48 protein-coding genes (2 of these 48 running past the window's edge) are annotated in these 57671 nt (G+C 70.2%); 24 read left to right on the top strand and 24 right to left on the bottom strand.

All coding sequences use genetic code 11. The features are described 5' to 3' along the window. The 3 genes in view from EIZ45_RS09230 to EIZ45_RS09240 are tightly spaced (at most 11 nt apart) and all read right to left on the bottom strand, a layout consistent with a single transcriptional unit that may run on beyond the window. Positions 1-1311: the 5' portion of a beta-galactosidase gene (locus tag EIZ45_RS09230; protein WP_134662456.1), read on the bottom strand. It extends 519 nt beyond the left edge of the window; the window shows 1311 of its 1830 coding nt (coding positions 1-1311); it begins with the start codon at positions 1309-1311; the stop codon falls past the left edge of the window. Between the two features lie 11 nt (positions 1312-1322). Beyond that, positions 1323-3134, bottom strand: a complete 1812-nt coding sequence (locus EIZ45_RS09235; RefSeq protein WP_134662248.1) for a beta-N-acetylglucosaminidase domain-containing protein — start codon at positions 3132-3134, stop codon at positions 1323-1325. Positions 3135-3143: 9 nt separating this feature from the next. Continuing rightward, positions 3144-4991, bottom strand: a complete 1848-nt coding sequence (locus EIZ45_RS09240) for an alpha-L-fucosidase (protein WP_205671772.1) — start codon at positions 4989-4991, stop codon at positions 3144-3146. 330 nt (positions 4992-5321) lie between these two features. On the opposite strand from EIZ45_RS09240, the gene EIZ45_RS09245 reads away from it, so the two are divergent. Beyond that, positions 5322-6665 carry a PQQ-binding-like beta-propeller repeat protein gene (locus tag EIZ45_RS09245; protein ID WP_134662249.1) on the top strand — a complete coding sequence of 448 codons (1344 nt, stop codon included), beginning with the start codon at positions 5322-5324 and terminating at the stop codon, positions 6663-6665. A gap of 74 nt (positions 6666-6739) precedes the next feature. Here the strand turns inward: EIZ45_RS09245 and EIZ45_RS09250 are convergent, their stop codons facing one another. Continuing rightward, positions 6740-7738: an alpha/beta fold hydrolase gene (locus tag EIZ45_RS09250; RefSeq protein WP_134662250.1), complete on the bottom strand. Its 999-nt coding sequence runs from the start codon at positions 7736-7738 to the stop codon at positions 6740-6742. 190 nt (positions 7739-7928) lie between these two features. Between EIZ45_RS09250 and EIZ45_RS09255 the strand changes: the two genes are divergently transcribed. Continuing rightward, positions 7929-8156 (top strand): hypothetical protein, encoded by a 228-nt coding sequence (locus EIZ45_RS09255; RefSeq protein ID WP_134662251.1) that lies wholly within the window; start codon positions 7929-7931, stop codon positions 8154-8156. 84 nt (positions 8157-8240) lie between these two features. On the opposite strand, the gene EIZ45_RS09260 is transcribed toward EIZ45_RS09255, so the two are convergent. From EIZ45_RS09260 to EIZ45_RS09270, 3 genes are all read right to left on the bottom strand, one after another. Then, the gene (locus tag EIZ45_RS09260; protein WP_134662252.1) at positions 8241-8885 is read right to left on the bottom strand and encodes a GntR family transcriptional regulator; all 645 of its coding nucleotides are present in this window, start codon (positions 8883-8885) and stop codon (positions 8241-8243) included. 46 nt (positions 8886-8931) lie between these two features. Then, positions 8932-9840, bottom strand: coding sequence for an NAD(P)-dependent oxidoreductase (locus EIZ45_RS09265; RefSeq protein WP_134662253.1), 909 nt, complete (start codon positions 9838-9840; stop codon positions 8932-8934). An 88-nt stretch (positions 9841-9928) separates the two neighbouring features. Continuing rightward, positions 9929-10714 (bottom strand): SDR family NAD(P)-dependent oxidoreductase, encoded by a 786-nt coding sequence (locus EIZ45_RS09270; protein WP_134662254.1) that lies wholly within the window; start codon positions 10712-10714, stop codon positions 9929-9931. 101 nt (positions 10715-10815) lie between these two features. On the opposite strand from EIZ45_RS09270, the gene EIZ45_RS09275 reads away from it, so the two are divergent. Further along, on the top strand, positions 10816-11430 hold the full coding sequence (locus EIZ45_RS09275; protein ID WP_037813407.1) for a TetR/AcrR family transcriptional regulator: 615 nt from the start codon (positions 10816-10818) through the stop codon (positions 11428-11430). A 24-nt stretch (positions 11431-11454) separates the two neighbouring features. Here the strand turns inward: EIZ45_RS09275 and EIZ45_RS09280 are convergent, their stop codons facing one another. Continuing rightward, positions 11455-12579 carry a hypothetical protein gene (locus EIZ45_RS09280; RefSeq protein ID WP_205669840.1) on the bottom strand — a complete coding sequence of 375 codons (1125 nt, stop codon included), beginning with the start codon at positions 12577-12579 and terminating at the stop codon, positions 11455-11457. 140 nt (positions 12580-12719) lie between these two features. After that, positions 12720-13067 (bottom strand): hypothetical protein, encoded by a 348-nt coding sequence (locus EIZ45_RS09285; RefSeq protein WP_037812987.1) that lies wholly within the window; start codon positions 13065-13067, stop codon positions 12720-12722. A gap of 248 nt (positions 13068-13315) precedes the next feature. Here EIZ45_RS09285 and EIZ45_RS46035 point away from each other — a divergent pair, with 248 nt between their 5' ends. The 3 genes from EIZ45_RS46035 to EIZ45_RS09295 are packed head-to-tail and all read left to right on the top strand — an operon-like array spanning position 13316 to position 16139. Next, positions 13316-13531 carry a hypothetical protein gene (locus tag EIZ45_RS46035; RefSeq protein WP_037812989.1) on the top strand — a complete coding sequence of 72 codons (216 nt, stop codon included), beginning with the start codon at positions 13316-13318 and terminating at the stop codon, positions 13529-13531. Further along, entirely contained in the window at positions 13528-14982 is a 1455-nt protein-coding gene (locus tag EIZ45_RS09290; protein WP_167756390.1) for a sodium:solute symporter, read from the top strand. Before EIZ45_RS46035 ends, EIZ45_RS09290 begins: the two co-directional genes overlap by 4 nt. Beyond that, positions 14979-16139, top strand: a complete 1161-nt coding sequence (locus EIZ45_RS09295) for an amidohydrolase (RefSeq protein ID WP_134662257.1) — start codon at positions 14979-14981, stop codon at positions 16137-16139. Before EIZ45_RS09290 ends, EIZ45_RS09295 begins: the two co-directional genes overlap by 4 nt. Before the next feature lie 13 nt (positions 16140-16152). Here the strand turns inward: EIZ45_RS09295 and EIZ45_RS09300 are convergent, their stop codons facing one another. After that, positions 16153-17619, bottom strand: coding sequence for a chlorohydrolase family protein (locus EIZ45_RS09300; protein WP_134662258.1), 1467 nt, complete (start codon positions 17617-17619; stop codon positions 16153-16155). Between the two features lie 138 nt (positions 17620-17757). Between EIZ45_RS09300 and EIZ45_RS09305 the strand changes: the two genes are divergently transcribed. Next, a complete protein-coding gene (locus tag EIZ45_RS09305) occupies positions 17758-18402 on the top strand; it encodes a GntR family transcriptional regulator (protein ID WP_037812994.1) in 645 nt (214 codons plus the stop codon). Between the two features lie 271 nt (positions 18403-18673). On the opposite strand, the gene EIZ45_RS09310 is transcribed toward EIZ45_RS09305, so the two are convergent. From EIZ45_RS09310 to EIZ45_RS09325, 4 genes are all read right to left on the bottom strand, one after another. Beyond that, a complete protein-coding gene (locus tag EIZ45_RS09310; protein ID WP_134662259.1) occupies positions 18674-19882 on the bottom strand; it encodes an amidohydrolase family protein in 1209 nt (402 codons plus the stop codon). Between the two features lie 99 nt (positions 19883-19981). After that, complete coding sequence (locus tag EIZ45_RS09315) at positions 19982-20818, bottom strand: class II fructose-bisphosphate aldolase (RefSeq protein WP_134662260.1); 837 nt, start codon at positions 20816-20818, stop codon at positions 19982-19984. Next, a complete protein-coding gene (locus EIZ45_RS09320) occupies positions 20815-21702 on the bottom strand; it encodes a 1-phosphofructokinase family hexose kinase (RefSeq protein ID WP_134662261.1) in 888 nt (295 codons plus the stop codon). The genes EIZ45_RS09315 and EIZ45_RS09320 overlap by 4 nt, the downstream gene beginning before the upstream one ends. Then, on the bottom strand, positions 21702-22529 hold the full coding sequence (locus EIZ45_RS09325) for an SIS domain-containing protein (RefSeq protein ID WP_134662458.1): 828 nt from the start codon (positions 22527-22529) through the stop codon (positions 21702-21704). The genes EIZ45_RS09320 and EIZ45_RS09325 overlap by 1 nt, the downstream gene beginning before the upstream one ends. A 910-nt stretch (positions 22530-23439) precedes the next feature. Between EIZ45_RS09325 and EIZ45_RS09330 the strand changes: the two genes are divergently transcribed. From EIZ45_RS09330 to EIZ45_RS09365, 8 genes are all read left to right on the top strand, one after another. Then, positions 23440-24621: a Gfo/Idh/MocA family protein gene (locus tag EIZ45_RS09330; RefSeq protein ID WP_134662262.1), complete on the top strand. Its 1182-nt coding sequence runs from the start codon at positions 23440-23442 to the stop codon at positions 24619-24621. A 52-nt stretch (positions 24622-24673) separates the two neighbouring features. After that, on the top strand, positions 24674-25957 hold the full coding sequence (locus EIZ45_RS09335) for an ABC transporter substrate-binding protein (RefSeq protein ID WP_134662263.1): 1284 nt from the start codon (positions 24674-24676) through the stop codon (positions 25955-25957). Positions 25958-25967: 10 nt separating this feature from the next. Further along, a complete protein-coding gene (locus EIZ45_RS09340) occupies positions 25968-26882 on the top strand; it encodes a carbohydrate ABC transporter permease (RefSeq protein WP_043829941.1) in 915 nt (304 codons plus the stop codon). Continuing rightward, the gene (locus tag EIZ45_RS09345; protein ID WP_043829943.1) at positions 26879-27766 is read left to right on the top strand and encodes a carbohydrate ABC transporter permease; all 888 of its coding nucleotides are present in this window, start codon (positions 26879-26881) and stop codon (positions 27764-27766) included. Before EIZ45_RS09340 ends, EIZ45_RS09345 begins: the two co-directional genes overlap by 4 nt. A gap of 26 nt (positions 27767-27792) precedes the next feature. Further along, positions 27793-28740, top strand: a complete 948-nt coding sequence (locus EIZ45_RS09350) for a carbohydrate kinase family protein (RefSeq protein ID WP_043829945.1) — start codon at positions 27793-27795, stop codon at positions 28738-28740. Then, complete coding sequence (locus EIZ45_RS09355; protein ID WP_043829946.1) at positions 28737-30041, top strand: alpha-glucosidase/alpha-galactosidase; 1305 nt, start codon at positions 28737-28739, stop codon at positions 30039-30041. Before EIZ45_RS09350 ends, EIZ45_RS09355 begins: the two co-directional genes overlap by 4 nt. 177 nt (positions 30042-30218) lie before the next feature. Then, positions 30219-31049, top strand: a complete 831-nt coding sequence (locus EIZ45_RS09360) for an endo alpha-1,4 polygalactosaminidase (protein WP_051171902.1) — start codon at positions 30219-30221, stop codon at positions 31047-31049. Positions 31050-31101: 52 nt separating this feature from the next. Further along, positions 31102-31884, top strand: a complete 783-nt coding sequence (locus tag EIZ45_RS09365; protein WP_134662265.1) for a class I SAM-dependent methyltransferase — start codon at positions 31102-31104, stop codon at positions 31882-31884. Here the strand turns inward: EIZ45_RS09365 and EIZ45_RS09370 are convergent. Continuing rightward, positions 31881-32777 carry a DMT family transporter gene (locus tag EIZ45_RS09370; RefSeq protein WP_134662266.1) on the bottom strand — a complete coding sequence of 299 codons (897 nt, stop codon included), beginning with the start codon at positions 32775-32777 and terminating at the stop codon, positions 31881-31883. The genes EIZ45_RS09365 and EIZ45_RS09370 overlap by 4 nt on opposite strands. A gap of 82 nt (positions 32778-32859) precedes the next feature. Between EIZ45_RS09370 and EIZ45_RS09375 the strand changes: the two genes are divergently transcribed. The 5 genes from EIZ45_RS09375 to EIZ45_RS09395 all read left to right on the top strand — a co-directional run bounded on the left by EIZ45_RS09375 (position 32860) and on the right by EIZ45_RS09395 (position 41236). After that, positions 32860-33753 carry a LysR family transcriptional regulator gene (locus EIZ45_RS09375; protein ID WP_037813014.1) on the top strand — a complete coding sequence of 298 codons (894 nt, stop codon included), beginning with the start codon at positions 32860-32862 and terminating at the stop codon, positions 33751-33753. 592 nt (positions 33754-34345) lie between these two features. Beyond that, positions 34346-36880 carry a class III lanthionine synthetase LanKC gene (gene lanKC / locus EIZ45_RS09380; RefSeq protein WP_134662267.1) on the top strand — a complete coding sequence of 845 codons (2535 nt, stop codon included), beginning with the start codon at positions 34346-34348 and terminating at the stop codon, positions 36878-36880. A gap of 32 nt (positions 36881-36912) precedes the next feature. Next, entirely contained in the window at positions 36913-37047 is a 135-nt protein-coding gene (locus tag EIZ45_RS09385) for a class III lanthipeptide (protein WP_158691391.1), read from the top strand. Between the two features lie 393 nt (positions 37048-37440). Beyond that, complete coding sequence (locus EIZ45_RS09390; protein WP_134662268.1) at positions 37441-39093, top strand: ABC transporter ATP-binding protein; 1653 nt, start codon at positions 37441-37443, stop codon at positions 39091-39093. 427 nt (positions 39094-39520) lie between these two features. Continuing rightward, positions 39521-41236 (top strand): ABC transporter ATP-binding protein, encoded by a 1716-nt coding sequence (locus EIZ45_RS09395; protein WP_134662269.1) that lies wholly within the window; start codon positions 39521-39523, stop codon positions 41234-41236. Between the two features lie 156 nt (positions 41237-41392). Here EIZ45_RS09395 and EIZ45_RS09400 read toward each other — a convergent pair whose 3' ends face one another. Further along, positions 41393-41779 (bottom strand): hypothetical protein, encoded by a 387-nt coding sequence (locus EIZ45_RS09400; protein WP_134662270.1) that lies wholly within the window; start codon positions 41777-41779, stop codon positions 41393-41395. 192 nt (positions 41780-41971) lie between these two features. Between EIZ45_RS09400 and EIZ45_RS09405 the strand changes: the two genes are divergently transcribed. Continuing rightward, positions 41972-42925, top strand: coding sequence for a ketopantoate reductase family protein (locus EIZ45_RS09405; RefSeq protein ID WP_134662271.1), 954 nt, complete (start codon positions 41972-41974; stop codon positions 42923-42925). Between the two features lie 610 nt (positions 42926-43535). Here EIZ45_RS09405 and ligA read toward each other — a convergent pair. After that, positions 43536-45527 carry an NAD-dependent DNA ligase LigA gene (gene ligA / locus EIZ45_RS09410; RefSeq protein ID WP_134662272.1) on the bottom strand — a complete coding sequence of 664 codons (1992 nt, stop codon included), beginning with the start codon at positions 45525-45527 and terminating at the stop codon, positions 43536-43538. 244 nt (positions 45528-45771) lie between these two features. On the opposite strand from ligA, the gene EIZ45_RS09415 reads away from it, so the two are divergent. Next, positions 45772-47781 carry an ATP-binding domain-containing protein gene (locus EIZ45_RS09415; protein ID WP_134662273.1) on the top strand — a complete coding sequence of 670 codons (2010 nt, stop codon included), beginning with the start codon at positions 45772-45774 and terminating at the stop codon, positions 47779-47781. 5 nt (positions 47782-47786) lie between these two features. Here the strand turns inward: EIZ45_RS09415 and EIZ45_RS09420 are convergent, their stop codons facing one another. Then, positions 47787-48311 (bottom strand): hypothetical protein, encoded by a 525-nt coding sequence (locus tag EIZ45_RS09420; protein ID WP_134662274.1) that lies wholly within the window; start codon positions 48309-48311, stop codon positions 47787-47789. Between the two features lie 88 nt (positions 48312-48399). Next, on the bottom strand, positions 48400-48762 hold the full coding sequence (locus EIZ45_RS09425) for a winged helix-turn-helix transcriptional regulator (RefSeq protein WP_370318132.1): 363 nt from the start codon (positions 48760-48762) through the stop codon (positions 48400-48402). A gap of 93 nt (positions 48763-48855) precedes the next feature. Here EIZ45_RS09425 and EIZ45_RS09430 point away from each other — a divergent pair, with 93 nt between their 5' ends. Next, on the top strand, positions 48856-49500 hold the full coding sequence (locus EIZ45_RS09430; protein WP_134662275.1) for an SDR family oxidoreductase: 645 nt from the start codon (positions 48856-48858) through the stop codon (positions 49498-49500). A 42-nt stretch (positions 49501-49542) separates the two neighbouring features. On the opposite strand, the gene EIZ45_RS09435 is transcribed toward EIZ45_RS09430, so the two are convergent. The 3 genes from EIZ45_RS09435 to EIZ45_RS09445 all read right to left on the bottom strand — a co-directional run bounded on the left by EIZ45_RS09435 (position 49543) and on the right by EIZ45_RS09445 (position 54412). Beyond that, positions 49543-51168 carry a carboxylesterase/lipase family protein gene (locus tag EIZ45_RS09435; protein ID WP_134662276.1) on the bottom strand — a complete coding sequence of 542 codons (1626 nt, stop codon included), beginning with the start codon at positions 51166-51168 and terminating at the stop codon, positions 49543-49545. A 530-nt stretch (positions 51169-51698) separates the two neighbouring features. Next, positions 51699-52436, bottom strand: coding sequence for a GAF and ANTAR domain-containing protein (locus EIZ45_RS09440; protein WP_134662277.1), 738 nt, complete (start codon positions 52434-52436; stop codon positions 51699-51701). 263 nt (positions 52437-52699) lie between these two features. Next, positions 52700-54412 (bottom strand): GAF domain-containing sensor histidine kinase, encoded by a 1713-nt coding sequence (locus tag EIZ45_RS09445; RefSeq protein ID WP_134662278.1) that lies wholly within the window; start codon positions 54410-54412, stop codon positions 52700-52702. Between the two features lie 131 nt (positions 54413-54543). Between EIZ45_RS09445 and EIZ45_RS09450 the strand changes: the two genes are divergently transcribed. After that, positions 54544-55524 (top strand): nitroreductase family protein, encoded by a 981-nt coding sequence (locus EIZ45_RS09450; RefSeq protein WP_134662279.1) that lies wholly within the window; start codon positions 54544-54546, stop codon positions 55522-55524. Here the strand turns inward: EIZ45_RS09450 and EIZ45_RS09455 are convergent. Next, positions 55521-56174: a response regulator transcription factor gene (locus EIZ45_RS09455; protein ID WP_037813034.1), complete on the bottom strand. Its 654-nt coding sequence runs from the start codon at positions 56172-56174 to the stop codon at positions 55521-55523. The genes EIZ45_RS09450 and EIZ45_RS09455 overlap by 4 nt on opposite strands. Before the next feature lie 78 nt (positions 56175-56252). Next, positions 56253-57671, bottom strand: partial view of a GAF domain-containing protein gene (locus tag EIZ45_RS09460; protein WP_134662280.1) — the 3' portion only. 297 nt of this gene lie beyond the right edge of the window; 1419 of the gene's 1716 nt are visible here — the last part of the coding sequence; its start codon lies off the right edge, out of view; it ends in the stop codon at positions 56253-56255.

The raw sequence follows: 57671 nt of genomic DNA on the forward strand, positions 1-57671 counted from the left end.
CACCAGTGCCCGGTCCGCCAGGCCGTGGATGCTCAGCGGGCCGGAATGCGGGCCTTGCACAGTCGTGCGGTAGTGGATCAGGCCGGTCGACTGTCCCAGTCGTTCTATGGAGACCGGCTGGGCCGAGCGGACCACTGTGGACAGTGCGGGCAGCGAGTCCAGAAGGGACACTGAGCCGGACGGAGTGACCGACTGCGCGGGCTGGCGCGGCGAGCGAGCGGGCGGCGGGACCACTGGTTGCTTGGTGTACTTGGTGATCACCGACTGCAACGCGGTGAACTTCGCGCCGACGTCGCCTGCCTCGCCGACCGGGGAATCGTAGTCGTAGCTGGTCACGGTGGGCTGATATTGCAGTCCGGAGGTGTTGGCGCCAGCAGTGAAGCCGTAGTTGGTGCCGCCGCAGGCCATGTACAGGTTTACCGACGCGCCCGTCGCCAGCAGCTGATCGATGTGGGCGGCGGTTTGCTGCGCATCGGTGGTGTGGTGCGCCTCGCCCCAGTGGTCGAACCAGCCGTCCCAGTACTCGGCCATCATGACCGGCGCTCCGGGACGGAAGGCTTTCAGCGCGGCGATGCTCGGCGCTGGGTCGCCGTCGCCGGTGCCGACCTCCAGTGTTCCCGGCAGCTCGCCGAAGCGCATGAAGAATTCGGAAGCACCGTCGGCGACGAACAGGAGACTCGTCATTCCGCGTGCGCGCAGGCTGTCCCGCAGGTGTGCGAGATAGCTCGTGTCGTTGCCGTAGCTGCCGTATTCGTTCTCGATCTGCACGGCCACGACCGGGCCGCCGTGTTGCGCTTCCAGCGGGGCCAGCTGCGGGATCAGCTGGTCGTACCACGCGTCGACGGCCTTGAGGTAAGCCGGATCGGCGCAGCGCAGCTCCATGTCCCGGTCGGCGAGCAGCCAGGCGGGCAGGCCGCCGAATTCCCATTCCGCGCAGATGTACGGGCTCGGGCGGACGATGACTTGGAATCCGAGGTCGCCCGCCAGCCGGATGAATCCCGCGAGATCGCGGTCGCCGCGGAAATTCGCTCGGCCGGGCGCCGGCTGGTGGAAATTCCACGCCACATAGGTTTCGACCGTGTTGAGGCCCAGCGCTTTGAGCCGCGACAACCGGTCGTGCCACTGGTCCGGGCGCAGCCGGAAGTAGTGGATCGCGCCGGAAACGATCTGGAACGGCTTGCCGTCCAGCAAGAACCGGTCGCCGGACACGCTCAGCCCGCGCCGGCCGGCCGCACCCGCCGGTCCGGCGAACACCGTGCTCGCGGCGACCGCGGCCGCGCCGCCGAGGAAGCTCCTCCTGCTCACGTCCATCCCTCCCCCGCTCATCCGGCGGTCACCGCGCGGACCTGGACGAGGAATGCGTCGAGCACGCCGTCGCCCACGAGGGCCTGCCGCACGCCCCACCGGTTGCTCTTGCCGGTCTTCACCGCTTCCGCCCGCTTGACCAGCGCGTCCGCGGCCGCGGTCAGACGCTGGGCCGTGGCGTCGTCACCGCGGGTCGTTGCGGCGAGGGCGTCGAGTCGGGTCACCATCGCGTCGCCCCAGAGCGCGGTCGCGTCCAGCCACGGGCCCGCCTCGCTGACGAACGCGCTCTGCACCTGCCCGCCCCGGATCACGGCGGGAGCGTTGCGGATCTGTTCGGCGTAGGAGCGCAGTTTGCCGAGCGCACGGTGGTCGCCGGCATTCCAGTGCTGCCAGAACTCGGCGACCCGGGCCGCGAGAACCGGCGCTTGCGGCTGCCACGGCGTCGGCCCGAAGACGGGTGCCAGGTGTTCGAGGTCCGCGAACACTTTCAGCGCGGCGGTCGCGCGCTGGTCGTTCCAGGAGAAGTCGGCGACCCCGAACTCGGCGACCTCGCTGGCCGCCTCCTGGTTCATCGGATTCGAGACGATCCCGTTGAGATATTTCGACAGCCCCGCTTCGCGATGCGCGTACGGCGCGAGCAGCAACCGTCCGGCGGACTGCTCGTAATCGTTGACCGGGTAGTTATCCCAGAGGAACACCTTTCGACCGTACACAGTGGACACCTGCTGTGCTTCGTCGTTCGTGACGCTCGGCGGCACCACCGCGGTACCGGTCCACTGCACGACTACGGACGGGTCGAGGTTCTCCCGTAGTTGCGTCTTGTACGGCGAGTCCTTGAGGTCGCTGTACTCCGTCGGCACCGTCTGCAATGGACGGACGCCGTCGTGCGTCTTCACGAAGTTCTTGGTGATCTCGTTGAGCAACGAAACCTGCGCCTTGCCCGCGGCGGCCTGACCGGGCGCGCCGAACGCCGCCTGGTCGCCGGCGCAATTCCACTTGGTGTACGAGATGTCGTCGAACGGCAGGGAGAACGAGCGCACGCCGAGGTCGTACACCGCCTGGAATTTCGCTTTCACCGCGGCGACGTCCTGCGGCGACGAGAAGCAGATCGAGACCCCGGGCGACAACGCGTAGGTGAAGTCGACGTGGTTCGCGTTCGCCGTGCGGACAAGCTGACCGAGCGCGGCCAGCTCCTGCTGCGGATACGGATCCCGCCACTGTGCCCGCAGATACGCGTCGTCCTTTGCACTGTAGATGTAGGTATTCGCCTTGGTTTCGCCGAGGAACTTGATCTGCCGCACCCGGTCGTCGTTCGTCCACGGCGGACCGTAGAAGCCTTCGATCGACCCGCGCAGCGCCATGTTCGGCCAGTCTCGTACCGCGACACCGCTCAATGCCCAGCTGTGTCCACTTCGGACGAACAGCTGCCGCAACGTCTGCACGCCGTAGTATTGCCCGGCAGCATCCCTGCCCTTGATCGTCACGCCGTCGCGGCGCACAGCAAGCGAATAGCCCTCCGCCTGCGTTGGCGCGTCTCCGCTATTGCTGAGCCGGATGACGAACCCGCGCTGCGATCCCGTGTTGAACTTCTTGACTCCGTGCTGTTTCAACAGGTCGAGCAAGAGATCTTTGGCCGGGCCGTCAGTCGTGCTGTCGGTGACCAGTCCCACCGAGGACGGCAGCGATACGTCGCCAGCATCGCGGTCGATCTGTTGCGGCGTCGGGGAAACCACTGGTATCTGACCTGGCTTGGCCGAGGCCGGTTGGACGATGGTCAGGGCACTCGTCGCGACAGCAGCGGCGAGCCAAACTCTGCGGCGTAGAGTCATGACTTCCTCTCAGGCGGCGGGGACAGTGCGGTACAACGCGAAGGTAGCCAGGTAAGGCGTCGCCCGCGACTGCGTGACGACCACGCGCAGGTGACGGGCGGTGACCGGCGACGAGAGGGTGACGAGACGGTTGGCGCCGATCGTGGTGACAGTCGCGACCGTGCGCCAGGAACCGTCCACTTCGGCCTGTACGGTCGCGCCCTCGACGTGCTGACCGTGGGTGATGTCCTCCCCCAGCCGGATCTGGTCGAAGGTGGCCGCCTTCGGCAACACCACGTCCATCGTCCCGGCGAGCGCACCGCGCGGCGGCGACCACGACGTGGTCAGCGAGGAATCCGTGACCGCGTCCAGCCCTCGCGCGCCGGCGGCGAGGTTCACCGACTGTGTCCTGGCGATGGCCTGCCCGAAGGACGCCAACGCGGCGGCATCGGCCGGAGCAACGCGACCGTCCGGGCCAGGCGGAACGTTCAGCAGCAACGAGGCATTGCGTCCCACCGAGGCGCGATAAAGATCGACGAGTTGCGCGGGCGTTTTCGGTTGTTCGTCCGGGTGGTAGAACCAGCCCGGCCGGATTGATACGTCAGCTTCGGCCGGTGCCCATTCCAGGTACCGCACGGACGGGTCGGCGAGCACCTGCCGCGACCCGAGATCGGCGCCCTCCGCGCCGCCGACAAACAACTCCTCGTTGTGCGCGGTGTTCGGATCGCCCGTGGTCGGCAACGCGCTCCACTCGGTCTCCCGAGCTTGGCCCCGCTCGTTGCCGACCCAGCGCACGCCCGCCGGTCCGGCGAACGTGACGGTGTCCGGCGACAGCGCGTGAATCATCCGGAACCAGGCCGTGAAGTCGTAGGTTTCGCTGATTCCGTTGCCGCGCCAGGGATTCGCCCCGTCCAGCCACAGCTCGTCAATGGGCCCGTACTGCGTGAACAGTTCGTAGATCTGGTTCAGGTAATAGGTGTTGTAATCGTCCTCGGTCACGGTGAATTTCGGCAGTTTCCCGGCGGCGAGGGCCGCGGCGCGGTCGTCGTTCGGGACCAGCGACGGAATGGTGCGGACCTTCGCCGCGCTGCCCGTGCCGTACCGCCCTTGACCAGCAGGCGTGTTCGCGCGGTCGTCGTAAGTCGCCTGCTCCTCGATGCTCAACGGCTGCCCCGCGGCGACCTTCGCCTCGACCCGTTTCACCTGGTCCGCGAAGAACTCCTTGGGCAACTCGGCGCCGTCCGCCGGCGACAGGTAAACGCCGACCTTCAGCCCGGCTTTCCGCGCGGAATCGACGTAGTCGCGCAGAATGTCCCCCCGCGGATTGGCGCACCCGGCGGCGCGGACCTGCCAGTACGCGGACGGATCCTGCGCCCGCCCGTTCTGCGCCGCTGCACGGGCCTTCGTCACCGCGTCGTCGGCACATCCGGGCGTGACCCACCACGGACTCGCGACGACGGAGTGATTCGTGTAGCGCGTCGGATAGAGGACGAACCCGTCGTGGTGCTTCGCGGTCAGCATCACCTGCGTCACGCCGGCCGCCTTCATCGACCGCATCCACTGGTCGGTGTCGACCGCGGTAGGCGCGAACGTCGACTCCTTTTCCGCGCCGGAACCCCATTCCCGGTCGGTGAAGGTGTTCATGCCGAAGTGCGTGAACGCGGTGACCGGCCGCTGCTGCCAGGCAATCTGCCCGGAGCGCGGCACGGTCGCGGCGGCCTTGGCGAGAATCCGGTCCATGCCGTCGCACGACTGCACTGCCTGAATCGCGGCCGGCCGGATCGGCCCATGGCAGGCGGCGGTTTCCGCGGCGGCGGGAACGGCGGTGCCCCCAGCCGCCAGTACCGCGGCAAGCGCCAGGCTCGCGGGAATCGACACGGCGGTCCTCCTGTCGGATCCGTGACCGAACGGTGACGGCGGGGAGCGTAAGTCGGGTATCCATCGGATGTCTAGACCTAATCGGCGGAGGAGGTCCCGCTTTCACCCAGCCGCCGAGGCTTGGATCAGCGCTGTTCCAAGCCTTCTGCTCGCGGCTCCTCGGCGGACGTGGCGGAGGCCCAGTGATCTGATGGATCGTGCCGATCGCGCGCACACCGTCGAGATCGCCCGGTGACCGCGTGTTCTGCCGTTCGGAGGTATCGCGACCGGAAGCCCCGCTGGATACTGCGATACGGGGAGTCGCTAGTCAGCGACCAGGAGTGATACCTCATGAACAGGAATTGTCTCCGCACGGTTCTCGCGATCGCAGTCGTCACCCTCGGCGCCGGTCCGCCGGCGCCAGCATCGGCGACCGCAGGCCATGCCCGGCAGCAGCTCGCCGCGGGCGATTGGCCGACCTATCACCACGACAACGCCCGCACCGGCGAAGCCGTGGATCTCGCTCCGTTGGGCACTCTCGGCACGGCCTGGCAGGCCACTTTGGACGGTGCGGTGTACGGACAGCCGCTGGTGGTCGGCGGTCAGATCCTTGCTGCCACGGAGAATGACACCGTTTACGCGCTCGACCCGGCCACCGGCGCGGTCCGCTGGTCGGCGCACATCGGCGAACCGGCGAGAAGAGCCGAGCTGCCGTGCGGGAACATCGACCCGCTCGGCATCACCGGCACCATGGCCTACGACCAGGCCACGTCCCGGGTTTTCGCGCTGGCCGAGCTCACCGGCGGGCAGCACGTGCTGGTCGGGGTGAACGTCACCACCGGCGCGGTGGAGGTGCGCACCGAACTGGAACCGCCTAAGGGCGACCGGCTGGCGCACCAGCAGCGAGCGGCGCTGACCGTGCTCGGCGACCGCGTGTACGTGGCGTACGGCGGGCTGGCCGGCGACTGCGCGAACTACATCGGTTCCGTAGTGTCGGCGACCACCAGCGGGGCTAACCCGATCGGTTACAGCGTGCCGACCACCAGGGAAGCCGGGATCTGGGCGCCAGGCGGCGGCGTGGTCGACGGGCAGCGGCTGCTCTACGCGGTCGGCAACGGCGAATCCACCACGGGCTACGACGACAGCGATTCCGTGCTGGCCTTGTCGCCGACGCTGCAGCGGGTGGACCTGTTCGCCCCGGACACCTGGGCCGACGACAACGCGCAGGACCTCGATCTCGGTTCGTCCAGCCCGACCCTGCTCGGCGATCACGTCATCGCGGTCGGCAAACGCGGCACCGGATACGTGCTGCACCACGACAATCTCGGCGGAATCGGCGGGCAGCAGGCCAAGGCGGAGATCTGCCAGTCCTTCGGCGGCAGCTCGACCAAGGGCGACACCGCGTACCTGCCGTGCAACGACGGCCCCCGCGCGGTCCGCATCGCAGCGGACGGCACCCCCACCGTGGCGTGGCACGCCGAGGGGACCGCGAACGGCTCGCCGACCGTGGGCGGCGGCGCGGTATGGGTGACGGACTGGAACGACGGTGTGCTGTACGCGCTGTCACCGGCTGACGGAACCGTACTGGCTCAGCTGGACGTCGGCGCTCTTCCGCATTTCGCCTCGCCCACTTTGTCCGGCGATCACGCCTACGTGGGCACGATGACCGGTGTGGTGGCGGTGTCCGGTGCCTGACTGAACCGCTCCGGACGAGTTCGCCCCGATCCCCGGACGGCCGTGTCCGGGGATCGGGGCTGGTTCCGCGAGCGTCAGCCGTTCAGGAAGCGCTCCAACTGCCCCGCGACGAACTGCGGATTCTCTTCGACCAGCCAATGCCCGGCATGCGGCACGTCCGCCGCCTGGACGATGTCAGTCAGCCGCGGAGCCACCGTGGCCCGGATCGCGTCGAGCTGGCCCTGAGCCGTCAGCAGCAACGTCGGCACCTTCACCGGCGCTGCCGCCACGGTGTCGCGGACATCCTTGTCCAGCGCCCGATAAAGCTCAAACCCGCCGGACAAAACCGTGGGACGACTGTAGGTCCGGGCATACTCGTTGACCTCCGCCTCACTGAACGGCGACCGCTCCGAATTCCCGCCGAAAGCCGTCCCGCCAAAGGAAACCTGCGGATAGAACAGCGCGAGGTATTCCCGCACATCGTCGCCGACCACCGCTTCGGGAACGCGACGTTGGGAGTGGAAAGCGATGTGCCAGCTCAACGTCCGGTATACGGTGGCATTGATCGCGGGCCCGGGAAGCGGCAAATCGAAATAGCCGAGACGCGCGGTGTCGCCGGGGAATTGGCTCGCGTACTGGAATGCCACCGCAGCGCCGAAATCATGTCCGATGACCGCGGCGTTCCGGATCTTGAGCCGCGAAGCCACCAGGGTATGCACGTAACGCGCCAGTGTGGCTTTGTCGTATCCGCTCGGCGAACCGGTGCTGTCGCCCAAACCGGGAAGGTCGATCGCGTAGACGGTGTGGTGTTTCGCCAACTCGGGCATCACCGGCCACCAGCCGTACCAGGTTTGCGGCCACCCGTGAATCAAGACAACCGGGCTGCCGCTGCCGCCGGTGACGTAGTGCATGCGGACACCGTCGACATCGGCGAATTCGTGCCGGAAGGTGCTTTGAAACGCGGGATCGTTCTGGGTGGCGGCGGCGTAAGGCTCGGCAGGCGGCGCGGAACAGGCCACGCCGCCGGCCGTGAGCAGGAGGGACAGCGCCAGCGCCGCGACGGAGCGGGGCACCAGCCGGGATGCGGTGATCATGCGGTCAGTTTCGCCAGCCCGGACCGGCAATGGCACGGAAACTTGCCGTTCCGGCAAGGGGTTGCGTCCGGTGCCCGTTCGATCAATTCCGTTGTGCCGAACAGGCAAGGACTGCTTCGCCGCGCGCAGCCGAGGGTAGCGATGGTGAAGAGGCGGTCGGCGCGACCGCCGGAACGGGAGGGATTCGCCTATGCGGAAATTCGTGGTCACAGCTGCCGTTTGCCTCGCTACGACCGGCGGTGCGCTGGTGCTGAGCGGCACCGCGTTCGCCAGCCATCTCGAGTACAAAGGGCCGTACGAAACCCCGGACGACTGTGTCCGTGCACTGCGCGCCCTGCCGCCGGACCCCACGGCCGACGGTGCCGTGTGCATTCCCATGAACGGCAAGCATTACGTCGAAATCTCGCATCCGAACTGAGGGGCCGCCGCGCCGATGCCGCGCATCGCCGCACCCGCGCCACTGAGAAACCCCCATCACACCCGGAGGGTTTCCCTTTGCCTGTCAGCCGCGCTCGCGCCCCAGCCCGCGCAAATGCCGTCCGCTCTCCATGTGCTCCATCAGCAACGCTTCCACGGCATCCACGTCCCGCCGCGCGATCGCGTCGTACAGCTCCCGGTGCTCCCCCGCCACCCGCTCCAGATCCTCGTGCTGGCCGAGCAGCCACCGCATGCGGCTGCGCAGCGTCAGTTCCAGCTCGTTGAGCAGCTCGTTCCCCGCCATCGCCGTCACGGCCTCGTGGAAATCCGCCGCCGCGCGGTGAGCGGTTACCGCGTCACCGGCAGCGGCGGCGGCCGTTTCCTCGTCCAACGCAGCCCGCAGCTGGTCCAGCCCGGCGCGGGAATGGCGGGTCGCCGCGAGCTTGAACGTCAGGACTTCCAGCGCCGCGCGCACTTCCTGCAGGTCGGCGATGTCGCTCGCGGTGAACTCGCGCACGACCGCCCACGTCCGGGGACGCGGCGTGACCAGGCCTTCGGCGACCAGCGCCTTCAGCGCGTCCCGCACCGGGACCCGGCTCACCCCGAGATCCGCGGCGAGATCCCGTTCGACGAGCTTGCTGCCCGGTGTGCGCACCCCGTCCAGGATCTCGTCCCGGAGCTGCCGGACGACCCGTTCGGTCTCGGATTCGCCGCCCTGTTCCGCTGCCATCGGGCCATTCTCGCACCACCGCCCGGACCGTCCACTGTGGCCGATGTCAGCGCGGGTTCGTCTTCCGCCACGCCGCGTAATCCGCCACCGCCGCCCGCACGTCGAACTCCGGCGCGAAGCCCGTTTCCTCCTTGAGCCGCGAAATATCCAGATACGGTCCGGTCGCCCCGCCAGGCTGCAGCTGATCCGGCACACCCGGCGCGATCTCCGCGAGCGCCTCGGCGAACTGCCGGTTCGTCACCGGCTGTCCGCTCGACACGTTGTATGTGTCGTGCTTCAACGACGGTGCCGTGGTCAGCAACGCGATCGCGCGGCCGGCGTCCGGTGCGTAGCAGCAGTCGAACCCCTCGTCGGCGACGAGCGGAGGCGGCGGGTCACCGCGGAGCCCGGCGTTGAGGTAGGACGGGATCGGGAAGAACGGCGATTCCGGGTCGACCAGCGGACCCCACACCGTCCCGATCCGCAGCACCACCGGTTCGACACCGCTCCCCCGCAGGCTGTGCGTCGTCAGCGGTTCGACGGCTTTCTTGAACGCCACGATCAGATGCGGCAGATCCGCGGTCGGCAGCGGCAGCTCCTCGTGCCAGCTCGGCTCGTCGCGGCCGACGTACACGCCGAGGCTGCTCGCGACCGCGAACCGCCGCACCCGCCACGTCCGGGCCGCGTCGAGGGCGTTGGCCAGGCCGGTCAGGTCCGTCCGGAAGAACGCGACCGGGTCGTCGCCGGGAATGCTGCCCGCCAGGTGGACGATCGCGGTGATGTCGTACCGGTCGCCGAGCGCGAGGAACGCGTCCCGGTCGGTGACGTCGAGCGTTTCCACGGCGACCCGGCCCGCCAGGAACGAGGGGACGTCCGTCCGCCGGTGCCCGGTGACCAGGACGTCCTGCCCCAGATCCGCCAGCGCCCGGGCCGTGTGCGCGCCGATCATGCCGAGGCCGCCGGTCACGAGGATCATCGCCGCACCCCGCATCGGGTGGTCGAAAACTTTGTCATGCGGCGACGCTACGACCCGGCCCGCGGCTAGTTCTTGAACAAATCGCGCATCAGAAGTGCGTGCCGCCGTCGATGCGGACCTCGGTGCCGGTGACGAACGCGGCGTCCTCGCTGGCGAGCATCGCGACGACCGACGCGACCGTCTCCGGACCGGCGAAGCCCTGGCCCAGCGCGGGAAGCAGCTTGCCGAGCAGGGTGAAGTCGGCGTCCTCGGGGAAGCCAGGGCCGACGCTCTGCTTGCTCTTGCCGCTGCCGTCGGTCATGCCCGAGGAGATCGAACCGGGCTGCACGGCGGTGAACCGGATGCCGTCCTTCGCGTATTCGGACGCCAGCGCGTGCGTCATCGACTGGATGCCGCCCTTGCTCGCCGCGTACGCCGCCATGTACGGGTGCGCGAACATCGCCGACGTCGAGCTGAAGTTCACCACCGCCGGGCCGCTGCCCTCGCGCAGCGCCGGGATCGACTCGCGGATCACCAGGAACGTGCCGACCAGGTTGACGCGCAGCACCTGCTCGAACGCCTCGAGCGGCATCTCGTGGGTGTGCGCCGACCGCAGGATGCCCGCGGCGTTGACGAGCGCGTCCAGCCCGCCGAGCTGCTCGACCGCCGACGCGACCCCAGCCTTCACTGATGCTTCATCGGCGACATTCACGACCACGGTGCTCAGCCGGTCCGCCGCGTCGCCCGCCTTCTCGACGGTGTCCGCCAGACCCGCTTCACTCACGTCCGCGGCGACGACGCGCCCGCCCTCGGCCAGCATCCGCAGCACCGTCGCCTGCCCGATGCCCGAGCCCGCTCCGGTGACCAGCACCCGGCGTCCTTCGTAACGGTTCATGGTCCGCTCCTTTCATCTGCCGCCACCTTACGCCTACCTGGCACACTGTGCCACCTTGACGAGATCTGCATGCTTGACAGTGATCGGGTAGCGTGGTCGCGGTGAGCGGAAAGACCCCGACCCTGACCGAACGGCGCAAAGCGGCGACGCAACTCGACATCGCCCGCGCCGCCGCACGCCTGTTCACCGAGCATGGCGCACAGGGAACGACCGCGGAAGCGATCGCCGCCGCGGCGGGCGTCGCGCCGCGCACCTTCTACCGCTATTTCCGCACGAAAGAGGACGCGGTCGCCCCGCTGCTGGTCGTGGGCGCCGATTCGTGGCGGGACCACCTCGCGTCGACGCCCGAAGGAACGCCGCTGCTGAAGGCGGTCGAGGACGCGATCCACAAGACGATCTCCGCCGCGGACGCGACCCAGGAATTCAGCTGGACCCGCGGCTTGCTGCGCGCCGCCAGCGGGGACGACTCGGCGCTGGCGGCCGTGTGGCACCGGGTGAACGGCGAGTCCGAGACCCGGCTGCGACCGGTACTGGCGCGGCTGGCACCGGAGACGGACGAGGTGACGGTGCATTTGGTGGCGGCCGCAGCGACGGATGCGATTCGGATCTCGCTGGAGCTGTGGGCTGGGACTGAGGAGAAGGCCGCACCGGTGGAGTTGGCGGTGCGGTGTTTCCGCGGGTTGTCGAGCGGGCTCGACGTCTCGCGAGACCATTGACCTTTCCGCGCCGAGGACAGCTGCCTAGACGTCTGATCGGCGTGCCCCGCGATCGGACACCCTCCGCCTGCCGGCACCGCTCGTCCTGGCGGCCCCCGTCGCCGACTGACCAGGGATGTTGCGCGGCAACGGATCCTCGGTCACCCGATACCAGGCCCTGAGGTTCGCCGGTTCGGTCCATCCCCGCACCGCCTCGGCGACCTGCCGATGGACAAAGCTCGCGTGGCTGCACGTCTCGTGCCAGGAACTCCGGCGCTGCTCCGCGGTGAGCGGCCGCCGGAACAACTCGTCCCGCAGCGCCAGCTGACGGTCGAGGTCGTGCCGGACCGCCGAAGACCGGTCGAGACCGACGGGGGTCCGGTCCTCGCAGACCGGGCACGGGCAAGTCCACAGCTGCTCGATCTCCGGAGTCCGGCCGAATATCTTCGCGCAGGTCTCGATCCGGTGGTAGCTGAGCAGGCGAGGCACGAACACCGAAGGCTCGCCCGGGCGGCCGCCGGAGGCCGGATACAGGTGCCGCAACGAGCTTTTCGTGCCCACCGCCGCCGCGTGCGCACCGTGACAGAGAAGGCCTGCGGCCGAAATGTCGCAGCGCAACACCAGCACCGGAACCGCGCAGCCGGCCAGGAAACGCAGAAACGCGCGCAGCAGCTTCTGAACCCCGAACGGATCAGTCCGGTGCTCGAGAACGATCGCGACCGGCACCCCGTGCCGGTTGACCTCCCTCGCCAGCGCGGCGGCGATCGATCCGTGGTCGAACCACCAAGGAGCGAGAGGCAGCGTCGCAACGGCCGCGGGCTTCCTCGCGGCGGCCAGCAGGATGCCGCGCAAACCCGTCCAGTCGCGCGCCGCGAGATAGCCGGAATCCGTCAGCGGCAGCAACCCGAGTTCCCGCTGCTTCCGGCACCACGCCGGATGCGTTCCGGCCCCGGCGAGTACCCGCCGCTTCCCTGCGTAACGCTCGGCGTCGCACAGGAGCGGCCCGTCGAACCCCTTCTCGCGCAGGCTCTTGACGGCATCCGGCGCCGACCTCCCAGTCAGGACGAGCCCGGTGTCGTGCGCCGCGCAGACGCCGAGCAGTTCCTCGGACTGCGCGGGCCGGCACTGGATCAGGAGCCGCCCGGAAAGCCCTGCCAGTGCCGCATCCATCTGTCCACGGTGACGCAAGCCAGCCCGTGCGGTCACTCACCGTCGCCTAGGTGCCGACGTCAACCACCCCGGAGGCGGATCGCCGCCCTCACCCAGCGCAGACCAGTGCGGCCCTGTGAGTGACCCGCCTCGGGCACTGCTCAGCGGAACTCGTGCACGACCTCGATCTCCCCGACCAAGTGCGCATTGAACTCGTCCAGTTCCTCAGCAGGAACCCACAACTCCAGAATCGTCTCGCCACCCGCCTGCCGCACCGGGTAGCGGTCGAGGAACGCCGTTTCCACCCGGAACCGGGTCACGTAACCGGCGCCGTCGAACCGGACGTTCCAGTCTCGGGCGATCTTCACCGCGTAGTCCTCGTTCAGCACCGGGTAGAAGATCGGCTGATCCGGCAGCCGCGGCGGCCACGCGCGCCAGCCGGACCGGCGCACCAGCTCCAGTTCGGCCGGGCCGGTCGGGCGCCACAGCTCCGTCGTCGGCTTGTCCATCTCGCCCCCCCTTCTTGAGGGCACAAGCTAGCTGCCGAAAGGACCCGCCAGCGACCGGTTTTACCTCGGCTCAGCACGCATGATCCGGTCTACCAAAGCACACCCCCGGCGACCCGGCGTCCAAATCGGACAAATCACGGCACCCGGCCGGACACCCGGGTCGCGAGCCCGCATCGTTCCCGGCCGCGCCCTTGACAACCCGCCACCGGCCGCGCTTATGGTATACCAAACAACGAAGGGTGTGCGCGATGAAGCGTTCCGCAGTGGTGGCCGCGGTGGCCTTCACCCCTTACGTGGCGATGATCGCCGGCCTGCCCTGGTTCAGCGGCGACGGCCGGATCTGGTTCCTGCCCGAGATCGGGTTCTGGATCCTCCTCTGGGTGGCCCTCACGCCCGTGTTCCTCGGCGTCGCCGACCGCATCCGGCGCCCCGGCGCCGCCGAAACCGAGCAGGAGCAGCGATGAACGCGGGCGCAGTCGTCGCGCTGGCCGTGGTGGCGCTGGCCGTGGTCATCGGACTCGCCGCGCGCGGCCGGAAGCAGATGAACCTCGAACAGTGGACGGTCGCCGGCCGGTCCTACGGGACGCTGCTGTTCTGGGTCCTCGCCGCGGGCGAGACCTACTCGACCTTCACCTACCTCGGCGCCTCCGGATTCGCCTACGCCAACGGCGGCGCGGCGTTCTACATCGCCGGTTACGGCACGTGCGCGTTCGTCCTGTCCTACTTCTTCCTCCCTCCATTGTGGAGGTACGCGAAGAAGCACAACCTCGTCACCCAGGCGGATTTCTTCACCCACCGCTTCCGCAGCCCGTGGTTCGGCGCGCTGACCGCGATCGTCGGCGTGGCGTTCATGATCCCCTACATCGAGGCGCAGCTGCTCGGCCTCGGCCAGATCGTCGAGACGACGACCGGCATCAACCGGGTCACCAGCATGGTGCTCGCGGTCGTGCTGATCGCGGTGTTCGTCTACGCGTCGGGCATGAAGGCCGCCGCGTGGGTGTCGGTGCTCAAGGACATCCTGCTGATCGGCACCGTGCTGGTCGTCGGCATCGCGATCCCGGTGCACTACTTCGGCGGGTTCGGGCATCTCATCGACACCGTCCAGGCGCAGCATCCCGGCTTCCTCGGCGTCCCGGCGCCGGGCAGCCCGCTCGGCGTGCCGTGGATGATGTCGACCCTGCTCGTCACGAGCGCGGCGTTCTTCATGTTCCCGCACGCACTCGCCGCGATGTACACCGCGAAGTCCGAGCAGACGATCCGGCGCAACGCGATTTACCTTCCGCTGTACCAGATCCTGATCGCGCTGACGCTGTTCGTCGGCTTTGCCGCGGTGCTCGTCGTGCCCGGGCTGAAGGGCAGCGGCACCAACGGCGCGCTGCTTTCGCTGACGCTGAAGACCATGCCGTCGTGGGTGGTCGGCCTCGTCGGCGGCGCGGGGGCGCTGGCCGCGATCGTGCCGATCAGCCTGCTGCTCCTGCAATCCGCGACGCTGCTGGCCCGCAATGTCTACCAGGGCGTCCTGCGGCCGAAGACCAGCGAACTGGGCGTCTTCCGGCTGTCGCGCGCCCTCGTCGTCGTGGTGACCGCGGTGGCGCTGGTGTTCGCGATCTTCCAGCCGGCGCTGCTGGTGAACCTGCTGCTCACCGGCCAGAACGGCGTCTCCCAGTTCTTCCCGGCGATCGTGCTGGGGCTGGTGTGGCGGCGGCTGACCAAGGCGGGCGCGGCGACCGGGCTCGTGGTCGGCGTGGCGATCGTCGCGTGGACGGTCCTGGCTTCGAAGAACACGTTGTGGGGCCTCAATCCCGGGCTTCTCGCGATCGCCGTCAACGTCGTGCTCACCGTCGGCGTCAGCCTCGCCACCTCCGAGCGGCGCGAGCCGGCCGTGCGGGCCGAGGCCGTGGAGGGAGTCGCGTGAACCTGTTGCTGCGCAACGTCCGGCCCGGCGGCGGCGATCCGACGGACGTGCTGGTGCGCGACGGCCGGATCGCCGGGTTCGGGCCCACCGAAGCGGACGTTCCGGTCGAGGACGGCGGCGGCGCGCTGCTGCTGCCCGGCCTCGTCGACGCGCACTGCCACCTCGACAAAACCCTGTGGGGCCTCCCCTGGGTGCCGAACACCTCGGGTTCGGTGCTCGCCGACCGGATCTCGAACGAACAGCGCCGCCGCAAGGAATTCGGGCTCCCGTCGCCCGAACCCGCGGCCGCGCTGCTCGACACGATGATCGCGAACGGCACCTCCTTCGTCCGCGCGCACACCGATGTCGACCCCGAACTGGGGCTGTCCGGCATCGAGGCGGTGCGGGAGGCGGCGGCGCGGCATCGCGGCCGGGTCACCGTCGAGCAGGTCGCCTTCCCCCAGGGCGGCCTGCTCACCCGGCCCGGCACGCTGGAACTGCTGGAGCGGGCCGTAGCGTCCGGCGTCGAGAACGTCGGCGGCATCGACCCGGCGGGCTACGACCGCGATCCGCGCGGGCACCTCGACGCGATCTTCGACATCGCCGCCCGGCACGGCTGCGGCGTCGATCTGCACCTGCACGACGAAGGTCCGCTCGGGGCCTGGGAAATCGAGCTCGTCATCGAGCGGACAAAGGCGCTCGGGCTCGCCGGGAAAGTCGCGATCGGCCATGCCTTCGGCATCTGCGGCATCCCGGACGCGCAGCAGGACCGGCTGCTCGAAGGCCTCGCGGAGCAGCAGATCACGCTGACCACCGCGGCGGTGTACGACCGGCCGGTGCCGCCGCTGGCCAAGATGCGGGCAGCGGGCGCGAACGCCGCGTGCGGCAACGACGGCATCCGCGACCTGTGGGGCCCCTACGGCGACGGGGACATGCTGACGCGCGCCATGCACCTGGCGTACCGCAGCTCGTTCCGGACCGACCCGGAGATCGAACTCGCGCTGCACGCGGCGACGTACGGCGGCGCGAAAGCGTTGCGGCTCAAGGACTACGGCCTGCGGATCGGCGACCACGCCGATTTCTTCCTCGTAGCCGCAGAGTACCCGGCCGAAGCCGTCGTGTCCCATCCTCCGGGGCGGCTCGTGGTGAAGGGCGGGGCTGTCGTCTCGCAGCGATAGCCCCGCCGCGCCGCTACTCCTGGAACGCCGGGAAGGTCGGAGGGAACAACTCCCCCGCCTCCCGGCGTTCGACGTCCCGCTCCGGATACGCGGCGCGCATCTTCTCGAACAGCGCCTGCGCGCGGCGGCGGAGGTCCGGTTCGTCGATGCCGGGAAGGTGCCCGTCCACCAGCACCGGCTGGCCCGCGACGACGGAATGCGTTGCCTGCCGGGCGGTTCCGGAGAGCAAGAAGGTGCGGATCGGATCGTCCTGCACACCGTCGCGCAGGTCGCCGACGTGGAACGCGACGAGGTCCGCCTGCGCGCCCGGGGCCAGCTTGCCGAGGTCGTCGCGGCGGAGTGCACGGGCGCCGCCGAGCGTCGCCGCTTCGACGTACCACTCCGCCGGGGCCGCGTCGGCGCGGTCGCCCATCACCTTCGCCAGATGCACGCCGACATCCATGCCGCGGATCAGGTCCGGCGGGAAGGAATCCGTTCCCAGGCACAGGTTCAGGCCCGCTTCGCGGTAGTCGCGGAACGAGCGCAGGGCGTGGCCGTAGCGGAAGGACGTGAGCGGGCAGTGGATCACCGACGCGCCCGCCGCGGCCAAGGTCGCGACGTCGCCTCGGTCTTCGCCGTGGACGGCGGGATGGCGGTCGAGAACCTGGGCGTGCGGGATCAGCAACCGGTCGCCGAGCAGGCAGGTGCGTTCCAGCATTTCCAGCGGTGTTGCGCCGTAACGGTCGAGGATGAGTTCGCGCTCGAGCACGCCTTGCAGGCAGTGCAGCCGTACCAGGACGTCGCGCTCGCGCGATGCGACGGCGGTGGCGCGTATGAGGTCTTCGGTGAGCGTCTCGATGCGGCACGGCAGCAGGACGCCGTTGACGAGTGGGTCGTCGAGTTCCTTTGCGTGGTCGAGGAACCGCAGTGCGTCGGCTAGCCCCTCCGCGCCGCGGGGCTCGTCAAAGGCGACCGTGCGGGTACCGTCCACAGTGGCCACGTTGACGCCGGATCGGTAAGCCGGGCCCAGATATCCGCGCAGCCCGAGGTTCCGTGAGAAGTCCGCCATCGCGACGAGTTCCTCGTACGGCTCGGCCCACGACGAATGGACTTCCGACGCGATCGGCATGAACGTCGTGATTCCGTGCAGCGCCAACTGAACGATCGCGTACTCGCGAATGGTCTGCCGTTCTTCCGGGGTGAAGACGTCGCGGCGACGGTGCGCGAAGTAGTCCTCGGACCACTGCAGTCCGGCCGCACGGTCTGCCGTGGCCCAGGAATCGAGGACGAGATGGTCCACGTCGGTCAGCGCGTCGAGGTCGATCAGGCCCGGGAGGACGAGCGATTCGCCGAGGTCGACGTCCAGATCGGTCGTTCCGGCATACCGCGGGCCGACGTAGGCGACGACATCGTCCTCCCAGACGACCTCGCCGTTTTTCAGCAGGGCGTGCCGCCCGTTCTGATGGGCCAGCACATGGCGGGCACGCCAGCGAGTGCGCATCGGGTTCCTTCCGTTCGGGACATTTAGGTATACCAAACGGCGGAATCTGGGGGCCAGACCTTGCCGGGGGCGGGTTTTTCCGGGAACCTGGGAGGAGGTTCGCCGATACTGTCGGTGACGGCGGCGGGAGGGGATCGGATGGAGCCGGGTTTCGCGTCGGAGTCCGAGCGCGTCACGGAACGGCTGCGCAACGAGATCCTCGACGGCACCCGGGCTCCCGGCAGCAAGCTGGTCGAACGGGATCTGGCCGCGGAGATGGGCGTGAGCCGGGTGCCGGTGCGGGACGCGTTGCGCGCGCTGGGAAACGAGGGACTGGTGACGCCGCGGCCGCGGTCGTGGTCGGTGGTGCGGGAGTTCACCGCGTCGGACGTCGCGGACCTCAACGAGGTGCGCACCGCGTTCGAAGGCCTCACTTTCCGGCTCGCCGCGCAGCGCCGCACCCGCGAGGGCCTGGCGCGGCTGCGGGAGGTGCTGGACACGGAACTGCGCGCCGCCCGCGCCGGCGACGCGGTGTCCGCGCGCCGGGCAGCCGCGGATTTCCACGAGGTCGTCACGTCGCTGTCGGCGAACGAACTGCTCGGCGAACTGGAGCGGACGCTGCGCAGCCGGATGCGATGGCTGCTCGGCCAGCACGACGACCTGGAAGCCATGGCGGCGGAACACGAACTCCTGTACGAGGCGATCGTGGACCGGGACGTCGAACGGGTGGAACGGCTGGTGCTGGCCCATCTCGCGACCGGGGCCAGCGAGGCGGTGCGGCGGCATCCGGCTGAGGCGGGCTGACCTTGGTTCGGGCGTTGCCGCGAGATTCCGGCCGCGGCAATGTTCGCTGCGCTGGACTGACGCCGTTGGCCTTCGCGAGGTCCTGGCAGTGCCGAGATCGCCGCGTCGGACTGCGCCCTCGACCTTCGCGAGACCTCAACTCTGGCAACGCTGAGCTCGCCGCGGCACTGGCTTCTCAACTTTCAGATCACCTGGCACAGCCCGTCTTCGCGAGACCCCGCCCATGCTGAAACAGCCGTACGCACCTCGGGCCCAGCGCCCCTCAGCCCCGTCAGAGGTCGACGACCGCGAGCCCGTCCGCCACCACGACGCCGTCGTGCAGCACCGTCCGGTCCTTGCCGCGGTCCATCACCGCGCTGGTCGGCGTCTCGCCGTCCACCAGCACCAGATCCGCGCGGTCGCCGACCGCCACACCGGGCCGGTCGGCGATCCCCGCCAGCCGGGGCACGTCGTGGCTCATGATCGACGCGCCGCCCATCGTCGCGACCGCCAGCGCCATCTCGATCAGCTCGTCGCGCCGGAACCCGTGCGTGAAGGCCAGCTGCCACGTGCGGTCGAGGAGATCGCAGTTGCCGTACGGGCTCCAGTAGTCCCGCTGCCCGTCCTCCCCCAGCCCGACGCGCACGCCCGCGGTCGTCAGGTCCGCCAGCGACAACTGCCGGTCGACGGACGGCGCGACGGTTGCCATCGCGATGTCCAGCTCCGCGAACGTGTCGATCAGCCGGCGGCTCACCGCTTCCGAAACCGAGCCCAGCTCGTACGCGTGCGACATGGTGACCTTGCCGCGCATGTCCAGCGCGCGGACGCGTTCGATCACCAGGTCCGTCGAAAAGACCGCGAGATGCCCCGGCTCGTGCAGATGGATGTCGACCTCGACGCCGTACTTCTCGGCCAGCCCGAACACGACGTCCAAGTGCCCCTTGGGATCCTTGTCGAGCGAACACGGATCGATCCCGCCGACCACCGACGCACCCGAACGCAGCGCGGCCTCCAGCACGTCCACGGTTCCGGGCTCGCGCAGGATCCCTGCCTGCGGAAACGCCATCACCTCGACGTCCGCGTGCGCGGCGAAGCGCTCCTTGGCGGCGAGCACCGCGTCGAGCTTCTCGAGCTGGCAGTCGACGTCGACCTGCGCGTAGGTGCGCACGCGAGTGGTCCCGTTCGCGATCATCCGCTCCAACGTGCCCGCGACGCGTTCCGGCAGCGGCACCTCGGCGTTCCGCCAGTTCTCGCGGTCGTTCAGCATCATCGCCCAGACGCCCGGCGCCCCCGTGTGCGGCCGGAACGGCAGCCCGATGCGCGTCGAGTCGAGGTGCACGTGGACGTCGCTGAAGGACGGGAACAACAGCCGCCCGCGCCCCTCGACCACCTCGCCGCCGGACCCCGCCGGGCCATGCGGACGAACCGCGGCGATCCGGCCGCCGGCCACCTCGACGTCGCTGCGCTGACCGCCCCAGGGACGGACGTCACGGATCAACACGGAGAGCACCTTTCTCGACGGACACTTTGGTATACCAAGAGTACCTGGTCCCGCCGAGCCGTCCGCACGTGTTCGACGAAGAGATGTCGCTGCGGGTCTTCAGCCAGCCAGCAAACGCAGAAGCCGAGCAGTCTCCGAGGCCACCGCACTCCTCCCCAGCCGCACGTACTTCCGCGGGTCCACCGCCTCTGGCTGTTCCTCCAGGAACTGCCGGACCGACCGCGTGAACAGACCATTAAGGTGCGTTGAGATATTAACCTTCGCCATCCCGCTCACCACGGCTCCGCGCAGTTCCTCGTCCGACAGGCCTGATGAGCCGTGCAATACCAGCGGGACCGGTACCGCGTCTCGCAATCGGGTGACCAGTGCGCGGTCCACCTGGGCCGTCCGTTCCACCATCGCGTGGGACGTTCCTACGGCCACCGCGAGTGCGTCCACGCCGGTCACGGTCACGAAGTCCGCCGCTTCGGCTGGGTCGGTGCGGGCGCCGGGCGCGTGCACCCCGTCCTTGCCGCCGACTTCGCCCAGTTCCGCTTCCACCGCCACGCCGACGTCGTGACAGCGCGAGGCGATTTCGCGGGTCATACGCAGGTTTTCCTCGTATGGCAGATGCGATCCGTCGTACATCACGCTGTCCACGCCCAGTGCGATGCCCTCGCGGATCAGCTCCGGGTCTTCGATGTGGTCCAGGTGCACCAGCACGTCGACCGACGCGCGGCGGGCGATTTCCCGGGACGCGACGGTGATCGGGGCCAGCCCGCCGTGGTAGCGGACGCAGTTTTCGCTGATCTGCAGCACCACCGGCAATCCGGCCTGTTCCGCGCCTTCGGCGATGGCCTCGGCGTGTTCCAGCAGGATCACGTTGAACGCGCCCACGGCGGAACCGCGCTCGCGGGCGGCGGTCAGCAGCGTCGGCAGGTCGGGGCGGGTGATCATGCGGGGGCTCCGTTCAGGAATCGGTGGTACGCGGGGAGATCGACTTCTCCGGCGACCGGGCGGAGGACGGCCGCGGCACCCAGGGCGGCGGCGTTGTGCAGGGCTTCGATCAGGGGGCGGCCGGCGGCGAGGGTGACGGCCAGCCCGGCCGTCGCGGCATCCCCGGCACCGGTGGGGTTGCCCTGCACATCGGGGATGGCGGGGACGGCGAAGACGCCACCGGAGGTGTAGGCGGCGATGCCGTCTGCCCCGCGCGAGACGACGACCGGTTGTGCGCCCAGCCGGAGCAGGGCCGCGGCTCCCGCAGCCTCGTCGGCGGCAGAGGTCGCGGCGAGGAGTTCGGCCTGGTTCGGCTTCACTGCCGCACCTGCTCGGGCGGCGGCCAGCAGTGCCGGGCCGGAGGCGTCGACCAGCGTCCGCACCCCGGCTTCCCGGGCGATGCGGACCCAGTCGGCGACCAGGTCCGGCGAGGTGCCCCGGGGCAGAGATCCGGAGACAACCAGCAGGGCAGCCGCAGACAGGCAGTTCGACAGGCGCGAACCGAAAGCTGTCCATTCCTCTTCGGACACTTCCGGGCCAGGTTCCGTATAGACCGTCGGATGGCCGTCGCCGGTCACCGTCACGGTGGTCCGGGTTTCGCCGGAGATCGGGACGGCCTCGAACGGAACATCCAGCGCTCCCCCGAGCCACCGGCCCGCGTCGCCGCCCAGCGGGAGAAGCGTCCGGACCGGGATGTCCACCGCGGCGAGCACCCGGGCCACGTTCACGCCCTTGCCGCCCGGCCGTCGCTGCACCTCCAGCACCCGGTTCGTGTCGCCGGGCGTGTGGGTGCCGACCCGGTAGGTGACGTCGATGGCCGGGTTCGGCGTCAGCGTGACGATCATCAGACGAGGATCACCGAGCGCGTCAGCGAGCGCGGACGGTCGGGATCCAGGCCGCGCCGGGCCGCCAGTGCGACGGCGAAGCGTTGCGCCACCACGAGTGCGGCGAGCGGGTCCAGGTCGTGGTGGACGAAACGCGCGCCGGTGCGGGCGACGTCGTCCGCGAGTCCGGCGGGGGCCTCGCCCAGCGACCACACGAGACGGCCTGGCTGAGCGATCGCGATCGGTCCGTGGCGGTAGTCCATGGCGGGGTACGACTCGGCCCAGAACTGTGCGGCCTCGCGGGTCTTGAGTGCGGCTTCGCAAGCCAGGCCCACGGCAGCGCCACGGCCGATAAAGGTGACCTGCTCGGCGTCGAGGAGGTCGTCGATCGGTTCGGTCAGCGCGGCCGCACAGGACGTGGCGAGCTGGTCGATGTCGTCGCCCAGACCGGCGCGCAACAGGGCGAGCGTGGTGGTGGCGAAGCGGGTCTGCACCACGGATTGTTCGTCGGCGAAGGAAAGTTCGACGACCTCGTCCGCGACCGCCGCAGCGGGGCTGTCGCCGACCGCGGTGATCAGCACGGTGCGTTGCGCAGGCATCGCGGTGAGCAGGTCGATGATCTCGGTCGTGGTGCCGGAGCGGGAAATCGCCACGACGCGGTCGTACTCGCGCGAGGCCGGGTATTCGGAGCCGGCGAAGGCGTCGGTGACCCCGTGACCGCGTTGTTCGCGGGCGACGGCGTAGCTCATCGCGATGAACCAGCTGGTGCCGCAGCCGACGACGGCCACTCGTTCGCCCGGCTGAGGCAGCGCGGCGGACGGGGCCAGCGCGGCCGCCGCGCGCCACATTTCGGGCTGGGAAGCCAGTTCGGCGGCCACGAAGGAGCCGGGAGCATCCGGAAGGGAGGACACGGGATGGAGGCCTTTCGATCCAGGGCGGGAGACGTGACCGACTCCGGCACTCTGCTTGAGTGTTTTTGCTTGCTACTTGCGTTATAGCGCAGATTCAATCACAAAGTCGAGCCATCGCGGCCTCTAGAATGGGCACCGGACCGCCTCCGGCCAGGAACGAGAGACCCGGCATGACGCCCCGGCAACGCCCGAACGTCCTGCTCGAATGAGCGGGCGAACGGGGCAGCGGCGCGATCGCGGAGAGCGGCGACGCGCTCGCGACCGCGCGGCGGGATCCCTCGACCCTTGCCGACCAGCGGCTGATCACCCACCCGCGGCGCACGGCGTCGCCGGGTACGAGCTGCCGCTGCAATACAGCGGCGCACGGCGTCGCCGGGTACGAGCTGCCGCTGCAATACAGCGCCGTACGGGCCGCCGGGCACGGGCTGCCGCTGCAATACAAGACCGCCCACCCGCGCCGTACCGGGCGCTGGGTACGAGCTGCTGCCGCAGCACAAGACTGCCGCCCGTGCCGCAGACCTGCCGCGACCAGGCGAAACGGCGGAGCCCAACGGGGTCGCCCGCGCGCTGGACAAGAGCGTGCAGGTCCGGCAAGCCCAGCCCGACCGTCCTCGCCAACGCCTGCGAGCCGTCAGTCCATGCGCAGGTCAAGATCGTCGCGACCTGCGAACCGGCCGACTCGGCGTCCGCGGGCGGCACGGCACTCCGTCCACAAGGGAGCACCCGCCGACCTCGCCACGCCCTCCGCGGAGCCGGTCGTCGCCCCACGAGCGGACCCGCGCCATTGCGCATTTATGATTGTTTTGCCATCATGCAGATCAATATCACGCAGAGGTGAGGTGGCGCGGTGGTGAACCCCGGGGTGCTGCGGGTCGGTGTGGTCGGCGTCGGCCTGCGGGCCGGGATCGCCCGGCACGTGGCGGAATCCGGCGTCGCGGCGGAACTGGCGGCGGCTTCGGATCCCGACGAGCGCGGCCGGGCGCGAGCGCGCGAAATGTTCGGCGGCATCGAGATCGTGCCGGGACACCGGGAACTCGCGAATCTGGTCGACGCCGCGATCGTGACCTCGCCGGACTGGACGCACGCCGAGATCGCCGTCGACCTGCTCCGCGCCGGAGTGGCGGTGTACCTCGAAAAGCCGCTGGCCACAACGCTTCCCGACGCGGACGCGGTCCTCGCCGCCGCACAGGAGACCGGCACTCCGCTCTACATTGGACACAACTTCCGGCACTCCGCCGTCGTCCGCACGCTCCGCGACGTCGTGACGCGCGGCGAGATCGGCGAAGTGAAAGCCGTCTGGTGTCGTCACTTCGTCGGCAACGGCGGCGACTATTACTTCAAGGACTGGCACGCCGACCGCAGCCGCGTAAACTCCTTGCTGCTGCAGAAAGCCAGCCACGACCTCGACGTCATCCACTACCTCGCCGGAGGCTTCACCCGCCGCGTCACCGCGATGGGCGACCTGACCGTCTACGGTGGCATCACCGACCGCAGCGGCCAGGGCGACCGCCTCGCCGACGACTGGTTTTCCTTCGACAACTGGCCTCCCGCCGCACAAACCGGCCTCAACCCGGTCGTCGATGTCGAAGACCTCTCGATGGTCCACATGCGACTCGACAACGGGGTCCTCGCCAGCTACGAACAATGCCATTTCACGCCCGACTACTGGCGCAACTACACCGTGATCGGCACCGAAGGCCGCGCGGAGAACTTCGGCGACACCGGCGGCGGCGTGGTGAAGGTGTGGAACCGCCGCCGCGGATGGGCGCTGGACGGAGACCGCGAGTACCCGATCGACGGTGTCGCATCAGGACACCAGGACGCGGATCTCCTTGCCATGACCGAATTCCTGCGTTACGTGGTGCACGGCGACCCGCCGGAACTGTCCCCGATCGCCGCCCGCGAAGCCGTCGCGGCGGGCGCGCTCGCCACGCAATCCCTGCGTTCCGGCTCCGTGCCGGTCGACGTCCCTCCCCTGCCCGAAAAACTGACCGCCTTTTTCTCCCCGCCGGAAGGAACCCGCAGATGACCCCGCCCTCCCGCCGTCCCCGCCGCTAGCGCAAGGGAAGGAAACCACTCCCATGCGCGTGCGAACCCTGACCCGGCGCGGTTTTCTCCGCGGCGCGGCGGCGATGGCCCTGGTGCCCGCCGCCGCGGCGTGCGCCGAGGCCCCCGCCGCCACGTCCGGACCGGTCACCGTCGAAATGTGGCACGGCCAGAGCGACACCGGTCTCAAAGTCCTCAAGCAGCTCGTCGCCGCGTTCCAGCGCGAGCACCCCGACATCCGCATCGACCTCGGCGGCGGCGTGCTGGCCGACGCCATGCTGCAGAAGGTGACCGCGGCGCTCGCGTCCGGTTCCTACCCGGACATCGCGTACATCTTCGGCTCCGACCTTGCCAGCATCGCCCGCAGCCCGCGCGTCGCCGACATGGGCGACGTCGTCAACGACGGCACCCAGTTCTGGAAGCCGGCGCTCGAAGCAGTCACGGTGAACGAGCGCGTCCGCGCGGTGCCCGCGATGCTCGACTCGCTGGCCGTCGCCTGCAACAAGAAACTGTTCCAGCAGCACGGCGTCCCGCTGCCGGACGAATCCTGGCGCTGGCCGGATTTCGTGACCACCGCGAAGAAACTGACCAACCGCGACCAGGGCCAGTTCGGCACGGCCTGGCCCGGCGCGGGCGACGAGGACACCGTCTGGCGGCTGTGGCCGATGATCTGGGACCTCGGCGGCACCATCGTCGGCCAGGACGGCCGCAGCATCGGCTTCGCCGACAGCGGCGTGCGAGCGCTCGAAGCGATCCGGAACCTGGCCGCCGACCGCAGTGTCTACATCGACCCGAAACCCGGCTCCGAGCAGATGTACCAGGCCTTCGCCTCGGGCCGGATCGCGATGGTGCCGACCGGCCCGTGGCAGCTGCCCGACATCGCCGACGCGGGAATCGACTACCAGATCGTCCCGCTGCCGACGTTCACCGGAAAGCCGATCACCATCTCCGGACCCGACACCTGGACGGTCTTCGACAACGGCGACCGGCGGCTCGCCGCGGCCAAGACGTTCCTGCGCTGGCTGACCGCGCCCAAGCAGGACGTCGTCTGGGACGTCGGCGCCGGCAGCCTCCCGCTGAGCGCCGGATCGCAGCGGCTTCCGGAGTGGCAGCAGAAAACCCAGGACACCGCAGGGCTTTCCGTGTTCGTCAAGTCGCTCGACAACTCGCACGTCCGCGCGAACCACCCCGCCTACCCGCAGGTCTCGCAGGCCGTCGCCGCGGCGATCGTCTCGGTGCTGCTCGGGCGCGCGACCCCCGCCGACGCCATGCGCGACTGCGCTTCCGCGGCCAACGCCGCCCTCATCATCCCCCGATAGGACCCCGCCCATGTCCGTACATCCCGGCCCGATCACAGTCGCTCCGGCCGCCAAAACCCGCCGCCGCCGCGAAACCGCTGCCGCCTGGGCGTATCTGAGCCCGTCGGTCGTCGTCATCATCGGCCTCGGCCTGGTTCCCGTGGTGTGGTCGCTGATCCTGTCGTTCCAGGCCGACGACCTCGTCACCCCGTCCCGCTTCGTCGGCGTCGACAACTACGCGGCGCTCGCGCAGGACCCGCACTTCGGCCAAGCGGTCGGCAACACGCTGCTGTACACGGCGTTATACGTTCCGCTGAGCATCGTGCTCGGCCTCGCGCTGGCGCTCGCGCTGAACCGGCGGGTGCGCTTCATCGGCGCGTACCGGACGTTGATGTTCGTTCCGTTCGTGCTGTCGGCCACCGCACAAGGCGTGCTGTTCTCGTTCATCCTCGACCCGGAATTCGGCGTCGCCAACTCGCTGCTGCACCGGATCGGCCTGAGCCCGCAAGGGTTTCTCACCGACCCGTCGCAGGCGTTGCTGGTCCTCGTGGCCATCACGCTGTGGAGCGGCACCGGGTTCTGCATGGTGGTCTTCCTGGCCGCGCTCCAGGACGTCCCGCCGTCGCTGATCGAAGCCGCGCGGCTGGACGGCGCCGGCCCGTTCCGGATCCTCCGGCACGTCACCCTGCCCGCCGTGCTGCCGGTGACCACGTTCCTGACACTGTGGCAGCTGATCCAATCGCTCCAGGTGTTCGACCTGACGTACGTCACCACCAAGGGCGGACCGCTCGGCTCGACCACGGTGATCGTCTACTTCATCTGGCAGCAGGCCTTCCAGAACTTCACCGCCGGATACGGCGCCGCCGCGGCCTACGTGCTCGCCGTCGTGCTGCTGGCGCTCGGGCTGGGCGTCCGGTTGCTGCGCCGCGACAAGGAGGTCCGATGACCACGCGCGCCCACGTTGCCCCCGTTTCCGCATCCCAACTGCCCGGCGTGATCCGCGAACCCCGGCGCTGGCGGCTGCCATTCAGCCCGTGGCACCTCTTGCTGGCCCCGCTGGCGCTGGTGTTCGCCGCCCCGCTGGTGTGGCTGCTGCTCAGCTCGGTGATGAGCAACGCGGAGATCAACCGATTCCCGCCGTCGCTGTGGCCGTCCGGGATCGATTTCTCCGGCTACCGCTACGTGCTGGAGAACGCGCTGTTCGTGCGCTGGTTCACCAACTCGCTCATCGTGTCGGTGGTGACCGTGGCGGCCAACCTCGTCTTCGGCTCGCTCGGCGGCTACGCGTTCGCGCGCATGCGGTTCCGCGGTTCGAAGGTGATGCTCGGGCTGATGATGGCGACCATGGCGGTGCCGTTCCAGCTGACCATGATCCCGACGTTCCTGGTGATGAAGAAGCTCGGCCTCATCGACTCGCTCGGCGCGCTGATCGTCCCGTCGCTGGTCACGCCGTTCGCGGTGTTCCTGCTGCGGCAGTTCTTCCTGTCGCTGCCCCGCGAACTGGAGGAGGCGGCCTGGATCGACGGCTGCTCGCGGCTGCGGGTGCTGATCCGGATCGTGCTCCCGCTGTCCCGGCCCGCGCTGAGCACCGTCGCCGTGCTGACCTTCCTCAGCACCTGGAACGACCTGACCTGGCCGTTGATCGCGATCAACCACGACACCCAGTACACGCTCCAGCTCGGCCTGACCACCTTCCAGGGACAGCACCACACCAACTGGGCGGCGGTGATGGCCGGGAACGTCATCACCGTGCTGCCGGTGCTGCTGGCCTTCCTCGGCGCGCAGAAAACCTTCATCCAGTCCATCACCTCCAGCGGCCTCAAAGGCTGAACCGCACTCCTCCGGAGGAACCACGCATGCCGCACCGCTTCGACCTGCTCGTGCTCGGCGACGTCAACCCCGACGTCGTCCTCGGGCCGCTGACCGGGGACCTCGACTTCCGGCAACGGGAGAACCTCGTCGGCCACGGCTCGCTCACGCTCGGCGGGTCCGCCGCGATCACCGCCGCCGGGGCCGCCCGGCTGGGGCTGAAAACCGCCTTCGCCGGGCGGATCGGCGACGACGCCGCCGGTCGCTTCGTCCGCGACATCCTCGACGAACGCGGCGTCGACACCGAGGCCCTCACCGTGGATCCGTCATTGCCTACCCCGCTCACCGCGATCCTGACCCGCGACGACAGCCGGGCGATCGTCACCAGCTCCGGGGTGCTGGACGCGGTGTCGGCGGCGGACGTCCCCGCTGAGCTGCTCGCGAACGCGCGGCACGTCCACGCCTCGTCGTACTTCCTGATGCCCAAGCTGGCCGCCGGACTGCCGGAGCTGTTCCGCACCGCGCGGGCGCACGGCGCGACCACGTCGCTGGACACCAACGACGACCCGGCGCGGCAGTGGGATCCCAGCGGCATCAAGCTGGTACTTCAGGAGACCGACTTCCTCCTGCCCAACGCCGCCGAAGCACTCGAGCTGTCCGGACAATCCAGCCTGCTCGACGCCGTGGCGCACCTCGCCGCACAAGGGCCGACGGTCGTCGTCAAGAACGGCGCTGACGGCGCGATCGCCCACCACCGCGGCGAAACCGTCACGGTTCCCGCGTCCCCGATCACCCCGCTCGACACCGTCGGGGCCGGCGACAGCTTCAACGCCGCGTTCCTCGCCGCGATGCTGCGCGGGCTGCCGCTGTCCGACGCGCTGCGCGCCGGGGTGACCGGCGGCGGCCGTTCGACGCTCGCGCGCGGCGGGATCGACGGCCAACCGACTTGGCACGAGCTCCACCTCACCGAAAACACTGAAACGGAAAGTGCATGACCACCAAGATCACGTTCATCGGCGCCGGCAGCGTCGTGTTCACCCAGGGCCTGCTCGCGGACCTGTTCGCCTATCCCGAACTGGCCGAGGTGCACGTCGCGCTGCACGACATCGACCCGGAACGCCTGCGCGTCGCGCACGCGGCCGCCGGTCGCATCGCCGAAGCCCGCGGCGCCAAGCCCGTCCTCACCGCGCACCTCGACCGTCGCGAAGCCCTGGAGGGCGCGGACTTCGTCGTCAACATGGTCCAAATCGGAATGGGCGAAGCCACCCGCGTCGACTTCGACATTCCGGCGCGGTTCGGCGTGAAGCAAACCATCGGCGACACGCTCGGCGTCGGCGGGATTTTCCGGGCCCTGCGCACTTTCCCGTTCCTGCGCGAGCTCGGCGAGGACATCGCGCAGGTGTGCCCGCGGGCGTGGCTGCTGAACTACACGAACCCGATGGCGATGAACGTGCAGTACCTCTCCGAAACGCTCGGCCCGGACCGCGTGGTCGGCCTGTGCCATTCGGTGTACTGGACCGTGCACGACCTGGCCAAGCTGCTGGAAGTGCCGCTGTCCGAGGTCACCTACCACGCCGCGGGCATCAACCACCAGGCCTGGATCCTGCGTCTGGAGCATCAGGGCAACGATCTGTACCCGCGGCTCGCCGAACTCGCCGAAGACCCGCAGCTGCGGCGGCGCGTGCGGTTCGACATGTTCCGGCGGCTCGGCTACTACCCCACCGAAACCAGCGAGCACTCGTCCGAATACGTGCCCTGGTATCTGGGCCACGCCAGCGAAATCGAACGGCTGCGGCTGCCGATCGGCGCGTACCTGGACGTCGTGGCGGAGAACGAGGCTGAATACGAACACACTCGTCAAGCCATCGAACGCGACGAACCGCTCACCGTCGAGGGCACCAACGAATACGCGCCGCAAATCATCCACAGTGTCGTCACCGGGACGCCGCGGACCGTTTACGGCAACGTGCTCAACCGCGGGCTGATCCCGAATCTCCCCGCGACCGGAGCCGTCGAAGTGCCGTGTCTCGCCGACGCGACCGGCATCCGCCCCACCCGCGTCGACGCGCTTCCGCCGCAACTGGCGGCGCTCAACCGCACCTATCTGAGCACGACCGAACTCGTGGTGCGCGCCGCGGTCGAGGACGATCCCCGGCACATCCGCCACGCCGCGATGGCCGATCCCGCGACGGCGGCCGCGCTTCCGGTCGAACGGATCTGGGAACTGTGCGACGAAATGGTGCTCGCGCACGGCGACGCGCTCCAGCCCGGATTGCGGAAAACCCTGGGCAGCTAACGAGTCTTGACGGCGCGGCGCGGTGATCCGCTAAACTTCTGGTGCCTGCCGGACGGGCAGGCGCCAGAAGTACGCCCAGCCGGTAATGCGGAATGCCCCGCGAGCCCGGACCCAGTCGCCAGGATGTCTTCGAACCCTCCGAGGCGGGGCCGTACTCACCATCGCTGGAGTCACCAGATGCATTCGCTTCCTGGTCGGATTTCTCGGGGAACCGCGGCGGCCGCGCTGCTCGTCGGCAGTTCGGCGTGCGCGCTCGGGGCCGCCGGCCCGGCGGAGAGCGCGCCGCTCCCCGCGCCGCACAGCGTCACGCTGCCCGCCCCGCATGCCGGGTTCGACTATCAGATCGGCGGTCCGTACACCCCGCCGTCGGGCGTCCAGGTGGTCAGCCGCGACCACAGCGCCCCGGCCGCCGCCGGGGTGTACAACATCTGCTATGTCAACGCTTTCCAGGCCCAGCCCGGCGCCGAGGGCGAATGGGGCGACCTGGTCCTGCGCGACGGCAACGGCGACGTCGTCATGGATCCCGACTGGAACGAGGCGCTGCTCGACCTGCGCACCGCGGACAAGCGGAGCCGGATCGCGGACAAGGTCGGCGGGTGGATCGACGAGTGCGCCGGCAAGGGCTACCAGGCGATCGAGCCGGACAACTACGACAGCTTCACCCGGTCCCAGGGCCTGCTCAGCGCACGGAACGCGCAGGGCCTCGTGAAGCTGCTTTCTTCGCGCGCGCACGGGAAAGGCCTGGCGATCGCGCAGAAGAACACCTCGGAACTGTCCTCGTCGCGGGCGGACAACGGGCTGGACTTCGCCGTCGCCGAGGAATGCGGCGAGCAGGACAATTGCGCGGAATACACCCAGTATTTCGGCGACCACGTGATCGTCATCGAATACACCGAGGACGGTTTGCGCAACGCGTGCGCCACATGGGGCAGCAGCCTGAGCGTCGTCCGGCGCGACCGGGACGTCACGCCGAAGGGCGAATCCGGCTACGTCCGCGAAACCTGCTGAGACTTCCGTCATCCTGCCAGCGCCGCCGCGCGGATGCTGGCAGGGTGGCGGAATGGCCGACGAGTACCCGTTCGACAACGCGAGCGCCCCGGCGAGCGACCGGATGTCCGCGCTGGAAGCCAGCTACGACCGGACGACGTTCGAGCACCTGGGGAAACTCGGCGTCGGCGCGGGATGGTCCTGCTGGGAAATCGGCGCGGGCGGCGGGTCGGTCGCCCGGTGGCTGGCCGGGCAGGTCGGTCCGGACGGGCACGTGCTGGCCACCGACCTCGACACCCGGCTGCTCGCCGACCTGCCCGCCAACGCTGAGGCGGTGCGCCACGACGTCCGCGCGGAGCCGGTCCCGGACCGGAAATTCGACCTGATCCACGCGCGCCTGGTGCTGATCCACTTCCCGGAGCGGGACGAGCTGGTCGCGAAACTCGCCGGCGCACTCGCCCCCGGCGGCTGGCTGGTCCTCGAAGAAATCGAACCGCGCGGGCAAACCGTGCTCGCGACGCCCGATGAGACCAGCGCGACAGTTTTCCGTTCCGTGCAAGGCCGGATCCTCGACCTGCTCGAACGAGCGGGCAGCGACGTCAAGTGGGCCGGACAACTGCCGGAGGTGCTCGCCGGGGCTGGGCTGCGCGAGGTCGGCAGCGCGCGGATCACGACGCGGTGGCCGGGCGGCGGACCGGAAATCCGGTTGCTGGCGGCGAATTCGGTGGAGCTGGCCGAAAAGCTGGCCGCGGACGGCGTGCCGCCGGAGGACATCGAGCAGTTCCGCCGGGTGCTCGCCGATCCGCGGTTCACCGTGTCGTCCTATCCCCTCGTGTCGGGGTGGGGGCGCCGTTAACGACGGCGGGAGATCGCCACGCCGGCCAGGCAGAGCACGCCGCCGACGAGTCCGTACGCGGTCGGGGTTTCGGCGAGCAGCAGCCAGGACAGCAGCACGGCCACCGCAGGCACGGCGTAGGTCACCATCGTCAGCCGACCCGCGTCCGTGCGGCGCAGCGCGTACGCCCACGCGGTGAAGCCGACCGCGGTCGGGAAGACTCCCAAGTAGGCGCTGCCGAGCACCGCGCCGGCCGATGCCACCTGCAGTTCGCTGACCAACTGCGGTGCCCACGGCAGCAGAACCACGGTGCCGACGACGCAGCCGAGCCAGATCGCGGTCAGCCCGTCGACGTGGCGCAACGTGATCTTCTGGACCATGACTCCGGCGGCGTAGAGCACGGCGGCCAGCAAGCACAGCAGCACGCCGGCCCAGTCGTTGCTGCCGGTGGCTCCGGTCGCGATCAGCGCGGCCCCGCCCAGCGCGACCAGCGAGCCGATGACGAGCGAGCGCGAGAAGCCTTCGCCGAGGAACTTCCCCGCCGCGACGGCGACCATCAGCGGTGCCAGGTTCACCAGCAGCGCCGCGGTCCCGGCGTCGACGTGCCGCTCCCCCGCGTTGAGGACGACGGTGTACGCGGCCAGCCACAGCACGGCGTAGGCCGCGACCAGCAGGAACGCCTTGCGCGACAGCCGGACGCGAACCGCGCCCTTGGCCACGGCGAACCCGGTCAGGGTGACGGCTGCGACGGCGAGCCGCAGCAACGCCAGCGGGGCCGGGGACAGCGCGTGCCCAACGCTGCGGATAGCGACGAACGACGAAGCCCACAGCACGACGGCGAGCCCGGCGGCGGCCGCGATCTTGCCGAGGTCGGTCTTGCCGGCGGGCGGGACGGTTTCCACGAGATCGGTCACCTGGCCATCGTCGCCTCGGTCGGCTGTACAGCACAAGCGATGAGTTCTGTACCTCCGTTAAGGAGTGCTGTACATTCGCCGCATGCTGGACATTCCCCGGCTCCGCGTGCTGCGCGCAGTCGTCGCGTCAGGATCGATCCGCGCGAGCGCCGCCGCGCTCGGCTACACGCCGTCCGCGGTGAGCCAGCAAATCACCACGCTGCAACGGGAGACCGGGCTGCAGCTGTTCGAACGGTCCGGCCGCGGCATCGAGCCCACCGAGGCCGGGCGCACCCTCGCCGCGGAGGCCGAGACGCTGTTCGAGGCGTTCAGCCGGGTCGAGCAGGTGGTGAGCGAACTGCGCGCCGGACGCGTCGGCCGCCTGTCGATCGGCTACTTCGGCTCGGCAGGCTCGACCTGGCTGGCCCCGACCGTCGCCGCGCTGCGCACCGAATTCCCCGGCCTGCGGCTGGACCTGATGCTGACCGAGTTCACCCCGGGCGACCCGGACATCGACATCTTCGTGGAGGAAACCGGGGCCGAACATCCCGGGTCGGTCGTCGTGCACCGGCTGGCCGAGGACCCGTACCTGGCGGTCGTCCGCAGGGACGACCCGCTCGCCGGACTGCCGGAGGTACCGCTGGCCGCGCTCGCCGAACGGCATTGGGTCGACAACGACCTGCGCGAAGGCCCGTGCCGGCAGGTGCTGCTCAACGCCTGCACGCAAGCCGGGTTCTCGCCGAGTTTCGTCGTCGAGACGCACGACTACCGCACCGCGATGTCTTTCGTGGCAACGGGAATCGGGCTGACGGTGGTGCCGGAGCTCGGCATCGGCGAGCTGCCGGACGGGCTCACCACCGTGGCGCTTGCTTCTCCCGCACCGGTGCGGCATCTCAGCCTGGCGGTGAAGAAGCCGATCGCGGAGCACCCGGCTGCGCGGCGGGCGGTGGAGTTGCTGGAAAGCCTGGTGTGTTCGGGGAAGGCGCTGGCCGGGTAGGGAGCTTGGGCGAGGCGCGGCCGGGAAAGCCGTGAGGGTTCCCCTCACGGACGGCCGACCCGCGAGCCCGGGATCGCCGACGTTTCGCCCGCACGGCCAGGAACGCGGGCCGGAAACGCCGTGAAGGACTCCTTGGGGGAATCTGATTCCCTCAAGGAGTCCTTCACGGCACGGCGACCGGGGCGAGAATCGCGCGGCTCCCCCTTCTCTGGTAACGAATGCGACACATTCCCGACGCGAATGCGCCGCCGCCACCCCGAATGGACCAATCCGCACCGGGTTCGCGCCGGACGACGGGCGGAAGCCGGGTCACCGGAACGGGTTGATGGCCTTCCGCCAATTTCACCGGCTCTTTCCGCGCCGACCTGGGCGAGTCGCCGGGAAACGTCTTCGTTACACCCCGATCGGGTAGGGATGACTCACGCGCAGTCCCGGTTTTCGCGGCCCGAACCCGCGTCCGTCACCCTGACGAGGAGCCTCGAACCCCCGGGTTGGCGGATTGGCCGGGGCACCCCCCTCGTGCGGGAATGGTGTCACCGTCCGACATCGAAGTCGCCCGGTTTTCCTCAGGAAAAGGGAAGGGCTCGTTTTCATGGACGTCCGGTACGAGGCTTTCTGCTTCGCCGATCCGCTGTTCTTCGACGAACCGCGGGAATCCCCGGGCGCGGCAGGCGACCTGGCCGCGGAGCTGCCGCTGCCGGGGCCCGGGTGGACGGACGAGACGCACGGGATCTGGCGGTCGCTGCGCCCGGCCGGGCGGAAACTTCCCGCCCAGGGCTGGAAAATCCACGTCTCCGCAGGTCTGGACAACGCGGCCGGCGTACTGTCCCGGGTGCACCGGTACTGCGTGGAGCATCAGGTCGCGTACAAGCATCTGCGCTCCCGGGCGACCCTGCTCAGCCGCAATTCGAAATACGCGCCCCGCGAAGGAAGCGGCAAGCTGATCACGATTTACCCGCACTCCGAAGAGGCGCTCGCGACGATACTGTCCGACCTTTCCGCCGAGCTGGAAGGCGAGCACGGTGCGTATATTCTGAGCGATCTGCGCTACCGCGAAGGTCCGCTTTACGTCCGATACGGCGGATTCGCCGAACAGTGGACCGAACACGCCGGAACGCGGGTGCTGGCAATCCGCCGTCCGGATGGCACGCTCGTGCCCGACCGGCGGGAACCGTCCTTTTCCGTGCCGGAATGGGCGCCGATTCCGTCCTGTTTGTCCGACAGCCTGGCCGCGCGCAAGAGCGGAGCCGAATTCCCGTACCGGGTGACCGGTTCCCTGCACTTTTCCAACGGCGGCGGCGTTTATCTGGCCGAACGAGGGGTCGACCGGAAGACCGTCGTGCTGAAGGAGGCCCGGCCGCACGCCGGGCTGGACCGGGACGGCGCCGACGCGGTCGCCCGGCTGAACCACGAGCGCGAGGTGCTCGAACGGCTGGCGGACGTCCCGGGCGTCCCGCGCGTGTACGAGCAGTTCACCGTGTGGGAGCACCATTACCTGGCGATGGAGCACCTGCCCGGCAGCACGCTGAGCAGCTGGCTCGCCCGGCACTACCCGCTCACCAGCGGCACCCGGGCCGAAGGCGGTCTCGAGTCCTTCCGCGATCGCGCGCTGGCGGTGCTCGCCCAGGTCGAACGGATCGTCGCGGACATCCACCGGCACGGGATCGTGTTCGGCGACCTGCACGGCAAGAACATTCTGGTGGACGAGCAGGACCGGGTGTCGCTGATCGACTTCGAGCTGGCCGTCGACGCCGATTCCGGCGACCGTCCGGGGCTGGGCGCGCCCGGCTTCCGCGCGCCGGCCGACCGGCACGGTTTCGAGATCGACGAGCACGCACTGGCCGCGCTGCGGCTGTGGCTCTTCCTTCCGCTGGTGATGCTGCTGGAACTCGCGCCGGGCAAACTGCGCGGGCTCGCCGACTTCGCCCAGCAGCGGTTCGACCTGCCGGACGGGTACGCCGACCGCGTGGTCTCCGTGCTCGCCCCGCGCACCGACCGGCCCGCGACCCACACCGCGCTGGACGAGCCGCGGCCGGACTGGTCGCTGGTCCGCAAGCAGATCGCGGAAGCCATCCTCGCGAGTGCCACGCCAGAGCGGACCGACCGGCTGTTCCCCGGCGACATCGAACAGTTCCGCTCCGGCGGTGCGGGGTTCGGCGTCGGCGCCGCGGGCGTGCTGCACTCGCTGCACGTCGCCGGAGCAGGCCGTTTTCCGGAGTACGAACAGTGGCTGCTGGCGGCCGCCCGGCGGCAACCGCCTTCGCGGCCCGGATTCTTCGACGGCAGCCACGGCATCGCGTACGTCCTCGAGGAATTCGGCTACCCGGCAGAAGCCGACGAGCTGCTCGCCGCGTCGCAGTCGCTGGTCAACCAGACCACCGACCACGGCCTGGAAAGCGGGCTCGCCGGAATCGGCCTCACCCGCCTGCACTTCGCGACGACCCGCGGCGACAACGAATTCGGCCGTCAGGCGCTGGACATCGCCCTCAAGCTCGCGACCGCGTTCGAGACCGCCGATCCGCCCGGCCGCTTCGCCAGGGCCGGACTGCTCAGCGGCTGGTCCGGGCCCGCGCTGCTGTTCCTGCGCCTGTACGAGCACACCGGCGAACCGTCCTGGCTCACGCTCGCCGACCGCGTGCTGGCCCGCGACCTGGAGGAATGCACTGCCGCGTCCGACGGATCGCTGCAGGTCCGCGACGGCACCCTGCGCCTGCTCCCCTACGCCGCGATCGGCAGCGCCGGAATCCTGCTGGTCGCCGAACAGGTCGCCCGGAACCTGCCGGACTCGGCCGCCGCCCAGAGCCTGCCCGGGCTGCGGGCCGCGTGCCGCGGGGAGTTCGTGATCCACCCCGGCCTGCTCTACGGCCGATGCGGGCTCGCCGCCGCGCTGTCCTTCGCCGACGAGCCGGACCGCGAAGCCATCGACCTGCACCTGGCGCGGCTGTCGTGGCACGGCGTCCCGTACCACGGCGGGCTGGCCTTCCCCGGCAACCAGCTGCTTCGCCTGTCGACCGACGTCAGCACCGGCAGCGCGGGGGTCCTCCGCACGCTCGCCGCACTACTGGACGGCGCGGAACTGCTGCCCTTCCTGGGCTCCGCACCGTCCCCGCACACCTCCGGCCGATGAGCGCCGGCGGACCCCGAGAGAAGGGAACACCCATGGAACACGTCCTGGAGCTGCAGGCGTTGGAGGCCCCCGAAGCCCTCGAAGGCCAGGGACTGGACCACCACGGCCACAGCCACTACAGCGCATGGTGCGGCGAGAGCACGCTCAGCCTGCTTCTCTGCTACTGACCGCGCGGGCAGGGCGGGAACGGCGCAGGACAAGTGCGCCGTTCCCGCCCCGTTCATTCTGCACTGACTGCTTGTCGTGGTCGCGGCGAGGCAGTTGCCGGGGATCGACGGGCGCGGCCAGGCAACTACCGAGGGTCGACGGGCGCGGCCAGGCAACTACCGGGAACCGACGGACGCGGCAAGGCAACTGCCCGGAATCGACGGTCGCGGCAAGGCAGCCGCCGGGAAACGGCGGACGCGGCGAGGCAGCTGCCCGGAGTCGGCCGGCGCAGCGAGGCTTCCGGTGCGTTCGGTTGTCGTCCAGTCCTCGCCTTCCGCCGACGCCACGCTCGCTGTCTGCGCCGACGCCGCCAGCCGACCTCAACTCGCCGACCACCACGCGAAGGGAGCGACATGGCCGGAGCCGCCGATCGCCTCCTGACCTCGGTCGCCCGCCTGGACCGTCCCCGGCTCGCCGCGCTGATCGTGGCGTCGCTGATCTCCGCCGGCGCCGGACTGCTGCTGCCCGGCGCCCTCGCCGCCGCCACCGACGCGGTGCTCAGCGGCCGAAGCAGTATCGGCGCGGTGGTGTGGCTGCTCGCCGTAGGCGCGGCGGAGATCGCCGCGGACGCCGTCATCGTGGTCCTTCCCGCCCGCCTGACCAGCAACGCAAGCGCTTGGCTACGCCGCCGGGTAACCGACCGCGTGCTCGCCTTAGGCACCGGTTCACCGTTCGCCCCGGGCGACGCGGTCAGCCGGGTGAGCGGCGATTGCGCCGCCGCCGGAGGCATCGCCGCGGTCGTGGTGCAACTGGCCGCGACCGGGCTCATGTCCTCCGGCGCGATAGTCCTGCTCGCCCTTTTGGACTGGCGGCTCGCGCTGGTCTTCCTCGGCAGCCTGCCCTTCGCCTTGCTGCTGGCGCGATCGCACCTGCGCGGAACGGCGAAGGATGTGCTTGCCTACCAACGGGTTTCCGGAGAACTGTCCGCCCGGCTGCTCGACGCCGTCGCCGGCCTGCGGACGATCGCCGCGTCCGGCACCGCCGACGCCGAAGCCGCCCGGGTGCTGCGTCCCCTGCCGCGGCTGAACCTCGCCGGCCAGGGCATGTGGCGCACCCAAGCGCGGATGGTGTGGCGAGCCGGTCTCCTGCTCCCCACGGTGGAAATCGTCACCCTCGCCGCCGCCGGTTTCGGTGTCCTGGACGGACGCCTGAGCGCCGGAGACGTCCTCGCCGCCCTCGGCTACGTCGCGCTCGGACTCGGTCTGGTCACGCAAGTCCCGTTGCTCACCACCCTTTCCCGGATCCGCTCGGCCGCGCTCCGGATCACCGAAGTCCTCGACACCGAACCCCCGCCGCGCGGCGCTCTCGGACTGCTGCCCGGAAACGGCACCCTGGAACTCCGCAGCGCCACCGTGCACGGCGCACTAGCCGACGTCGACCTCACCATCCCTGGTGGTTGTTTCGCCGCTATAGTAGGAAGTTCCGGCTCGGGAAAGTCCACTGTGGTCTCCCTGCTGGCCGGTCTTCGCCGCCCCGACGCCGGACAGGTGCTGCTAGACGGCCGCGACCTCGCCGTACTGCGTCCAGAGGAGCTTCGAGCCGTCGTCGGGTACGCCGCCGCCGAACCCGCGCTGCTCGGCACCACTGTCGCCGATGCTGTCGCTTATGGCTCGTGGGCGAGCGTCCCGGCGGTCGACGCGGCTTGCCGGACTGCCCGCATTCACGACATCCTCGTGCGCTTGCCGCACGGTTACGAGACTCCGCTAGCCGAAACTCCACTGTCCGGCGGGGAAAGCGCCCGGGTGGGCCTCGCGCGGGCGCTCGCGCGGAACCCGCGGGTGCTCCTGCTCGACGACGCCACCGCCAGCCTGGACACGATCACCGAACGCGCCGTGACGGCGGAACTGGGCCGCCGGACGAGGGTAGTTGTGACACACCGGGCCGCGATGGCCGCACGGGCAGATGTGGTGATATGGCTGGCGGCTGGGCAAGTCCGGGCGGTTGGGCCGCACGCGCGGTTGTGGCAGATGCCGGGGTACCGCGCGGTGTTCACGGAGGAGACGTGAGCGGGGCGCGGTGGCGGAGAGCTCTCGCCGGACCGCGCGCCAGGGCGGGTTCGTGCCGTCGCCTCGGGGCGCAGCCGACACAACATGCGCCCGGCGCGACCGCGAACGGCGGACCGCAGCACACCGCTCCCCCAGGATCATCCGCGCCCGCAACACTGACCGCGTCCACGCTGCTGCACCGCACTTCAGAAACGAACCCCGCGCAGCCAAGCCACGTTCGCAACCACACCGCGCCGCCGCAACACACACCGAAAACGAACCCCGCGCAACTACGCACCGACCTCACCGCCCAGCCACCCCACGCACGCCACCGCACCGCGCCCACCCCGCCGCACCACACCCCACAACCAACCCCCGCACCACCACGCACCAACCCCACCGCGCAACCAACCCTCGTGCGCAACCACACCGTCCACATGGAGCGGCCATGAGTGTCGGCCGCCTCTACTGGAACGCCCTCGCCGGGCAATGGCGCGGCGGGCTGGTTCTCCTGGCTTGCTCCGTCCTCGAAGGACTGCCCGCGTTCTTCTCCGGGCGGCTCGTCGAACTGGCCGTCAACAGCGGGTTCGCGGCAGGCAAACCCGGGGTCGGCCTCGGGTGGCTCGGGGTGTTCGGGCTGGCCGCGCTCGGGGGCGCGTTCGGGTCGCGGCTGGTGTGGCGGCAGCTGGGCAAGGTCGTCGAGCCGTTGCGGGACGCGCTGGTGACTGCCGTCGTGCGCGGGGTGCTGCACGATCCCGCGCCGCCGCGGAGCGGGCCGGACGCGCGCGGCGTCGCGCGGATCACCCAGCATGTCGAGGTCGTGCGCGACGCTACCGGCGGGCTCCTCGTCCAGGCCCGCGGCATGCTCGTCACCACGGCGGCGGCGGTGGCCGGGCTGGTGACCGTCGCGGGGTCGCTGGCGTTGCCGGTCGTGGTCCCGGTGGTGCTCGCGCTGGCCGGGTTCGCCGCGCTGCTGCCCTCGCTCGCCCGGCGGCAACGCGCGCTCACTCTGGCGGACGAAGGCACGGCCGCCGCCACGGGCTCGATCTTCGCCGGGATGCGCGACGTCGTCGCTTGCGGAGCCGAACCGGTCGCCGCGCTGACGGCCGACGACGCGGTGGACCGGCAAGCCGCGGCTGCGGTGCGGGTCGCCAGGTCGGCAGCGCTGCGCTCGGTGATCGTGGCGCTCGGCGGGTTTGTCCCGCTGGTGCTGGCGCTCGCCCTCGCGCCGGCGATGGTCGCCCGCGGCGAGCTGACCGCGGGGGCCGCGCTGGGGGCGCTCGTCTACCTCGCCACGACCTTGCAACCCGCGCTGCGCGGGCTCGCCGCCACCGCGTCGACGGTCGTCCTCCGGTTGCTCGTCGCACTGCGCCGGCTCGCCGAAACCACCGCACCGCCCGAAAGCCGCCCGGCGACCGAAAGCCCCGCCGGACTCGGGCTCGCCGTGCGCGACCTGACGTTCCGCTGGGGCGCGGCGCCGGAACCGGTCGTCCGCGGCCTGAACCTCGACCTGCGCCCCGGCGAACACCTGGCGGTCGTCGGCCCGAGCGGCATCGGGAAATCGACCCTCGCCGCGCTGCTCACCGGCCTGCTGACCCCGCAGCACGGCGAAGTCCGGCTGGGCGGCGTGCGCGCCAGCGAACTGGCCGACCGCCCTCGGCATCTCGTGCTGGTCCCGCAGCAGGCCTACCTTTTCGCCGGAACCCTGCGCGAAAACCTGTCCCTGTTCCACCCCGAAGCCTCCGACCGCCGCCTGATCGCAGCCGCGGAAGCCGTCGGCGCCGCCCCGCTGCTGGCCCGCCTAGGCGGCCTGGACGCCGAACTCGGCCCCGGCGCGGAGGGCATTTCCGCCGGGGAGGCCCAACTCCTCGGACTGGCGAGGGCCTATGCCGCGCCTGCCGGAGTCGTCGTCCTGGACGAGGCAACGTCCACTTTGGACCCGGCAGCGGAGGTCCACGCGGAACGCGCCTTCGCCGCCCGGGGAAGCACCCTGATCGTGATCGCGCACCGGCTGTCGTCGGCAGTCCGGGCACATCGCGTGTTGCTGATGGACGGACAGGAAACGGTGCTGGGCCGGCACGACGAGTTGCTGGCCGCATCGCCGCGGTATGCCGAGATGATGCGGGCTTGGCTGCCGGAGCGATCGCGCCTTGAAGCCAGCTGACCGGCAGGGGCCTCGTCGTGCGCACGCGCCGTCGGACGGGAACGGCTGGAGCAGATTCCCCCGCGATCGGAGCACTCCCGTCACGTCGCCTGTTTGCCCGGATCCGCGCTGATCTGCTGTCCGCCCGGATCCGAGGCAGCCTTCCGGCGGTGCGGCTCAGACCTTGCGCGGCACCGAGGCGATGAGGATCCTGTTGGTGCCGTGGCCGAGGTAGATGTCCACCTTGCTGAACCCGCCGGACGGCCCGGGTTCGGTCCAGCCGAACTTCCGGTAGTCGTTCAGCGCGGACCGCGTCTGGACGTCCAGCAGCGTGCCCGCCTGACGGAACTCGAAGGTCACCGTGGTGCTCGCGGACCCGGCGTCGTCGCGGACGTAGCCGCTGACGCCGACTGAGCGGTTGTACCAGGTCAGCGTTCCCCCAGCGGCCCCGCCGCTGATGTGGTCGCCGAAGTCGGACGTCGGGTAGTCGGCCGCGCTCGCGGCTCCCGCTCCCCCGAGCACGGCGACCGCGGACACGGCGAGGCTGACGGCGATGCGTTTCATGATGGTCCCCCAGAGATGGTCGATGCTGGGCGGAATCGTACTGGGCCGCGGCCTGCGAGGCGGGATTATGCGTGAATTCGCGGGCCTTGCCGGGAAGGCGTCTCGGACCGCTCGTTGACAACCGGAGACAGTCTCCATATCTTCGGAAAGTGGAGATTGTCTCCAGTTTCAGGATTCCCGTGAGGTGCGGCTGTGAAGATCTTGATGTTCGGACGCGGCGTGATCGCGACGATGTACGGCTGGGCCTTGGAACAGGCGGGGCACGACGTCGAGTTCTATGTCCGTCCGGGGCGCGCGGCGGAGTACGGGGAGTCGATCAGCCTCGATGTTCGGGATCTGCGGGCGCGGCGGCGGCGGGGTGTCCGGACGTGGCCGGTGCGGTATCGCGAGGTGCTGGAGCCGGGTCATGAGTTCGATCTGATTGTGGTGAGCGTCCAGCACTATCGGCTCGCGGAGGCGACGGCCTTTCTGGCGCCGCGGGTCGGGAAGGCGACGGTGCTGGTTTTCGGCAACATCTGGTCCGAGCCGCTGGCCGCGATCGGCGATCTTCCCGTCGAGCAGGTCGCGTGGGGGTTTCCGCAGGGCGGCGGCGGTTTCGGCGAGGACGGGGTGCTGCGCGGGATGCTGTTGCCGCTCGCCGTGTTCGGGACGCTCGGCGAGCCTCCGACCGAACGCGAACGGGTGGTTCGGGAGGCGTTTCGCGACGCTGGGTTCCGGATCCGCGAGCGACCTGACTTTCGCGGCTGGCTCTGGGTGCACTTCGTCTCGGACGCGGGTTTGCACTCGCAGGGCGTGCGGCTCGGCTCGTTGAGTTCGCTGGCCGGGTCACAGGGCGATCTGCGCGAGGCGTTGCTGGCCGGGCGCGAGCTTGTGCCGCTTCTCGAAGCCCGCGGCATCGACGTGCGGCGGCATCGGGGCGCGTTGCTGCTGTTCCGGGCACCGACCTGGCTGACGGTCCCCGTGCTCGGGTGGATGCTGGCCCACTTTCCCGCAGCGCGGCTGAGTTTCGAGGCGCACTCCGATCCCGACGCCCGCGAGCCGCGCGAGATCTGCCGCGACGTACTGGCCCACGCCCGGCGGCTGGGGGTGACGGTGCCGCGGCTGGAGGCGGCGGAACCGTACTTCGGTCTGGAAAGGACAGAGTGAGCCCCGGCTTTCTCGAAGTGTTGCCAGAAACCGTTTCGGTGGGATCGGCCTCTGGACGCCAGCGAGTGGCGCGGCTGATCGCCTCGCCGGGTGCCGACGGTTCGCGCGAGCCTCTCACCGCAATCACACCGCACGCTCGCGCTGACCCGGTTGTTGCCGGGCCGCGCGGCGAGCGCGCTGCCGAATGCGCACGACGCCTCGCGTTCGGCCGCCGAAACCGCGGATTGGCCGCCCATTCCGGCTGCCCGTGCGTCTCGGACAGCCGGACGAACAACGCGTCGTCGGCGCAGCTGACCATCAACGAGCCATCCGAGGCCGCGAACCCGCGGCGCGAAAGGATCCGACGAACACGTTGCCACGCAAAGGATTCTCGACCATTCCGACGTGCCCAAGCACCTCGCACAGCCGGACGAACAACGCATCGTCGGTGCAGCTGACGATCAACAAGCCGCCCGAGGCCGCGAACCCGCGGCGCGAAAGGATCCGACGAACACGTTGCCAGGCAAAGAGTTCTCGGCCGTTCCGGCGTGCGTGAGCCGTCGCCACGATCCGGCGACCTCTCCCGCCGGTTTCCCCAGGCGGCGGTCGCCCGTTCGGGGAAACAGCGGGCTCAGACCACTCCGGCCGCGATCAGCTGTTCCCAGATCACCCCCTGGTCCACGACCTCGACGCCGAGTTTCTCGGCCTTCGTCAGCTTGCTCGCGCCGACGTCGGCACCGGTGATCAGCAGGTCGGTGCTCGCCGACACTGACGACGCGGTGGTCGCTCCTGCCGTCTCGCACAGGCGCTGGAAAGTGGGGCGGGGCACTTTCTCCCCGGATCGCGGGTCGCTGATCGCGCCGGTGACCACCACGGTCTTGCCTTCCAGCGGCGCGCCCGCGACGACGGCGGGCGGGAGGTCTTCTTCCAGGACGTCCAGGGAGACTTCGCGTTCTCGCAGGCGTTCCAGTTCGGGGCGCAGCCGGGTGAGGTGTTCCACCAGGGAGGCGGCGACCTTCGGTCCGATGTCCTCCACCTCGACGAGACCGTCGACGCCCGCCTCGAGCACCGCTTCCAGGGAGGCGAATCCGGCGCGGCACAGCCGGGCGGCGGTGCCTTCCGACGCCATCGGGATCGCGAGCCCGATCAGCGCCCGGCGCAGCCCGACCCGGCGGCTGGCGTCGATCGACTCGATCATCCGCGTCGCCGAGACCTCGCCGATGCGGTCGAATTCCAGCAGGCGTTCCTTGGTGAGCCGGTAGAAGTCCGACGGGTGTCCCAGGATCCCGGCCTCGGCCAGCCGTTCGATCCACACGCCGCCGATCGCGTCGATGTCGGCGGCCGCGCGGGACGCCCAGTGGATCAGCCGCCGCACGGTCTGCGCGGGGCAGGAAACGTTGGTGCAGAACAGTTCCCGGCTGTTGCCCTGTTCGGTGAGCGGCTGTTCGCACGACGGGCACGTCGACGGGGGCACGATCTCCCGCTCGGCTCCGGTGCGTTTCGACTCGTCGAGCACGCCGGCGACGAACGGGATGACGTCGCCCGCCCGGCGCACCAGCACGGTGTCGCCGATCTTGATGCCGCGGGCGCGGATGACCTCCTGGTTGGCCAGCGTCGCGCGGGTGACCGTGGTCCCGCCCACGAAGACCGGCTCCAGCCACGCGACCGGGGCGATCTTGCCGGTTTTGCCGACGTCCCAGACCACATCGGACAGCACGGTGGTCTTCTCCTCGGCGGCGAACTTGTACGCCAGCGCCCCGCGCGGCGAGCTCGACCGGGTGCCCGCGGCGGCGTACGCGGCCCGGTCGGCGAGCCGCAGGACGGCGCCGTCGATGTCGTAGTCCAGGTCGTTGCGCTGCTGCTCGATCGTGGTGATCACGGCCTGCGCGGAGGCCGCGTCGGCGCAGCGGCGCATGTCCGCCGCGGTGAACCCGAGCGCCAGCAGGCCGCTGCCCAGATCGGTTTCCGAGCTGCCGGGTTCGGTGTCCAGGTCGAAGGCGAAGAAGCGCAGCCGGCGCTCGGCAACCGCGGCCGGGTCCTTCGCGCGCAGCGTGCCCGCCGCGGCGTTGCGCGGGTTGATCAGCGGTTTGTCCGGGTGCGCGGTGTTGTAAGCGGCGAACGTCGAGCGCAGCATCACCGCCTCGCCGCGCACCTCGACCCGGCCCGGGGCGCTGACCTGGTGCGGAACGCCGTCGGTCAGCGCGCGCACCAGCATGGTGACGTCGTCGCCGGTGGTCCCGTCGCCGCGGGTGACCGCTCGGGCCAGCCGGCCTTCCTCGTACACCAGGGCCAGCGACAGGCCGTCCAGCTTGGGCATCACGACCACCGGCTGGCCGGGGAACCGGTCGAAGAACGCCTCGACCTGCTCCGGCTTCGTCGCCTTCTCCAGCGACAGCATCGGCCGCGAATGCCGGATCGGCGCGTGCAGCACCGCGGGCCCGCCCACCTGGTCCAGCGGATTCGGGTCCGGGGCCAGCTCGGGGCTCGCCTCGATCAACCCGCGCAGCTCGTCCTCGATCGCGTCGTACTCCGCGTCCGCCACCACCGGCGAACCCCGGTAGTACGCGTCGCGCAGCACTACGACCTGATCGGCCAGCTCCTGAATACGTTCCCGAACGTCCACGAACCGGAACGCTACCCGGCCCCACCGACAAAACCGGACAGCGACGCAACCCGAGCAACCACGGCACGAATCTCCGGCGACCGGACGAAGGCCGGAACTCCTTGTGCGGCAAGGGTCTGATGCCGCCGCAGGCGCTCCCCCCGGTCGGATCGGCTGACGCCGCCCGCAAAGACAAGACTGTTCTTTCCCCCGGTCGCCGCGCACCCTCGATGCCATCGATCACCCGACAGCGGGGAGTTCTGGGGTGCCGGAGGAAAACCGTGTCGAGCGGGAGCTTGTCCTCGAACAGGAGTACGTGACCAGCCTCTACGACAGGCTCGACGCGTTGCGCGAGGACGCGGCGAGGGGGCTCGACAGCGCGGATCCGGAGGCCGCGGCACGCTGGCGGGCGGAGGCGGCCCGGCTGGCGGCGGTCGAGGACGGGCTTTGCTTCGGACGGCTGGAGACGGACGACGGAACCCGCAGGTACATCGGCCGCTTGGGGCTGTTCGAGGACGGGGCGGACGAGCCGTTGCTGCTCGACTGGCGGGCTCCGGCGGCGCAGCCGTTCTACACCGCGACCATGGCGGAGGCGCACGGGGTCCGGAGGCGGCGGCGGATCACGACCCGGGGGCGGGTGGTCACCGCGCTGGACGACGAGTTGCTCGATCCCGGCGCGGCGGACACCGGGGGCCTCGTCGGGGAGGCGGCGTTGATGGCGGCGCTCACAGCGGGCCGGACCGGGCGGATGGGCGACATCGTCACGACGTTGCAGGCCGAGCAGGACCGGATCGTCCGCGACGGGTACGCGGGCGTGCTCGTGGTGCAGGGCGGGCCGGGGACCGGGAAGACCGCGGTGGCGCTGCATCGGCTGGCGTGTCTGATGTACACGCGGCCCCAGTTGCGTACCCGCGGGGTGCTGGTGATCGGGCCCAGTGACGTCTTTCTCGACTACATCGGGCAGGTGCTGCCCGGGTTGGGCGAGCAGGCGGTGGTGACGGTGACGATTGCCGGGCTGCGGCCGGACGTCGAGGTCAGCCGGGTGGATCCGGTCGGGGTCGCGGAGAGCAAGGGGCGAGCGGAGGCGGCGGGGCGGATCGCGACGGCAGTCTGGAAACGGGTGGGGGCAGTCCGGAATCAGGACAGCGAAGCCGTCGAGGTGACGTTCGAGCAGCAGGTCGTGCGGTTGGAGCCAGCCGAGTGGCGGGGTGCGGTCGAGTTCGCCCTCGGCAAGGGACTGCCATATCAGCAGGCTCGGTTGGTGTTTCAGCAGCGGATGACGGAACTTCTCGCGCAGCGGTTGGCCGATCAGCTGGAGAATGTCGTCTTCACCGAGAGCGGCCAGGCCATCGACGGCGGCAGTGCGGACGGGCGGCTCAGCCCGGCGGATCTGCGGGCGTTGGCGGCGGCGGGAGTGGTGATCGGACCGGAGCAGGACGAGGGGCCCCGGCGGTTGCTGGACGAGGCTGACGTCGCTGACCTGCGTAAAGCGCTGCTGGCCGACGTCGCAGTGTGCGGGGTGCTGGACGAGCTGTGGCCACCGCTGACTGCCGAGGTGGTGGTGGGTGAGGTGTTCGGCGGCGAGGGATGGAGCGCGGCAGACATTCCGTTGCTGGACGAGGCGGCCGCGTTGCTCGGCGAGTCCGTCCCGGCGTTCGGGCATGTGGTGGTCGACGAGGCGCAGGAGTTGTCCGCGATGGCGTGGCGGATGGTGATGCGGCGCTGTCCCGGCACGTCGATGACGGTGGTCGGAGACCTTGCCCAGACGGGCGATCCGGCGGGAGCGGAGTCGTGGGAGCAGGTGCTGCGGCCGCACGTGGCGGACCGGTGGCGGGTGGCGGAGTTGAGTGTCAACTACCGGACGCCGACGGAGATCATGGCGGCTGCGAACGAGTTGCTGGCCGCGGGGCAGCTGCGGCCCCGGTCAGTGCGGGCAGCGGGAGAATCGCCGTGGCGGGTACGGAGCACGCTTGCCGACTTGGCGCGGGTCGTCGGCGGGATTGCCGAGGAGCACCGTGGCGGGCAGTTCGCGGTCATCGCTCCGCCGGGGCGGCTGGCGTCGTTGCGCGAAAGCGGCACGACGACGGTGCTGACACCCGCGGAAGCGAAGGGGCTGGAGTTCGATTCAGTGCTGATCGTCGACCCGGCCCGAATCCTCGAAGCTCCGCGCGGGCGCAACGACCTCTACGTCGCGATGACGCGCGCGACCCGGCGGCTGGGGATCGTCCATCTTGGACCGGTGCCGGACGAGCTCGCCCCGCTTGAGCAACGGTGAACCAGTCAGGATTCGAGTTCCTGCAGCGCGCGGGCCAGTCGTTTGATCATGGACCGTCCCGCGTCGACCTGGAGCCGGGCGAATTCGTAGCCGAGGACGCCTTCGCCCGCGACGCCGATCCGGCCCCGGAGCGCCTGTGCCACGCCGGAGTTCAGTTCGGGTTCCGAGACCCAGGCGAGCTGGTCGAGCGTCCACGACCGCAGCGGCTTGCCCGGGGCGGCCCGGACGATGCCGCCGACGGTGAACAGCGCGACGCGGTGCGAGGTGAGCGAGAAGACGAACCGGCCCGGGGTCGAGATCGGCACTTGAGGGGCTTCGGTCTGCCCGCGACGCGCGGCGAGCGCCATCCCGGCCGCGCCGGCGAGGCCCGCGATGCCCGCCGCGCCGGCGACCATCGTCTTGCGCACGCCGCCGGTGCGGAACGCGACAAGTGCGTCCAGCACGCGCTCCCCCGGCGCGAGTTCTCCGGCGAGCCGGCTCTCGACCTTTTCCCGCAGCGTCACGATCCGCAGCCTTTCCCGATTAGCCAACCGCGGTCCTCGACCGGGCGGTTCTCGGAGGCTATGCGTGCCGGAAGCCTGCGGGTGACGGGATTTCCTCCGACAGACACCCGGAAACTCAGCTCTGCCGTGCGGCCTGGGCGCGTTCGCGGGCTTCGAGGATTTCGGGGACGTGGCTTTCGGCCCATTCGCGGACCGCGCGCAGCGGCACCAGCAGGGACTGGCCGAGGTCGGTGAGCCCGTACTCCACGCGCGGCGGCTGTTCCGCGTACTCGACGCGGACGAGCAGGCCGTCCTCCTCCATCGCGCGCAGCGTTTCGGTGAGCACCTTCGGGGTGACGCCCTGGATCCGGTCGACCAGCGCGGTGAAGCGCATCGGCCCGTGCTCCAGCGCGTTGACCACGAAGACCGTCCACCGCGCCCCGATCCGGTGCAGCACCACCCGGGACGGGCAGCGGGCGGACATGACGTTGTAGCGCACGGCGATTCCTCCGGTTCCGGTTACGTTGAAGTACCTGGTTACTTTTCCATAGCCTACTTCGGCCACGGCGAACCGACGGAACGGAGAAGGACCATGAACAACCGGCTGGCCGGACAGACAGTGCTGGTGCTGGGCGGACGGCATCTGGGCACGGCGATCGCCGACGCCGCCACCGCCGAGGGTGCGAAGGTGCACGTCGCGTCCCATCGGCCCGGCGGACTGCACATCGACCTGCGCGACGAGGCGACCATCGCGGCCGCGGCGGACGAACTCGGGCCGGTCGATCACGTCGTCAACACCGCGGCGGCGCCTCACGCGGTGCCGGTCCGCGAACTCGATCGGGACGAGACCGTCGACGCCTTCGCGGCCAAGGTCATCGGCCCCTTGCTGCTCGCGAAACACTTCACGATCCGACGGTCGCTGCTGCTGTTTTCCGGGCAGGTCGGCTGGCGTCCGGCGCGCGGAAGCGTCGTGACCGGCGTGACCAACGGGGCGGCCGCCTTCGCCGCGCAACACCTTGCTGCCGAACTCGCGCCGGTCCGGGTCAACGCGTTGTCGCCGGGGATCATCGACTCCGGTGTCTGGGACGGAAAACCGGATGTCCTCGCGAACGCCGCGAAGCGAACCCTCGTCGGGCGCACCGGCACCGTCGCCGACGTGACCGACACGGTGCTGTGGATGCTGCAGGCCGAATTCCTCACCGGCGAAACCATCCACCTCGAAGGCGGACGGCCCTGAAACCGGTGCCGGCAGGAGGAAACCCTGCCGGCACCGGCGGTCTCACCGATGCTGCGCGAACGGAGCCAACGGGTTCCACAAGCCGTCGCACCGGTGCTGGCGCGGGATCTCAGTGGTGAGCTGGCTGTCCCCCGCCGCGTTGAGGGACATGACGACCGGGTTGCGCTCGGTGAAGGGATCCCACTGCGGAGTTCCGTCCACGGTGGGGTTTCCGGTGCGCGCGAACCCGGTCCACTGCGCCACCAGCTGGGCGGAGAGCACCTTCTGGTTGGGGTTGAGCTGAACTCCCGGCGGCGGCGTCAGCAGCATCCCCTCGGAGACGTGGTACGCGCCGTTCGGTTTGGTGGGCTCCAGGAAGAACGCGGGCGGCACGTCGGTGTCGTCCATTTCGTAGGCATACACCGGAATATGCCGGGACAGCCGCTCGTCGTTCAGCAGCGCGGGGCAGACCGAATTGGAGTCGGCCACGATGGTCCGGAAGGCAAGGAACGGCGCGGGATTGGGGAATCGCTTCAGCGGATAGCTTTCGCTGACTTCCTTCGCGTGCTCGCCGTACTGCTGCGCCACCATTTTCCGGTAGTCCTCCGGAGTGGAGGCGGACGGCAGCTGGACCTCGTCGCGGGCCACGCCGTGCATCAGCGCGACCTTGTTGACCCGTCCCTTGGCGAACGCCTCGCCCGGCGACATCGGCAGCGTGGTCCCGTTCACGATCGGCGCGACCGTGCCGCTGTCCGGTTTCATCCCGTTGCCCGCCTGCTTCAGCAAGGTCGCCACGGGCACCTTGCGCAAGCACTCCCCGGCATTCGACTCGCACCCCAGCGCTTTGGCGAACCGCGCGCCCGCCTGCTGGGCCTCCTCCTCGTCGGGAAGATCGGCCTTGCAGTCCTGCGCCTGCCACTGGATGTCCTCGCCCAGCAACGAGTTGTACTCGCCGTTCTGCGCGATGCCGCGCTGGAACAATCCCGCCGCGGTGGGCGAAACGGTGTGGTCGCAGACGCTCGAACCGCCCGCGGACGCCCCGTAGATCGTGACGTTGTGCGGGTCCCCGCCGAACTTCGCGATGTTGCGCTGCACCCAGCGCAGCGCCGCCTGCTGGTCCTGCAGCCCGTAATCGCCCGCGTGCTCGCCGTACGCCGCGTGCGCGAGGAACCCGAAAATCCCGAGCCGGTAGTTGACCTCGACGCTGATCACGCGGCCCTCGGTCACGAGCCGGCTCGCGTCCTGTGCCTGCAGGATCAGAAATCCGCCGCCGTGGAATTGCACCATGACCGGCAGCTTCTCGTGCCCCGGGTCGGCGGGCACGCGGACGTTCAGGTTCAGGCAGTCCTCGGTCTCCGATCCGGGGCCGAGCCCGGCCAGTTGCGGGCACGCGTTGCCGGGCGCGGTCGCGGGGAACGGCTCGGTCCATTTCGCCGGACGCTGCGGCGGCGCCCAGCGCAGATCGCCGACCGGCGGCGCGCCGAACCGGATCCCTTCCCACGACCGGACATCCGGGCCAGCGATCCCGCACACCGGGCCGTCGTCGGTGGTCACCGTCGTGTCCGGCGAGCACGCCGGCGGAGGTGCCGCCGCGGCCCGCTCGCCGGCCATGGACGCCGAACCGGCCAGCGACGCCGCCGCCAGCGCGACGGCCGCCAGCGCGACGCCTGCCTTCCCGTCAAGTCTCATCCGTCCTCCTTCGCTCCCGCCTCGCCAGGAGAGCCGGACGGACAGGCGCGGGACACGACGAGCGGCATCCACGCACCGACCAGGCGGCCTGCCGGCATGGGCTCGACATCACCGGCGGCCTTTTCCCGGCCGCCGCCACGAGAACGGCACGGACCGCTCGTTCCCGCCTGACTCCAGTCTGGGCGCGGCGGGAAACGGCACAACCTCCGTTCGGTCGCGCCGGAACTGTCAAATTCCCGGGCAGAATGGTCTTTGTCAGGGATCGGATTCGCTCCGCCGGACCGGCCGCGACGGGTTGGTCGGCGAATGCGGTTCATTCTTCGGCGCAGTGGAACGGAATCCGCGGGAAACGCGGACGGAACACCGCCTTCTCCGGGGAGCGGCGGGGTCAGCAGGATTGCCCGCCTGGCAAGCACGGCAGCGGGCACCGTGTCGAACAGCCTGGCGGACGAACTCGGGCAGCAATCGGCAGGATCGACGCGCGAGGAATCGGGAACGAGCGCGGTCATCCCGGCCGCGGCGGGTGACGCTCAGCTCGCGTCGCCGAGCACCCGCTCCGGCCGCAGTTCGCCGCGCACGACCGCCCCGGCCGATGCGCTGAGCCGTTCGTTGCGCGCGCGGCTGTAGGCGCGCAGCCGGTCGAACGCCGTGTCCATTTCCAGCCCGCCGGCATGCGCCAGCACGCCCTTCGCCTGTTCGATGACGACCCGGCTGTTGAGCGCGTGCTGCAACTGCTCGGCGAGCAGTTCCCCGCGCCGGATCGCGCGTTCTTGCAGAATCCCGATGGTCGCGACGTCCGCCAGCGCGCGGGCCACGTTCAGCGCGGGCCCGCTCACCGGGTCCGGGCCCTGTCCGAACAGATTCAGCGTGCCGATCACCTGCTTGCGCAATCGCAACGGAAGCGCTTGTACGGACCGGAATCCCGCCGTCGTCGCCTGCTCCGCGAAGCGCGGCCATTTCGCGGCCTCCGCGGCGATGTCCTCGACGCGCACTGGTTCGCCGCTGCGGTAGGCGTCCAGGCACGGCCCCGGCTCGGCCCGCAGCAGCTCGCGGATCGGGGCACTCTCGTCCGGAGCGATCGTCTCCAGTCCGCCGCGCTGATCGGCGAGCAGCAGCCCGGCGGCCGATGCTCCGAGCAGCGTGACGCAGTAGTTCGCGAGCCGGTGCAGCAGGTCCGTCGCGTCGTATTCGTCGGCCAGTGTGTCGGCCATGTCCACGAACGCGCGCAGCAACTCGTGGTCGCCGGAGGACGCGGCCGTGTCGGTCATGTTTTCTCCTTTCTGGGCCGCAGCGGAAACGCGAATATGCCAACGGCATTGCGCCTTTTCGGACGGCTTCGCCACCCTACTCCCGGCTCGGCCCGCCGTCGCGGCGGCCTCAACCAGTTTCCCCGCCGCACCAAGCGGAGTCCACAATGGACAACCAGGAAATCGGCCCCGCGCTGGGAATTCATAGGTCCACAGTGGACTGCCGAACGCCCGGAGCGCCGGATTTCTCACCAACCTGCAGAGTCGCGCGGCGGACGGCCAGGTCAGCGCAGCGGAGCCGACCAGTCCAGCCGCACCCCGCCGCCCGCGCTCGTTCCGAGCGTGAACTCCCCGCCCGCCGACTCCGCGCGTTCCCGCAGATTCCCCAGTCCGCTCGGCGAAACCCCCTCCGGCAGCCCGGTTCCGTCGTCGGTCACCGAAATCCGCACCATTTCGTCCCGCACCGCGACGGAAACCGACAGCGCCGAAGCGCCAGCGTGCCGGACCGCGTTGCTGACCGCCTCCCGCACCACCGCTTCCACGTGCTCGGCCAGCTGGGCGGGCACCGCGTCGAGCGGGCCCGCCATGCTGACCGCCGGGTGCAGCGGCGCGTCGTCGGTCAGTTCCGCGATCGCGTCGTGCAACCGGTTCCGCAACCGCGTCTCCCCCGCCGCGCCGCCGTGCAGGTCGAAAATCGCCGTCCGGATCTCGCGCACGATCTCGTGCATCTGGTCGATGCTCTCCTGCAACCGCCGCTGCAGCTCCGGCGCTTTCGTCCGCCGCTGCGTGCTCTGCATCGCCAGCCCCACCGCGAACAGCCGCTGAATCACATGGTCGTGCAGATCCCGGGCGATCCGGTCCCGATCCGACAGCACGTCGCGCTCCCGCGCCGCCCGCTGCTGCGCCGCCAGCTGCAACGCCAGCGCCGCCTGGTCCGCGAACGACGCGAGCACCGGCAGTTGCGCCGTCTCGAACAACGCCGAACCCGGATCCCGCAACGCGATCAACACCCCCGACGTGTGGTCGCCCGCCCGCAACGGCACCACCAGCGCGGGACCGCGACCGCGGTCGGGCAGCAGCGCCAGCTCTGCCATCCGGCGCGGCGTACGGTCCCGGAACACCGCCCCCGGCACCGTCCCCTCGACCGACATCCGCAGTCCCATCAGGTCGGTGGCGTCGCCGCCCGCGCACACTGTCACGGTCAGCTCCGCGGGATCGGTGTCCCGTTCCTCGTCGACATCGAGCCGGCCCGTGCCCGGCAACGCGAGCATCGTGACGTCCGAACCGGTCAGCTCCAGCGCACGGCCCGCGATCAGCTCCAGCGCGTCGACCGGATCCGTCCCGCCCAGCAGTTCCGTGGTCACCTCGCTGGTCGCGCCGAGCCACCGCTGCCGCAACCGCGTCTGCTCGTACAGGTGCGCGTTCTCGATCGCGATCCCCGCCGCCGCGGCCAGCGCCTGCACGATCACCTCGTCGTCGTCGGTGAACTCCGCCCCGTCTTTCTTCTCGGTGAGGTAGAGATTCCCGAAGACTTCCTCGCGGACCCGCACCGGAACCCCGAGGAACGAGTGCATCGGCGGATGGTTCGCCGGGAACCCCACCGACGCCGGATGCGCCGAAATCTCCGTCAGCCGCAACGGCTTCGCGTCGTCGATCACCAGCCCCAGCAGTCCGTGCCCCTCCGGAAGATGCCCGATCCGCTGCCGGGTCTCCGCGTCGATGCCGAGGTACACGAACTCGGCCAGCGTGCCGTCGTCGCCCAGCACGCCCAGCGCGCCGTAATGGGCCTCGCCGAGTTCCACCGCGGCCTGCACGATCCGGCGCAGCGTCGCGTCCAGCTCCAGTCCCGACGCGACCGCCAGCACCGCCTCGAGCAGGCCGTCCATTTTGTCCCGGGTGCCGATCAACAGCTCGATCCGCTCCTGCAGATCGCGCAGCGTCTCCCGCAGCCGCAGCTGCGACAGGGTTCCCGACAGCTTCCGGGGCGTTTCCGGCATCAGACCTGCTTTCGGCGCTCGGCGTCCTCAGACAGATGACTTTCGCCCCTGTGCGCCCCCGTCCGGCGGACGCATGCTGAAGCGACTACGCACGACACAGTGTCCCGCGTTTCGCGGTCCCGGGGAGAAGGATGACCCTTCAGGTGGCGCCGTCCGGCCTGCTCAGCGCCGAACAGGTGGCGTCGGTGCTGCTCAGCGCCATCCTCGCGCCGTCGACGCACAACACCCAGCCCTGGCTGTTCAGCGTCCGCCCGACCGGCATCGAGGTGCACGCCGACCCCGACCGCGCCCTGTCCGTCGCCGACCCCGACCGGCGCGAGCTGCTGCTTTCCTGCGGAGCCGCGCTGTTCAACCTGCGCGCCGCGATCCACGCGACCGGAGTCCAGCCCGCCACCAGCTACTTCCCCCGGCGCGGCAATCCCGACCTGCTCGCCCTCGTGCGCCCGAGGGCCGTCGCCGCGACCGACCGGAAGCTCGATTCCCTGGCCGAAGCCATCCCGTTCCGGCACACGAACCGCACGCCGTTCACCGCCAAACCCGTTCCGGCCGGAGCGCTGGGCACCCTGCGGCACGCGGCCGAGGTCGAGCACGCCTGGCTGCCGCGGCTCGACGAGGACCAGCTCGCCGGGCTCAAGGAGCTGATCCGCGAAAGCCACCGGCTCCAGACCGAGGACCCGGCGTTCCGGTCCGAATGGCAGCGCTGGACCGGACGCGGGCGCGACCGGCGCGACGGCGTGCCGTTCGCCGCCGGAGGGGCCGTCACCGCGGACGACACCTGGGTCCTGCGCGATTACGGCGGCGGTTCGCGCGCACCGGGCGCCGCGCCGCTGGTCGTCGTGGTCGGGACGTTCGCCGACCTGGCGATCGACCGGCTCCGCGCCGGGCAAGCCATGCAACGCGTCCTGCTCACCGCCACCGCGCTCGGGATCGACGCCTCGTTCATCTCCCAGCCGGTCGAAGTGCCCGCGATCCGCGCCCGCCTCCGCGACCTGCTCGGCGGCGGGCTCTGGCCGCAGATCGTGCTCCGCCTCGGTTACGGCGCGCCCGTCCCGCGAACCCCGCGCCGGGCGCTGGAAGACGTCCTCGTCACTCCCTCCCGGCTCAACGTCTAACCGCCCGGCCGATGCGGGCGGCCCCGCAACTCCGTCGCCAGCACCGCCGCCTGCGTGCGCCGCTCCATCCCGAGCTTCGTCAGCAATCGAGACACGTAGTTCTTCACCGTTTTCTCCGCCAGGAACATCCGCTCGGAGATCTGCCGGTTCGTCAGCCCCTCCCCGATCAGCGCGAGCAGTGTGCGTTCCTGTTCGGACAGTCGCGACAGCGGCCCCCGCTGTTTTTCCGCGCTGTCGCGCAGTTTCGCCATCAGCGCGGCCGCCGCATGCGCGTCCAGCAGCGACTTGCCCGCTCCGACGTCCCGGACCGCCGAGATCAGGTCGAGGCCCTTGATGTCCTTGATGACGTACCCGGCGGCACCGGCCAGCACGGCGTCGAGCATCGCCTGCTCGTCGGTGTAGGACGTGAGCATCAGGCATTTGAGGTCCGGCGAGGTCGACCGCAGCTCGCGGGCCAGTTCGATGCCGTTGCCGTCGGGCAGCCGCACGTCGAGCACCGCGACGTCCGGCCGCAGCGCCGGGATCCGGGCCAGGGCCTGCGCGACGTCGCCCGCCTGGCCGACCACGGCGATCTCCGGGTCCTCCTCCAGCAGGTCGGCGACCCCGCGCCGGACCACCTCGTGATCGTCCACCAGGAAAACCCGCAGCATCGGTCCTTCTCCCACATCGGGTCCGTTCGTGCGTCGAGAGTACGGCGCGCCGGCGCGCTCCGGCGGTACCGAAAGTCCTCAATCACCGGCAGGCGACCGCGTTTTCACCGGCACGGACCAGCTCAGCCGCGAACCGCCCGCCACGGTCAGGGTCCCGCCGCGGCGGCTCGCCCGCTCCGCCAGCGCGGCCAGGCCGGGTGCGGCGGACACCGCGACGTCGCCCGCGCCCTCGTACCGGACGGTGACCGTCGTCTGCGCCGGTTCCGCCTGGATCTCGACCTCCACCGCTTCGGCCGAGGTGTGCTGGGCAATCAGCCGCAGCGCGTCGGACAGCAGCGGCACCACGACGTCCGCGTGCACCGCGTCGAGCTTCCCGGTCAGCTGCGTGGACACCGCCAGCCCCCATTCCTCGCGGGCCCGCGCCAGCACGCGCAGCACCTGGTCGCGGACCGGTTCCGGAGCGGGCGGCAGGACGTCGTCGAGGCGGAACACGGTCTGTTGCACGTGGTTGATCACGTCGTCCAGGTCGGCGATCGTCTCGCGCAGCCGGGTCGCGACCACCGCCGATTTGGCGAGCCCGGCCGTGGTCTGCAGCGACAGCGCGGTGGCGTAGAGCCGGTTCAGGATCTCGCTGTGCAGCCGCGCGGCGATCCGGTCGCGTTCGTCGTGCAGCGCGGCGTCCTCACGCTCGGCCCGCGCCCGCGCCAGTTCGAGCGCCACCGCTGCCTGGTCGGCGAACCAGGCCGCGATCTCCAGGTCGTCGGAGGTGAACGCCGGGCGGCCGGCCAGCCGCGAGACGGTCAGCACCCCGGCCACCGTCCCGTTCCCGGCGAGCGGAACCAGCATCACCGAATCGAGATTCAAGCTCAGCACGGACGGCGCCGAGAGCTGGGACAGCTCGTCCGGCCATGACGCGATCCTCGGCTCGCCGCGGGCGAACACCGTGCCGGCCACAGTGGACTCGGTGAGCAGTTCCCGCCCGGCCAGCTGCTCCGCGCCCGCCCCGACCGCGCGTTCGACGAAGAGGTAGCCCTCCCGTTCCGCCGGGCGGGTCACCGAAACCAGGTCCGCGGACGCGAGCGCCCGCGCGTAATCCACGACGCGGCCCAGCGGATCGCCGAGATCCGCCGACAGCAGTTCCCGGGTCACCGCGGCGGACGCGCGCAGCCATTCCTGCTGGTTGCGCGCGGTCTCGTACAGCCGCGCGTTCTCGATCGCACTGCCCGCCGCCGCGGCGAGCGCGAGCGCCAGCTGCTCGTCCTCCTCGGTGAACCGGCCCTGTTCGGAGTCGGCGAGGTAGAGGTCGCCGAAAACCTCGCCGCGCACCCGGACCGGGACGCCGAGGAAGCTCGTCATCGGCGGATGCCCCTCGGGGAACCCGGTCGACCGGGGATCGTCCTGCAGCCGGTCCAGCCGCACCGGGCGCGAGTCCTCGACCACCACGCCGAGCAGGCCCTTGCCCTCGGGCAGCCGGCCGATCCGCGCGACCGACTCGGG

The sequence above is a fragment of the Amycolatopsis sp. CFH S0740 genome, assembly GCF_004522315.1.
GTDB classification, from domain to species: Bacteria; Actinomycetota; Actinomycetes; order Mycobacteriales; family Pseudonocardiaceae; genus Amycolatopsis; species Amycolatopsis nivea.

Excerpts from the sequence above, each read along its gene's own strand:
- EIZ45_RS09300 (WP_134662258.1), bottom strand. The coding sequence starts at position 17,619 with ATGCGCACTCGCTGGCGTGCCCGCCATGTGCTGGCCCATCAGAACGGG.
- EIZ45_RS09375 (WP_037813014.1), top strand. The coding sequence starts at position 32,860 with ATGCTGGACATTCCCCGGCTCCGCGTGCTGCGCGCAGTCGTCGCGTCA.
- EIZ45_RS09235 (WP_134662248.1), bottom strand. The coding sequence starts at position 3,134 with ATGACTCTACGCCGCAGAGTTTGGCTCGCCGCTGCTGTCGCGACGAGT.
- EIZ45_RS46035 (WP_037812989.1), top strand. The coding sequence starts at position 13,316 with ATGAAGCGTTCCGCAGTGGTGGCCGCGGTGGCCTTCACCCCTTACGTG.
- EIZ45_RS09355 (WP_043829946.1), top strand. The coding sequence starts at position 28,737 with ATGACCACCAAGATCACGTTCATCGGCGCCGGCAGCGTCGTGTTCACC.
- EIZ45_RS09430 (WP_134662275.1), top strand. The coding sequence starts at position 48,856 with ATGAACAACCGGCTGGCCGGACAGACAGTGCTGGTGCTGGGCGGACGG.
- EIZ45_RS09245 (WP_134662249.1), top strand. The coding sequence starts at position 5,322 with ATGAACAGGAATTGTCTCCGCACGGTTCTCGCGATCGCAGTCGTCACC.
- EIZ45_RS09350 (WP_043829945.1), top strand. The coding sequence starts at position 27,793 with ATGCCGCACCGCTTCGACCTGCTCGTGCTCGGCGACGTCAACCCCGAC.
- EIZ45_RS09265 (WP_134662253.1), bottom strand. The coding sequence starts at position 9,840 with ATGATCCTCGTGACCGGCGGCCTCGGCATGATCGGCGCGCACACGGCC.
- EIZ45_RS09280 (WP_205669840.1), bottom strand. The coding sequence starts at position 12,579 with ATGGATGCGGCACTGGCAGGGCTTTCCGGGCGGCTCCTGATCCAGTGC.
- EIZ45_RS09455 (WP_037813034.1), bottom strand. The coding sequence starts at position 56,174 with ATGCTGCGGGTTTTCCTGGTGGACGATCACGAGGTGGTCCGGCGCGGG.
- EIZ45_RS09345 (WP_043829943.1), top strand. The coding sequence starts at position 26,879 with ATGACCACGCGCGCCCACGTTGCCCCCGTTTCCGCATCCCAACTGCCC.
- EIZ45_RS09395 (WP_134662269.1), top strand. The coding sequence starts at position 39,521 with ATGAGTGTCGGCCGCCTCTACTGGAACGCCCTCGCCGGGCAATGGCGC.
- EIZ45_RS09445 (WP_134662278.1), bottom strand. The coding sequence starts at position 54,412 with ATGCCGGAAACGCCCCGGAAGCTGTCGGGAACCCTGTCGCAGCTGCGG.
- EIZ45_RS09325 (WP_134662458.1), bottom strand. The coding sequence starts at position 22,529 with ATGTGGCGCGCGGCGGCCGCGCTGGCCCCGTCCGCCGCGCTGCCTCAG.
- EIZ45_RS09440 (WP_134662277.1), bottom strand. The coding sequence starts at position 52,436 with ATGACCGACACGGCCGCGTCCTCCGGCGACCACGAGTTGCTGCGCGCG.
- EIZ45_RS09255 (WP_134662251.1), top strand. The coding sequence starts at position 7,929 with ATGCGGAAATTCGTGGTCACAGCTGCCGTTTGCCTCGCTACGACCGGC.
- EIZ45_RS09260 (WP_134662252.1), bottom strand. The coding sequence starts at position 8,885 with ATGGCAGCGGAACAGGGCGGCGAATCCGAGACCGAACGGGTCGTCCGG.
- EIZ45_RS09385 (WP_158691391.1), top strand. The coding sequence starts at position 36,913 with ATGGAACACGTCCTGGAGCTGCAGGCGTTGGAGGCCCCCGAAGCCCTC.
- EIZ45_RS09290 (WP_167756390.1), top strand. The coding sequence starts at position 13,528 with ATGAACGCGGGCGCAGTCGTCGCGCTGGCCGTGGTGGCGCTGGCCGTG.
- EIZ45_RS09250 (WP_134662250.1), bottom strand. The coding sequence starts at position 7,738 with ATGATCACCGCATCCCGGCTGGTGCCCCGCTCCGTCGCGGCGCTGGCG.
- EIZ45_RS09335 (WP_134662263.1), top strand. The coding sequence starts at position 24,674 with ATGCGCGTGCGAACCCTGACCCGGCGCGGTTTTCTCCGCGGCGCGGCG.
- EIZ45_RS09450 (WP_134662279.1), top strand. The coding sequence starts at position 54,544 with ATGACCCTTCAGGTGGCGCCGTCCGGCCTGCTCAGCGCCGAACAGGTG.
- lanKC (WP_134662267.1), top strand. The coding sequence starts at position 34,346 with ATGGACGTCCGGTACGAGGCTTTCTGCTTCGCCGATCCGCTGTTCTTC.
- EIZ45_RS09285 (WP_037812987.1), bottom strand. The coding sequence starts at position 13,067 with ATGGACAAGCCGACGACGGAGCTGTGGCGCCCGACCGGCCCGGCCGAA.
- EIZ45_RS09270 (WP_134662254.1), bottom strand. The coding sequence starts at position 10,714 with ATGAACCGTTACGAAGGACGCCGGGTGCTGGTCACCGGAGCGGGCTCG.
- EIZ45_RS09435 (WP_134662276.1), bottom strand. The coding sequence starts at position 51,168 with ATGAGACTTGACGGGAAGGCAGGCGTCGCGCTGGCGGCCGTCGCGCTG.
- EIZ45_RS09315 (WP_134662260.1), bottom strand. The coding sequence starts at position 20,818 with ATGATCACCCGCCCCGACCTGCCGACGCTGCTGACCGCCGCCCGCGAG.
- EIZ45_RS09360 (WP_051171902.1), top strand. The coding sequence starts at position 30,219 with ATGCATTCGCTTCCTGGTCGGATTTCTCGGGGAACCGCGGCGGCCGCG.
- EIZ45_RS09365 (WP_134662265.1), top strand. The coding sequence starts at position 31,102 with ATGGCCGACGAGTACCCGTTCGACAACGCGAGCGCCCCGGCGAGCGAC.
- EIZ45_RS09390 (WP_134662268.1), top strand. The coding sequence starts at position 37,441 with ATGGCCGGAGCCGCCGATCGCCTCCTGACCTCGGTCGCCCGCCTGGAC.
- EIZ45_RS09305 (WP_037812994.1), top strand. The coding sequence starts at position 17,758 with ATGGAGCCGGGTTTCGCGTCGGAGTCCGAGCGCGTCACGGAACGGCTG.
- EIZ45_RS09320 (WP_134662261.1), bottom strand. The coding sequence starts at position 21,702 with ATGATCGTCACGCTGACGCCGAACCCGGCCATCGACGTCACCTACCGG.
- EIZ45_RS09340 (WP_043829941.1), top strand. The coding sequence starts at position 25,968 with ATGTCCGTACATCCCGGCCCGATCACAGTCGCTCCGGCCGCCAAAACC.
- EIZ45_RS09400 (WP_134662270.1), bottom strand. The coding sequence starts at position 41,779 with ATGAAACGCATCGCCGTCAGCCTCGCCGTGTCCGCGGTCGCCGTGCTC.